Raw genomic sequence first — 50,077 nt, forward strand, 5'->3', positions numbered from 1 at the left:
CTCCCACGCTGGACTCTGTGGGAGCGGGCTTGCCCCGCGATGTTTTCAAGCCAAGTACAGCACTCGGATCAAACCTTGAATTGCGCCACCATGGCGTTCAATTCCACCGCCAGGCGCGACAGGTCTTGCGCCGCCGCGCTGGTCTGGTTGGCGCCGGCGGAAGTCTGCATGGCCAGGTCGCGAATGTTCACCAGGTTACGATCCACTTCCCGTGCCACCTGCGCCTGTTGCTCCGAGGCACTGGCGATCACCAGGTTGCGCTGGTTGATCGAGGCGATGGCCTCGGCGATCAGCTCCAGCGCCTGGCCGGCCGACTGCGCCACTTCCAGCGTACCGTTGGCGCGGCCCTGGCTGCTGTGCATGGCGCTGACCGCGCGCCCGGTGCCGTCCTGGATGCCGCCAATCATCTGCTCGATCTCGGCGGTGGACTGCTGGGTGCGGTGGGCCAGTGCCCGTACTTCGTCAGCGACCACTGCAAAGCCGCGCCCGGCCTCGCCGGCGCGGGCTGCCTCAATGGCCGCGTTGAGCGCCAGGAGGTTGGTCTGCCCGGCAATCGAACCGATCACGTCCAGGACCCGGCTGATTTCGTTGGCGCTGCTGGCCAGCTGTTCGATTTCCTGGGAGGTGCCGGTGACGTCGTCGACCAGATGCTGGATCGAGCTCAAGGCCTGGTTGACCTGGTCGCGGCCGTCGCGGGTGGTCTGGTCGGCGCCCTTCGACGCATCGGCGGTACTCACCGCGTTGTTGGCCACTTCCTCGACCGCCGCGGTCATCTGGTTGACTGCCGTGGCGGCCTGGTCGATTTCGGCGCTCTGCTGATGCAGGCCGCGGCTGGTGTCTTCGGTGACCGTGTGCAGTTCTTCGGAGGCCGAGGCCAGTTGGTCGGAGGAGGCGGCGATCTTGCGCAGGGTGTCGCGCAGGCTCTGTTGCATCTGGCTCAGGGCACGCAGCAGCAGTGCCGGTTCGTCACGACCGCTGACCTGAATGTCGCGGGTGAGGTCGCCGGTGGCCACACGCTCGGCCACGGCCACGGCGTCGGCCAGCGGGACGACGATGCTGCGGGTAAGCAGGATGGCGATGGCGATGAGGGCGATGATGATGACCAGCAGTGAGCTGACGATCACGCTGAAGGCTTCGTCGGCGACGTCGCTGCTGCGCTGCGAAGCATCTTCGGCGCCCTTGCCGTTGTAGGCGATCAGGGCCGCCATGGCCTTCATCATGCTGTCGGCACGTTGGGTGAGCGGGCCGCTGATCTTGCGTTTGGCATCGGCCGCGCGGCCGGCGTTGATGTCCTTCAGTACTTCCTGCTGCAGGCTGTAGTACTGCTGGTGGGCAGCGTTGAAGGCATTGAACAGGGCACGGTCATCGGCGGCGATGATGGTGTCTTCGTAGTCTTTGAGGGCGGCTTGCAACTGATCGTTGACGGTCTGGAGCAGTGCGGTATTGCGGGCGCGCTCGTTGCTGTCGTCATCCAGGGCTGTGCGCAGGGTGAGCGCGCGGACGCGGCCGAGGTTGCTGCCGATGTCGTTGAGGGCAACGATGGCGGGGATCCAGGTGATGCGAATTTCGTCGGTGGCGCTGTCCATCTGTCGGGTTTCGTAGAGAGAAAGCAGGCCCATTGCCAGGACCAGTGCACCTAAAAGCGCGAACACGCTGGCGGCGCGTTTGCCGATCTTCATATTCCGTAACTGCATGGCATGCTCCTTGACGTTGGCGTGCAGGCGTCAAGAGCATGGTTTGAGGGCCGTGATGGCGGGTGCCAGGCTCTCGATGCGCTGCGGGTTAGGTGTGTTCCTCACCTTCGTGATGTTTTTTTGGCGCCAATGATGCCATATGGCCATTATTATTGACCAGTCATTCAATGTAACAGCACGTACAGGCTGATCCGTCATAATCTGACGGATCAGTCAGTTTTAGTTCACTTATACGATGGCAATCGCCGGGTCTGCGGCTGCCAGCGCCTGTTCACGGTCGGCTGCTGGTGGGTAGATCCACAGGGTGTTGATCTGGCGCTTGAGGTTCTTGCCTTCCTGGCCTTGCAACACCAGTTCGCGTTCCCAGCCTTCGCTATACGCCGCGCCCCATTCGCCCAGGTCCAGGCAGGTGACGTACTTCGGCTGGCGGTACACCACGGGCGCCAGGCCCAGCAGGTCGGCCATGGCGTTGTTGCCCGAATGGCGGCCCATGGGGATGGCGTGCTGGCAGGTCATCAGCGCGTGGTTGCCGATGTCGTCCACCGCGGCCCAGGCGACGTCGCCGGTGGCGTAGATATGCTCCTGACCGACAACTTTAAGGTGCGGGTCAACCCGCAGCCGGCCCAGGGCGTCACGCTCGCCTGCGACCTGCGCGGTCAGCGGGCTGGCCTTGACGCCAGCAGTCCAGATCACGGTATTGCTGGCGATGTGTTCGCCATTGTCGAGGGTCACGCCGCCTGCCTCTACGGCCACTACCGAAGCACCGGTCAGCCACTCGACACCGGCGTGTTCCGAGGCGGCGACGATGGCCGGGGTGATACCGGCGCCAAGGGCGGCACCGATGCTGTCGGCCCGGTCCACCAGCACCACGCGGACATTGCCTTCACCGAGGATGGCACGCAGACGGGGCGTCATTTCGGTAGCGGTCTCGATGCCGGTGAAGCCGCCGCCGCACACCACCACGGTGTTGCGTGCCGGCGAGGCGGGCAGCCTGGCCAGGCCAAGCAGGTGCTGTTCCAGGCGTACAGCCGACTCCATCTGGTCGACGTCGAAGCTGTGCTCGGCCAGGCCCGGCACGGCGGGGCGAGCGACCTGGCTGCCGGCGGCGAGGATCAGGCGGTCGTAGCCCAACTGCTGGTGCTGGCCGTTGGCGTCGATGTAGCCGACCTGGCGCGCGGCGCTGTCGATGCTTTCGGCGTTGCCGTGGATGAACTGCACGCCAACCACGTCGAACAAGTCGCTCAGCGGGGCCTGCAAGGTGTGGGCATCGGCTTCGTAGAAGCGTGGGCGGATGCGCAGCTCTGGCTGCGGGGCCAGCACGCTGATGCTCACGTCGCCGGCCTGGGCCTGGTCGAGCAGGCGAGCGGCGCTGAGGGCGCTCCATACACCGGCAAAGCCGGCACCGATGATCAGGATATGTGGGGTCATGTGAGTGCTCCGCTAGGTGGGGAAAGGGCTTCGGTGGTGCGTTGGCTGCCTGCCGAATAACTGCGACTGTATTGATCGGAGTTTGTCTCGACAAGTATTTTTTTCAACCAGCCCCCGTCCGGGCCTTCGCAAGTTCGGTCTAAACCTGCGGTTTTGCTGGTTTGCAGGGGCTTTTTGTGCTGATGGGCTGGCGACGGGCGGCAAGCTGAGGCTTTGCCACTTGCCGGTGATGGGCGTAGTATTTGCGACAAATTCAGTCGGAGATTGACATGTCGCTCTACAGTGCCGGCGTCGAGTACGGTATCCATTGCCTGTTGTTCCTGGTGGACGAGCGTGGCGACAGCCGCGAGTCCAGCGTGCGCGACCTGGCCGAGTTGCAGGGTGTACCGCAGGAGTACCTGGCGAAGGTGTTCACCAAGCTCGCTCGGGCCGGGCTGGTTGCGGCCACCGAGGGGGTGCGGGGTGGTTTCCGCCTGGCGCGGCCGTCGGATGAAATAACGGTGCTGGATATCGTCACGGCCATCGATGGGCACAAGAGGATTTTCGACTGCCGCGAGATTCGGGAGCGTTGTGCGGTGTTCGAGGGCTCGGCACCGGCCTGGGCGGTCGAGGGGACGTGTGCGATCAATGCGGTGATGCTGGGGGCGCAGAAGCGCATGGAGGAGGCTTTGGCGCAGCAGACGATCCTGGACTTGGCGCGGCGGTTCGGGCGCAAGGCGCCGGCGGCGTTTGGGCAGCAGGTCAATGAGTGGATGGGGGAGCGGCGGGACGGGAAGGGGAGTGGTAGCGGGGATATACCGGTGGTGGCTGTTTAAGTTGTTCTAGGGTTGCTGTTTCTTTTCTTGATTTCTTGATTTTATTCAGTGAGCGCGTTTTTGTTTTGATAGGTTTATGCGCATTCATTTGCGATGTCGACGCGTAGTCACCTTTCCGCCCTTACGGCGGGTTACTTTTTTTCTTGGAAAAAAGTAACCAAAAACCGCTCGCTCCATTCATACGGCCCTCCGCTGCGCTCCGGGTCCCTTCGCTCCGGCGTCCTCCGGGCCCGCGCGGCCTCCGACTTGCTGCGCAAGTCTACATCTCGCGCCTTCGGCTAACGCCGAAGGGTGCTGCGCACCAGAGCCCTCCAGACGCCTGCGCTCAGCCTCCTGAAGTCGCGAAGTTAGGGGCGGCGCCTGGGCTGGCTTTAGCTGTCGCTAGCGGCTATGGCGCTAAACTCTTGATCGGCAACGGCAACGGCAACGGCAACGGCAACGGCAACGGCAACGGCAACGGCAACGGCAACGGCAACGGCAACGGCAACGGCATAGCGCAGAGCTTGCCTCGTGTGGACGCTAGCGATCTGCGCGCGGCAGGGTGGGGTCTACCAGCCCCCCGTTGTTGCGCTCGCAATCGCTACGCGCCTGGCTCAGGCTTGGGGTGTCGTAGTAGTAGGTGATGATCCGCGCATCCTTGGGCCCATCAGCGCTTGTCGAGGACCGGCCCGGCCTGTCGGCGCAGGGCCTTGGCACGCTTCTCGAGGAACAGGTAGGTCACCACCGCCAACAGCAGTGGAATCAGGTAGTACAACGTTCGATAGCCCAGTAGCGCGGCGATCAACGTGCCTTGGCCGAGCTGACCGTGGAGCAGGGCGAGGAACACCGCCTCGAGCACGCCGAGCCCTGCGGGAATGTGGGCGACCACGCCGGCCACGCAGCTGATCAGCAACACACCCAGCACCGACGGATAGAACAGGTCCGGCGGCAGCAGCAGGTGGATCAGCGCTGCCATCAGCGCCCAGTTGCTTGCGCCCAAGGCCACCTGGCACAACGCCAGACGCAGGCTCGGCAGGGTGACTTCGTGCCCGCGCATGTCCCATGTGCGCCGCCTGGCGAAGGCGCAGGCGAACAGGTAGGCCAATGCGACCGCTACCATCAGCACGCCGATCAGGCGCAGGCCGCCGGCGCCCACCGCCCAGCTTTCCGGCAGTTTGACCATACCGAATGCGAACACCGTGCCTGCCAGCAGCAGGTAGCCCATCCAGTTGGTCAACAGACCCAGGGTGAGGATGCGGGTGATGGTCGGGGTATCCAGACCCAGCCTGCTGTACAGGCGATAACGCAGGGCCACGCCGCCGACCCAGGTGGTGAAGTTGAGGTTGAACGCATAGCAGACGAACGCGACCGGCAGTACCTGGCGAGCCGGCAGGCGGTGGCCAGTGTAGGCACGGGCGAGCAGGTCGTAGCTGGCGAATACCAGGTAGCTGCACAGTGCCAGCAGCAACCCCATGGCCAGGGTCGAGGGGCGGTAGGCCAGCAGCGAGTGGCGGACTTCGTTCCAGTCCAGGTTACGCGCCAGGGTGAACAGCAGTATCGGGATCAACACCAGAAACAGCACGGTCAGCAGGCGTTTGCCCCAGGTCTTCCAGCGTGGCGTGGCCATCAGGTCTTGCCCCTGTGGTAATCGGCCGGGGCCTCGCTGTCGGCTTGCAGCGACTGCAGGCGCTGCCGGTGCGCCGGGAACCAGCCGGCGATACGCGGGAAGTAGCGGGTGATGTGGAAACCCAGGAAGATCAACGGTGCGCGCCACCAGTAGCCGCGCACCATGCGCTCCAGCGTCACGCTCTTGCAGTGATCGCGGCTCAGTTCGCTCAAGTGCTGGTACAGGTGTTCGTTGAACGCACGGTCGCGGATCAGCAGGTTGGCCTCGAGGTTGAACGACAGGCTCAGCGGGTCGAGGTTGCTCGAGCCTACGGTGGACCAATGGTTGTCCACCAACGCCACCTTGCCGTGCAGCGGGCGCTGGCAGTACTCGTGGATGCGCACGTCGTCGCGCAACAGGTAGTTGTAGAGCAGCCGCGAGAGCGTGCGTACCCAGCGCATGTCCGGTTGCCCCTGGAGGATCAGCGTCACCTCGACCCCGCGCCGGGCGGCGTTGCGCAGTTCGCGCAGCAGGCGGTAGCCGGGGAAGAAGTAGGCGTTGGCGACGACGATGCGTTGCCTGGCCTCGCGAAACGCTTGCAGGTAACAGACCTCGATATCGTTACGATGGCGAAGGTTGTCGCGCTCCACCAGCAGGGCACTGGCCGAGCCGGCGGCGCTGCTCGGTTCGACCTGGTTGGCGTTTTCCAGCACCGGCGCGAGCATCCGGCAGGTGGAGGCGTGCACTTGGGCCACCACCGGGCCGACGACCTCCACCGCATAGTCCTGCTTGGCCTGCGGGCCGAAGTCGCCAAGGTGGTCGGCGCTGTAGTTGATGCCGCCGATGAAGGCGCGTTTTCCGTCGATCACCAGGATCTTGCGGTGCAAGCGGCGGAACAGGTTGGTGCGCATGCCGGCCAGCCGCGGTTGTGGATCGAACGAATGGAAACGTACCCCGGCCTCGGTCATCGAGGAGATGAAATTCTCGGGCAGGTCGGCGGTGCCGTAGCCGTCCGCCACCACCTCGACCCGTACCCCGCGCCGCGCGGCGTCTATCAGGGCTTGGCGCAAGGGTTGGCCGACCTTGTCGTCGTAGATGATGAAGGTTTCCAGAAGGATCTCCTCGCATGCCTGGGCCATGGCCTCGAACACGCGCGGGTAGTACTGCTCGCCGTTTATCAGCAATTCGATGTGGTTGCCGTCGCACCAGGGCTGCTTCATAGCGTCACCTGCGCCACGAGTGGGGCATGGTCGGAGAGGTGTGACCAGGGGTATCTGGACAGCACACGTGCCTGGCAAGCTTGTGCATTGCGCAGGTAGATGCGGTCCAGGCGTAGCAATGGCAGGCGGGCGGGAAAGCTACGTGCCGGCTTGCCGAAGGCCTCGACCAGGCGGCCCGAAAGCCGCGCATCCGCTTTCAGACGCCAGTCGTTGAAATCGCCGGCGACGATGACCGGCTCGTGCGGCGGCAGGCTGTCAAGCAACGCCAGCAGCAGATCGACCTGCTGCTGACGATGGTCTTCACGCAGGCCTAGGTGCACGCAGATCGCGTGCACCTGCTCATGGCCGGGCACTTCGAGCAGGCAGTGCAGCAGGCCACGCTCTTCGTTGCCACGGATCGTGACGTCGAGGTTGTCGTGGGCGCGGATCGGAAACTTGGACAGCAACGCGTTGCCATGGTCGCCATGGGGATAGACCGCGTTGCGTCCGTAGGCGAACTGCGGCCACATGCTGTCGGCGAGGAACTCGTACTGAGGTGCTGTCGGCCAAGTCGGATGGCGCTCGGCATGCTGTTGGTGGCTGCCGTGCACCTCTTGCAGGAAAACCAGATCGGCACCAGTGGTGCGGACCGCCTCGCGCAGCTCCGGCAGGATGAAACGGCGGTTGAACAGGGTGAAGCCCTTGTGCACATTGAGGGTCAGCACCGTCAGGTGGTGCACGCCAGTCACCTTGTCGATGATGCAGCGTGGGGCAGGCAGGGTCCCGTTCATAGTGGCTCCTGCGGCTCCACTTCAGGCTCGGTCACCCGCTCGTCGTCCTGGCGCAGCCCGTTGGGGTAGAACGCCTTGCGCCATGGGCCATAGCGCCAATCGGCAATTCCAATGCGGATCTTGCTCACGAGAGCCCCCTGCGTTCGTGTACTCATCAGTAGCGACCGGCAGCAGGGCGAGAGGGTTCAGCAGGATTGACGAGTGGCGCGGGTGAACAGCAGCGCGCACCTCGGCAGGCACGCGCCTTGTCAGCCTCTGTCAGAAACTGCCCTTGAGCGTCAGCATGAAGTTGCGCGGCTCACCATAGTAGTTACCCCAGCCAGTAGCACCGACGGTCGAGTAATAGCGCTTGTCCAGCAGGTTGTTGCCGTTCAGCGCCAGGCTCCAGTGATCGTCGAGGCGATATTGCACGCGGCCGCTCCACAGGGTGTAGCCCGCTTGCTCGATACTCAGGGTGCCCTGGCGGCGGAAGTTGTCGCTCTGGCTGGAAACACCGGCGCCGACGGTCCAGCGTCCAAGCGCGCCTGCCAGTTGGTAGTCACCCCAGACCTTCAGCATGTGGCGCGGAATGAAGCTGGAGGTGAACGTCAGCTCGGTCGGGTCAGTCTCGTTGATGGTCTTCAGGTACTTGGTCTGGGTATAGGTGTAGCCGGCCAGCAGTTGCAGGCGATCGACGGGTGAGCCGCTGACCTCGGCCTCGAAGCCCTGGGCGCGGACGTTGCCGCTGTCGCTGTAGCAGTAACCGTCGCTCGAACCGCCGCAGACGTTCTCGAAGTCGGTCTCGGCACGGTGGTCTTCGATGGTCCGGAACAGGTTGAACGAGGTGTTGAGGTTGCCGTCGAGCAGTTCACCCTTGATGCCCAGCTCATAGCTGCCGCCAGTCTTGGGCTGCAGCGATCGACCATCGGCAGTGGTCAGGTTGCCTTGCGGCTGAAAGATCTGCGCGTAACTGGCGTAGGTCGTCCACTGGTCGTTCAGATCGTAGAGCAAGGCGCCGAATGGCGTGACTTCGCCGTTTTCCTTGCTGCGGATATGTTCCCAGGTATCCCAGCGCTGGGTGTAGGAGTCGCGGTCGTTGCGGTACCAACTGGCGCGGGTACCCAGCACCAGGGTGAGAGGCTCGGCCAGTTTCAGACGCAGGTTGGCATAGGTGCCCCACTGGCGCGTGGTGGAGTCGGTCGGGAACGGGCCGCCGCGGATAGTGCCGGTCTGGTAGTCGGCCTTGGACGGGCGTGGGAAGTTATCCGATGGATCGAAAGGATTCTGTCTTCCGCTCAATGCCAGCAAGGCGAAGTAGTCGTGATTGTTCTGGCGGCTGGCGTTGGCACCCACGATCAGTTCGTGCTCCAGGCCGAATGCCTCGAATTTGCCGTCGATGTAGCTATCGAAACCGTAGTCGGTCTGATCGTAATCGAAGCGGCCCGAGTAGCTCCCCATCGCGCCGTTGGTGGCGCCAACCGGCACCGAGCCCTCGGAGTAGCCGTACTCGATGTTCTGGTTGTTGTGGGTGTAGACCGAAGCGAAGTTCAGCGACCAGTCATCGTTGAAGCGATGTTTCAGGTCGGCGAAGCCTGTGATGCGCTCGCTTTGCAGGTCATTCCAGCTGGCACCCAGGCAGGTCGAACGGGACAACTTCAGGTCGCTGCCATCGGCATAGCGAGGCAGGCCGTGGTAGCAGGGTGAGGCGTCGACGTCCTCGTAGGCCAGGCCCACGCCCAGGGTAGTGTCGGGCGTCATGTCCCAGTCCAGGGCACCGTACAGCACCTGGTCCTGGCGCTTGGCGTCGTCGTAGAAGTACTGACGGTCCTGCAAGGTGGCGACCGCGCGGCCGCGCACGGTGCCCGACTCGTTCAGCGGGCCACCTACGTCCACCTGGCCACGGTAGTTGTCCCAGGTGCCGGCAGACAGTGTCAGCGTGGTATGGACCTTGTCCTGGCCGCGCTTGCGCACGAAGTTGACGCCGCCGGCGGAGGAGCCGGAGCCCTTCATCATCCCGGCCGCGCCCTTGAGGATCTCCACGCGGTCGTAAAAGGCCATGTCGCTCGAGAAACTGTTGGCCTGCACATAGTTGCCGCCCACATCCAGCGGCACGCCATCGTACTGGTACTGGCCATCGAGATTGAAACCGCGGGAGTAGAAGTACTTGCCGCCCATGGGCGAGTCATAGACGGTGATACCTGGCGTCTTGTCCAGCACCTGCTCCAGCGTGTTGAGGTTCTGGTCGTCGAGCATCTTGCGGGTCATGACCGTGACCGACTGCGGGGTTTGCTTGAGCGTATGCACGCCTTTGCCGATGGTCACCGCGCGCGCCGCGTAGGACTGGGTGCCCTCGCTGGTGGCGTCGAGGCGGTTGGCGTCGATCGTCAACGGCCCCAGCTCCATCGCCGCGCCGTTGTCAGCCGGGACCAGCACATAGCCGCCGTTGCTTTGACGCTGGGCTTGCAGCCCGCTACTGGCAAGCAGCCGCAGCAGACCTTCCTCGACGCTGTAGCTACCCTCGAGCCCGGTTGTGCGCAGTTGTCGGGTCTGCTCTGTGTCGAACGAGATGGTTACCCCAGCCTGCACACCGAACTGGGTGATGGCGTTGCCCAGAGGGCCGGCGGCGATGTGGTAGCTGTTTTGGCTGCTGGCCATGGCGTGGGCCGGTGCGAGCAGCGCGCAGGGTACGGTGGCGAGAGACAGGCCGAAGGCGAACCGGCGGATGGCCTGGCTCAGGCGGGCGGTGGGGTGGGGAGCGGGCATGGGGTGATCCTTGCGTGTCATGGCGGAAAGTCGCTGTCGTCGCGGCTTGTGTCATGGACGGACGAGAATCGAAATCAGCAAGATTACCGAGAACTTATTTCGTGCAGGGTTCAGGCAGGCTCCACACTGACCCAGTAGCGGCTCAGGTAGTGCACCTTCACCGGCAGGGATTTCGGCAGGTTCGCTAGGGCGATATCGGTGTCGTCGATGCGGTACGACCCGGAAATGTTCATGCCACGAATGGCCGGGGCGCAGCGCGGCACCCCGGTTCGGTAGCGACCCAACTCATCGATGAAGTCGCCTAGACGCCAGTCGTTCACGCTGAGCATGCCCTGCACCCAGGCTGCAGAGTCGGCGGGCAGGGGTTGGGCGCGGGTGAACGTATCGTTGTCGAAGTCCGTCTGTTGCCCGGCGTCCAGTCGCAGCATTCGGTCCAGATGGTGCCGGGGGCGTACCTCGACAGCCGATTGCAAGACACCGACCCGTGTCTGCTCCGATAGCTGCCGCACACTGAATTGCGTCCCCAGCGCCCGCACGCTGCCGTTTTTGCTGTGCACGATGAACGGGCGTCGGGCGGGGTCGCTGGCGGTGCTGACCAGGATCTCGCCACGGTGCAGCTCGATCGCCCGGACCTGCGCGTCGAAACGCACATCCAGCGCGGTGTCGACGTTCAGCTCCAGGTGCGAGCCGTCCTCCAGGCGCAGCGAGCGCCGCTCGCCGGTGCCGGTGCGCTGCTGGGCGAGCAGGGCGCGGTAGGGTACCTGCTCGCTGGCCAGCCAGGTGCCGCCGCCGATGGCCAGCAGCATGCCCAGAGCCTTCAGCACCTCGCGGCGCTGCGCCTGAGCCGCGCCCAGGCTCGACAGCGCGGCCTGGCGCGGCACCATCGACCATTGCCGCTGGAGCTTTTCCACCCGCGCCCAGGCTTCGGCATGGGCCGGGCTGGCGGCCAGCCACGCCTGCCAGGCCTGGGTCTGTGCTGTGTCGGCATCGCCGTCATTGAGCTGCACGTACCAGGTCGCGGCTGCTTCTAGGGTCTTCAGATCCAACGTCAGGCCCATCAGCTCTCGACCAACAGCAGGCAGCGGGTCATGGCCCGGATCAGGTGGTTTTTCACCGTAGTGACCGATACGTCGAAGCGTTGGGCGACCGCCGCGTAGGTCAGCCCTTCCAGTTGCACCGCGAGAAAAATGTCGCGTGTCCTGGGACCCAGTTCGTCGAGCAGCGCATCGACCGATACCAGCATCTCGATGATCGACAGGCGAATCTCTGGCGACACCTCGACCGGCTCAGGGCGCAGGGCGAGGGCCTGCAGATAGGCCTGCTCGATGGCCCGGCGGCGAACCTTGTCGATCAACAGTGCGCGGGCAATGGCGCTCAGATAACTGCGTGGCTCGCGGATGGGCGCTTGGTTGCGGGCGGTCATGACCCGCAGGAAGGTGTCGTGGGCCAAGTCGGACGCGTCGGCAGTATTGCCCAGGCGAGCGCGCAACCAGCTTTTCAACCAGCCGTTGTTTTCGCTGTACAGCTGGTGAAGCGCCGAACGGTCGAGCGTCGACATAGAGCGGTTTCCATGATGTAAATGGTAATTGATCGCATTGTCTCGGTGTGGCGAGGGGATTGCAAGATGTGCAGCTGCTTGGAGTTTCAGGGGCTGTGTTAATCCTGGCGATGCGAGAGCACCTGCGACCTCGTACTTCCTCGGGGTGAGAGCAAATGCACTACCTCATTCCGGGACCGCACATCTATAGGCTATCGGGATCCCCGAAGAACATCTGTATCCGCGACCTGAGCCAGCGCTCCGCCGGGTCATTGTCCTGCGCCCCGCGCCAAGCCATATGCAATTCGAAACTGCGCACCTCCAGTGGCAGGTCCTCAGCCCGCAACCCGCCAGCGGCGGTAAGCGCATCCGCGGTGTAGTCCGGCACCGTGGCGACAATATCGGTCCCCGCCAGCAAACTCCCCAGCCCGTTGAACTGCGGTACCGCCAGCACCACATGGCGCTTACGGCCGATTTCGTCCAGCGCTTCATCGATGAAACCGGACAAGTCGCCGGCAAACGACACCAACGCATGGGGCCGGGCGCAGAAATCGTCGAGGCTGATGCTGCCGGGCATGCTGTCGGCGCGCAGCAACTTGGGCATGCTGCGGCGCAGCACCTTGCGCTTGGCGTTGGCGGGCAGGTCGCTGGTGTAGCTCACCCCCACCGAGATTTCCCCCGATGCCAGCAACGTCGGCATCAGCAGGTAATTGACCCTTCGAACCACCAGCACAATGCCGGGGGCCTCGGCGCGGATACGCTTGAGCAGTTGCGGCAGCAGGGCGAACTCGGCGTCGTCGGAAAGGCCGATGCGAAACACTGCATTGCTGGTGGCCGGGTCGAATTCGGCGGCGCGGCTGACTGCAGTGGAGATCGAGTCCAGGGCTGGCGAGAGCAGGGCGAAGATCTCGTGGGCGCGGGCCGACGGCTCCATGCTGCGGCCGGTGCGCACGAACAGCGGGTCGTCGAACAGGCTGCGCAGGCGCGACAGCGCGGCGCTGATGGCCGGCTGGCCGAGGAACAGCTTTTCGGCGGCGCGGGTCACGCTGCGTTCGTGCATCAGGGTTTCGAACACGATCAGCAGGTTGAGGTCTACGCGACGCAAGTCGTTACGATTCATTCGATGCGGCTCGCCAGTCAGTGGGGCAGGGGTGAATCTTAAGGCCAAAGGCTGTTACCCTGCACCGATTTGTGGGAGCCAATGCGCAGATTTGCCTGGGGCCCAATCAATGACAGGCATGTCGACTATTAACGGCCACTGATGGCCCAAAGCGCAAAGCCCGGATAAAGTCCGTGGTAATACGAGATTCACACAGGCGAGGTATGCGATGTCCCGCATGATCCGTTTCCACAAGTTCGGTCAGGCCGATGTGCTCCGTTGCGAGGAGCAGGCCGAACCGTCCCCGGCGGCCGGCGAGGTGCAGGTGCGCGTCGAGGCGATCGGCATCAGCTGGTACGACGTGCTCTGGCGGCAGAACCTGGCGCCTTCCCAGGCACGTCTGCCTGCAGGCATCGGCCATGAAATGGCCGGTGTGGTCATGGCGGTTGGCGAAGGGGTGGACGACATTGCGGTGGGCGACCGGGTCGCCAGCTTCCCGGCCACTAGCCCCAATGATCACCCTGTCTATGGTGATGTGATCGTGCTGCCGCGCAGCGCCATCACCCGTTACCCCGATGTGCTGACCCCGATCGAAGCCAGCGTGCATTACACGCCGCTGCTGATCGCGTATTTCGCCTATGTCGATCTGGCCCGGGCCAAGGCCGGCCAGACTGCGCTGGTCACCGATGCCAGCCACTGTGCAGGGCCGGCTTTCGTGCAGTTGGGCAAGGCCCTGGGGCTGAAGGTGTTCGCCGCCACCAAGGAGCCGGAGCAGCGTGAATACCTGCTCGGCCTGGGCGCGGACAAGGTGATCGTTACCGAAGAGCAGGACCTGGTCCTGCAGGTCGGCAAGTACACCAACGGCCGTGGCGTGGACATGGTCCTCGATGGCATGGGCGGGCCGCAGATGTCGCTGCTCGGCGACGTGCTGGCGCCGCGCGGCAGCTTGGTGCTGTATGGCCTGCAGGGTGGCAACCAGACGCCGTTCCCGGCTTGCGCGGCGTTCCAGAAGAACATCCAGTTCCATGTGCACTGCATCGGCAACTTCACCGGCAAGCCGGAGCTGGGCATCGCCCAGGACCAGGTTGCCCTGCAGCGTGCGTTGCGTGACATCAACCAGTTCACCGCCGACCAACTGCTGACCCCGCAGATCATCAAGGTGTATCCGTTCGACCAGGTGGTCGCGGCCCATCGCCATATGGACGAATGTCCGTGTGGGGGGCGTGTGGTGTTGGACATGGCGGTGAGTTGATCGCCAGCGACTGTTGCCATCATGAAAAAGCCCGAGCAATGTCTCGGGCTTTTTTTCGGATGTATCCTACGGCGATTTAAGATTACTTGCTGAGGCTGTAGTGGAAGTGTCTAGTTAACCCACTGCAACTTCAATAAATTGTTCTTTGCCCGGGCTATTCATCATTTTTATGTTTCGACTCGTCAGCATGTGTGTGCCAGGCCAATGAACGCCACCAGGGGCGCAGTGGCGCTGGGTTGTAGCCTGTTCGGCGACAGTCACCGAAGTATTAATCCTCTTTTGTCTTTCTTGGTTTTGGGAAATTTCCTTCAAGATCGGGGTTTAATTCATCTGCCAAACTCTGCTTTTGGATCTGATCCGATCAGAAAGATGGAGTGACTACATGAACAATACCCATGACCAGGCCATGCACTATGTTTATCAACAAGTATTGCAACGAATCTTCGAACATCTGAACCAGGCGCAGCGCGCTTCCATTCAACTGTTGATGCAACGGTTGCTGGTGATCGCTGGCGGCCATGCGCAGATCGCTGATCTGCGTCTGGTGCTGTTGCACGGTGGCGACCAGCGCAGCGCCCATTTGCTCGCCTACCTGCGCGCGGCGCAATTGAGCATCGCCCTTCGCCATCATGCAACCTTCCGCCTACGCGTGCTCATTGCCAGGTCGCCTGGGCTGGACCGCGCGACGCTGGCCAGCCATGAGCGCTGCTTCAGTGCCTTGTTCCTGCATGACGACCCACGGGTGGAACTGCTGCTCAGCGACGGTGAGAGACTGGAACCATTCATTGCCGGTGAAACCAGTGGCGGCGGGCAGCTGGGCGATGCCGGCAAGGCCTGGCTGCTGTTCGGCCATCTGAGTGGCGGGCAGCCTGATGCACTGCTCGGCGGGCAAGCTTATTTGATGCTGGCGGAGGGGCTGAGCCAGGCACTGGCCGGCGCGGACCCAGAGGGTGGCGTGGATGCCTTGGTCACGGTGGTGCCGGTCGTGCAGCGCCGTCGTCTGCTGGCTTGGGCCCGGCGCTGCCTGAGCCAGGCCTGCGATGCCGCACCACCGGCCTTGCCACAGTGTGTACGTGTATTGACGCAGCAACTGGCACAACTGCGCTACCGGCTGGACGAGCCCGCGCCGTCAGTGCAGGTGGCACTGCCAGCCCAGGCTGCACGCCCCCTGCGTGTGGTCGCGGTGGATGACCTGCTGCAACTGGACGATGGGGCCTCGCTGGAACACATGCTGGGCCGCCGCGAGGTGCTGCCGTGTCAACTGCAGGGGCCGGCTGGGCTGTTTGACCCGCTGGCGCTGGCGCATCTGCATGGGTTGCATGGGCAGTACGTGAGCCTGCTTGGCTATCGCGAGGGCGTGCAGGGGTTGTTGCAGCGTCTGGGCCAGAGCCAGTTGGCCTGGCCTGAGGAATACAGCTTGCAGGCGCAAGCCAGCTTTGCGCAGGCCTATGGGGTGAGCGAAGAGCAACTGGTCTGCCTGCTGCTCACGCCGTTCGAGGCGCGGGGGCGCAACCTTGAGCGTTATGTGCAACGTTGTCACCCACGCATGCGGGTGGCATTGCCTTACCTGCACCGGGCGTTGCAGGGGCGCCCTTGCCCGGCGTTGGTAAGCCAATGGCTGGTGGATGTCAGCGGGTTGGAGCTGGTGCACCTGCGGGCGCTGTACGCCGGTACGCTGCCTGCGCAGGTGAGCCTGCAGGCCCAGGTGCTGGCACGGCGTGACCTGTGGTTGCGGCTGCTGCCGCTTCCTGCGCAGGAGCAGGTTGACCCACAGCTCCAGCGTCGTGGCTGAACGCGGTGCTCAGGGCCTGGGTAAGAGCTTGTGCAGCATGAACTGGTGGGCCGGCGAGAATAGCCGATTGAATGTCAGCAGTACCGCGCAAACCGTGCCGAGCGCCGATGCCGCGGCGATCAGGAACATGATCACGATCTGGTAGCGCACGGCCTCGGCCGGGCTTTGCCCGGCAAGGATCTGGCCGGTCATCATGCCCGGGAGGCTGACGATGCCAACCACCGTCATCTGGTTCAGGGTTGGCATCATGCCGGCCTTCACCGCCTGTGCGGCGGCGGCCCGGGCGGCCTCCCAGCGGGTCCCGCCCAAGGCCAGGATCATCTCCACCACGGCGCGGGTGCTGCCGAGTTCACGGGTCATGCGGTCGATGCCCAGGGACACCGCTGTCAGGGTGTTGCCGAGGATCATGCCGAGGATCGGAATGGCGTACTGGGGTTCGTACCAGGGGCGGATCCGCAGCACCACGAACAGGCCGACGGCCGTGACCAGCCAGGAGCTCAGCCAGACCGAAACGACGCTGTCGGTGAGCAGGCCGTGATGGCGATGTTTGCCTCGCCCGGCGGCCGCGTGCCCTGCGACCAGGGTCATGGCCAGGACCAAGGGCAGCACTACATACCATTGGGCAAAGTGGAACACCCAACCCAGCACGTAGCCAATGGCCAGGAGCTGGACCACGGTGCGCACGGCTGCCAGAAGCAACTGGCGCTCCAGCTGTAGTTTCAACAACAGCGATAGCACGCCGTTGATCAGTATCAGCGTCGAGGCGATCGCCAGATCGGCATAGGACAGGCTCTGGTAGTTCATGTGCGGTACTCGGCAAGCAGGGTGCCTTGTTGCAGGGTCAGCTGGCGGCTACTCATTCTTTGCGCCTGCGCGTGATCATGCGAGACCCAGACGTAGGCACGCTGCTGGTTCGCGGCATTGAACCAGTTCATCACCAAGGTTTCCACGGCCGCCGCCGACTGCGGATCCAGGGCGGACGTGGGTTCATCGAACAGGATGACTTGCGGCTGCATGAGCAGCACGCGGATCAAGGCAACGATCTGCGCTTCTCCGCCCGACAGGTCGCTGGCCGCTTTGTCGACGAAAGCTTTCGGCTTGCCAGCCAGGCCCAGCAGCTGATTCGCCGCGTCAATGTCGAAGGTGCGCGGGCGCAGGGCTTTCAAGGTGAAAGGCAACTGCAGATTGTCCCTGACGCTGCCGTCCACCAAGGCAGGGCGTTGGGCCAGGTAGCACACGCATGAACGGTAGCGGGTGATCGCATGGGCCGTGACGGGGCTGCCCATCCAGATGATCTCGCCGCTGCTGGGCGAGTCGAGCAGCGCCAGCAAGCGCAGGAACACGCTTTTGCCCGCGCCAGATTGGCCGCTGATTGCCACGCGATCACCGGCGCACAGGCTGAAGTCGGCAGGTGCAAGCAAGGGCGCCTGCCCGGTGGCATTGGTTCGCCCCAGCTGCCTGGCTTCTACCAGCGCGGGCATGCGCTCGGAGGGGGAAGGGCGTGACGACACCAGGCGGCCTCGCGAGAGTGTTGGGTGAGCGAGGCAGTGTGTCAGAGCCCGCTATCGACAACCAGCGTCGCTGCTCAGGCCCACCTAAGTTTTCATCCGTAAGGTCCCTCCCTGAAACCACAACCGGATCCGAGGAGGGAGCCGCGATGAACGCAACGAGCTCAAGTTGGCTCAACAAAGTCCCGGAAGTGACGCTGTCCTTCTGGATCATCAAGATCTTCCAAACGGGTTGCAAGGCAATGAGAGCGTTGTCGCTAATGCACTGATATGCGGCGCCAAGTGTAACTAGATGTATGCGGATAAATTTATGTAACTTGATATGTGAAATATAAAGTTACTTGGCGTAAATTTTGTAAATGCACTTTGTTCAATAAATTATCGCAAATAGGATTGCGCATCATTTCATAGGTGATGGCAATCAAATGGCAAGCACTCCAACAACCCGCCGCGCGGAATCCCCACATCTCTATACGGCCCTCGGCCTGGCCCTGGCATCCTGTTCGACCGCGAGCCTGGCGCAAACCGCCGATGCCGGCAAAACCAAGCCGGGCTCGATCCTTGAACTGGATGCGACCGATGTAAAAGGTGTTCATCAGGCCGAGACGTTCAAAGTGGATGAAATGTCTTCGCCGAAGTTCACCGCTCCGCTGCGCGAAGTGCCCAAGTCGATCACCATCATCAACGAAGCCTTGATCAAGGAGCGCGGCGCCACCTCGCTGACCGACGTGCTGCGTACCACCCCAGGCATTACCCTGGGCGCAGGCGAGGGCGGCACGCCACTGGGCGACCGGCCGTTCATTCGCGGGTTCGAAGCCAGTACCGATATCCAGATCGACGGCCTGCGCGACCTTGGCCGCATGTCCCACGAGGCGTTCAACGTGGAGTCGGTCGAGATCGTCAAAGGGCCGGGTTCGGCCTACAACGGCCGGGGCTCCACGGGCGGCTCGATCAACCTCGTGAGCAAGGCCGCCAAGGCCGAGGACTTCATCGCCGGCAGCGTCACGATGGGTACCGACCAACTCTGGCGCAATACCCTGGACATCAACCAGTACCTGCCCGAGCAGGACCTGGCGTTTCGCCTGAACGCCATGAAGCACGAAGCCGATACCCCCGGCCGCGATGACGTCGAGGTCAAGCGCTGGGGCATCGCCCCGACCATTACCTGGGGCCTGCAGGGCCCGACGCGGGTGACGGCCAGCTACTACCACCTGGAAACCGATGACATTCCCGATCAGGGCCATCCGATCTCGTTGATCACCAACAAGCCTGCGGATGTCGACCGGGACAACTTCTACGGGCTGGTTGACCGAGATTTTCGCAAGACTTCCGCCGACCTGGCCACGCTGCTGATCGAACATGAGTTCAGCCCGCAGCTGACCGTGCGCAACACCCTGCGCGGCGGGCGCAGCATGCAGAACTACGTGATGAGCCGCCCGGTGTTCGCCAACGTCGCGCAGGAGCAGAACGGTCTGGTAGGCCGGGGTTTCCGCCCACGCAACGTGGTCAACACCTCGGTGCTCAACCAGACCGACCTGTTCGGCACCTTCCACACCGGTGGCATCAAGCACAGCTATTCCGCCGGCCTGGAAGTCAGCCGCGAGACCATCACCGACAAGGACAAGCACGCTGGCAACAACGGTCGCCCGGGTAACCTGTACAACCCTAACCCGCACGACGGTGGCTGGACCTTGCTGCCGGGTACCGGGGAAGTCACCAGCAAGTACCAGACCGAGGTCAAGTCGCTGTACGCCTTCGACACCCTCGCGCTGCATGAACAGTGGGACCTGAACCTGGGGCTGCGCTACGACGACTACGACGTCAAGAACCGGGTCGAGGGCGGCGCCTCGTCGTCGAGCGAGCTGTGGAATTACCAGGTGGGCGTGGTGTTCAAGCCAATGCCCAACGGCAGCATCTACCTGTCCTACGGCACCTCGTCCAACCCCTCGGGCGAGAACACCCAGTCCGGCGGCGCCGACGGTGCCGGGGCCGGCAACCTCAATGGCAACAAGGCCAACCTCGACCCGGAAAAGTCACGCAGCGTCGAGCTGGGGACCAAGTGGGATGTGTTCAACCAACAGCTGTCGCTGACCGCCGCGGTGTTCCGCACCGAGAAAACCAATGCGCGGGTGACCGACCCTATCAGTGGGCTGGTGGTCCTGGACGGCGACCAGCGCGTGACCGGCATCGAGTTCGGCGTCACCGGCCGCATCACCGACGCCTGGGCGGTCTGGGGCGGCTACACCTACCTGGATGCCGAAGTGGTGAAGTCGGGCGACGATGGCAACAACGACGGCAACCGCTCCAAGTTCATTGCGCCGAACAGCTTCAGCCTGTGGTCGTCCTATGACCTGACCGACCGCTGGACCGTGGGCGCGGGGGCCAACTACATGGACCAGCGTTACATGAACGATGCCAACACCGTCAGCATCGACGACTACTGGCGCTACGACGCGATGGTGGCCTACAAGGTCAACAAGAACCTCGACCTGCAGTTGAACGTGCTCAACCTGACCGACGAGACCATCTACGATGCCTCGCACGTTGGCCTATTCGCCACGGTCGCACCGGGGCGTTCGGCGGAGCTGACGGCCAACTTCAGGTTCTGACCGCTGCTGCGTCGGTAGCTATCAGCCCAAGGCGCCCGGTTGCAATCAACCTGGCGCCTTTTGTTTAGGGGCCTTGCTTTGCGGTCGGGGTGTAACTTAGCATTGCTAACAATTCTCAGTTACACAAAAAGAATCGCCCCATGAGCGAAGCCCAGCCCGTGCAAACCCCTCGACTGTCTGCTGTCGAAGCGCTCTACAGCGACCATCACGGGTGGTTGTACAACCGCTTGCGGCGGCGCTTGGGCAATGCGATGGATGCGGCTGATCTGGCGCATGACACCTTCGCGCGCATACTCGCGTCGAAGGTCACGGTGTTCAATGAGCCCCGTGCCTATTTGAATTGCGTCGCCGGTGGCATCCTCGCCAACTGGTGCAAGCGCAAGTCGCTTGAACGTGCCTACCTGGCGGCGCTGGAGCAGCTGCCAGCCCCCGAGGCGCCGTCGCCGGAAACGCGCCTGCTGATCCTCGAAACCCTGCATGAAATCGATGCGATGCTCGACAGCTTGCCGGCACTGGTCAGGCGGGCGTTCCTGCTGTCGCAGCTGGCCGGGATGAAGTACGAGGACATCGCCGAGCAGCTCGGCGTTTCGCTGATCACCGTCAAGCGCTACATGAAGCAGGCGTTTCTCCAGTGCCTGAAGCTGGTTGACTGAGTGAGCGTCGATCACCCCCACATCGAGCCTGACCCCGAAGCACTGGCGGAGGCCGCCGAGTGGCTGATGTGCCTGAGCGACAGCGAGGTCACGCCAGGGCAGCAGGCCCAATGGGCGGCCTGGCGCAACAGCAGCGCCGAGCGTGCCCAGGCCTGGGCGCGTGCCGAACTGCTGATGGGCAAGCTGGGTGGCTTGCCGCCGGCACTGTCGCTGTCGGCGCTGGATCGCCCCAGTGATCCGGGCCGGCGCCAGGCGATCACCCGCCTGGCCGTCCTGCTGGCCCTGGCTCCCGCAAGCTGGGCAGGTTGGCAGATGTACGGGCAAGGATGGGCCGCGGACTATCGCTCGGCGGTTGGCCAGCGCCGCGATGTCACGCTTGCCGACGGTACCCAGCTGATCCTCAACACCGACACTGCGATTGACGTGCGCTTCGATGCCAACGAGCGTTTCATCCGTCTGTACCGCGGCGAGATCCTGGTGCAGACCGCGCCGGATATCGTCGTCCCCTCGCGGCCACTGCGGGTAGGGACCGGGGAGGGGGTGATGCAGGCTTTGGGCACACGGTTCACCGTGCGTGAACGGCAAGGGCGCACCTATCTTGCGGTGCTTGAAGGGGCTGTGCGGGTGCAGCCCGCCAGCGCCAGGCAGGCGCAGGGCCGGGTCGTGGCGGCTGGCGAGCAGGCCGATTTCGATGGCCAGGGCGTCGGCCCGAACCAGGCGCTGGACAGCGCCGGCACGCTCTGGACCCAGGGCATGCTGCTGGCGGACAACATGCGCTTGGACGAGCTGCTGGGTGAGTTGGCGCGCTACCAGCGTGGGTTCATTCGCTGTGATCGGCAGAGCGCAGGCTTGCGGGTGTCGGGGGCGTTTCCGATCAGCGACAGGCGCCGCACGTTGGGGATGTTGCAGGCGACTTATGGGCTGGAGGTCGAGGAGCGCATGGGTGGGTATTGGACGCTGGTTTCTGCGCGGTAGGGTGGTGGGGTTGCAAGGTGTTCGCCTTGAGATGTTCTGCGCCTAGGAGATCGAGCGCCGCGCGGGCGGCGCTCGATCTCCTAGGCGGCGCAAACCTCCGGTCATACCCAGGGGCCTCCAACACACAAAGGAATGTGCTTCAAAACCACCCCGCAAAATTTATTCAACCCAAGCTGATACTTTTCCCCATCTCGATTGGCAACAGGAGTGAACCCTCTCCTTATCCGGTCACAAGGACCCTCCTGTCATGCCTGTTGCAAGCCGTCCCCACGCCGAGCGTGCGCTCGCCACCGCAGTCCGTAACGCCCTGATCAGCCTGGCCTTGGTGGCCAGCGCCGCAGGCACCGAGGTGGCACTCGCGCAACCCGAAAGCGTCGTGGCCACCCAGGCCTACGCCATCAGCCCCGGCCCGTTGGGCCGCGTGCTGTCCAGCTTTGCCGTGGCCTCGCAGATCGCCTTGTCTTTCGAGCCGGCGCTGACCGACGGTTTGCACAGCGCAGGCCTCAACGGCAGCTACTCGCTACGGGACGGTGCCGCCCGCTTGCTGGCCGGCAGCGGCCTTGAGCTGGTGGCCCTGGGCAACGGCAACTACACCCTGGCCAAGCTGGCGCAGCAAGGCGATGGCCTGACGCTCGCCGCCACCAACATCGAAGCCGACAGCCTGCGCCACGATAACTTGCCGGAAGCCTTTGCCGGCGGCCAGGTGGCCCGCGGCGGGCGGCTGGGGATGCTGGGCAACAAGGACGTGATGGACACTCCCTTCAGCGTTACCAGCTACACCGCCAAGATCCTGGCCGACCTGCAGACGGTGACCGTGGCCGATGCGCTGGAGCGCGACCCGTCGGTGCGCTCCACCGGGCAGACCGGCGGCATTGTCGACTCGTTCTTCATCCGTGGCTTTCCGGTGGGCGAGGGCAACCTGGGTGAGCTGGCCTTTGATGGTGTCTACGGCGTTGCGCCCAACTATCGGGTATTCACCGAGTACGCCGAGCGCGTCGAGGTGCTCAAGGGGCCCGGCGCCCTGATGTATGGCATCTCGCCCAACAGCGGTGTCGGCGGGGTGATCAACATCGTGCCCAAGCGCGCCCTGGCCGAGGACCTGACGCGCTTCACCGCCAGCTACAGCTCGGACAGCCAGGCCGGTGGCCACCTCGACATCAGCCGCCGCTTCGGCGAGGACAAACAGTGGGGCGTGCGTTTCAACGGCAGCCTTGCCCAGGGTGACACCGCCATCGACAACCAGCAGCGCGCCCTGGATATCGGCGCCATCGCCCTGGACTACAAAGGCGAGCGCCTGCGCCTGAACCTCGATTTCATCAGCCAGAAAGAAAAATGGGATGCCGCCTCGCGGCCCTTCACCGTGGCACCGGGGATCGACGTGCCGTCGGCCGCCAACGGCCGTACCAACCTGCCCCAGGACTGGGGCTGGTCCAACACCCGTGAGCAATCCGCGTTGCTCGGCGGCGAGTACGACCTGAATGATTCCTTGACCGTGTTTGCCCATGCCGGCGGCGGCAAGGCCGATGTGAAACGCATGTCCGACCAGGTGCCGAGAATCCTCAATGCGGCCGGCGATACCAGCAATATCCCCGGTTACTACAAGTTCAACGTCGACCGCTCCACCGCTGATGTGGGACTGCGCAGCCTGTTTGAAACGGGCCCGGTCAACCACACCGTGACGGTCATGGCCACCCGTTATCAGGACGAGATGTCCCGCGGCATCAACAACGGCACGGCGATCCTGTCGAACATCTACCACCCGGTCGATGTGCCCAAGCAGCACATCAATGCACCGAAGGTCTTGCGCATTTCCGAGTCCGAGCTGAGCGGCCTGGCCGTGACCGACACCCTGGCCGTGCTCGATGACCGGCTGCAGCTGACCCTGGGCGTGCGTCGGCAGGACATCGAATCGCGCAACTACAACGCGGCCGGCGCGGTGTCGTCGCGCTACGACGACAGCGCCAGCACGCCGGTGGTCGGGGTGGTGGTCAAGCCGTGGGAGAACGTCTCGCTCTACTACAACTACGTCGAGGGGCTGAGCAAGGGCGACATCGCGCCGGCCACGGCCGCCAACGCCGGCGAAGCCTTCGCGCCCTACACCAGCAAGCAGCATGAGCTGGGCGTGAAGTTCGAACGCGACAGCTTCATGACCACCTTGGCGCTGTTCCAGATCGAGAAGCCCAGCGGCGAGCTGGGTGCCGGCAACCAGTTCTCGGTACAGGCAGAGCAGCGTAACCGTGGCGTCGAGCTGAGCATGTTCGGCGAAGTCAGCCCGGGCGTGCGCCTGATGGGCGGCGTGACCGCGATGGACGGCAAGCTGACCGACACCGCCACCGCCGCCAACAAAGGCAACAAGCCGGTGGGCGTGCCTGAACTGCAGGCCAACCTGTGGGGCGAGTGGGATACACCGTGGCTGGCAGGCTTCACCCTGACCGGTGGCACCATCTACACCGCCAGCCAGTACATCAACCAGGCCAACACCCAGGAGCTCGACGCCTGGACCCGCTTCGATGTCGGTGGCCGCTACACCACCCGTATCGACGGGCGCCCGACGACGTTCCGGGCGACGGTGCAGAATGTGTTCGACCGTGAATACTGGTCCGGCGTCGCGTCCTATGGCGCGATCTCGCCCGGTTACCCGCGCACCTTGCAGCTATCCGCCACGGTGGATTTCTGACCCTGAGTCGAGGTGGTCTCAGGGCTTGTCGAACCTGTAGAACAGGTTCGGCTCGCTGACCACGTACAGGTTGCCATCGCTGTCCATCGTGATGCCTTCCGGCTGCGGTGCATCCTGGGCCAGGCCACCGAACGCCGCGCGTAACGAGCGGATGCTGACGAAGCGTCCATCGCCGTCGAGCTCGGTGATGTTCTTCGACTGGTCACTGAGCACCAGCAGGTGGCCAGTGACGGGGTCGTAGTAGCCGTCGGCCAGGTCGGTGGCGAACACGCTGCGCTTGACCCAGCTGCGACGGTCGCTGACGGTGATCTGCAGTGGCCCGCCGTTCAGCGTCGTGAGCAGGCCGCTGACCTCGAACAGCTGGCGCGGCTCACGCTCCTTGATGGCGTACAGGCGGTCGTGACCGACGTCATAGGTGACGCCCTCGAAGCCCTTGTTACGAAGGGTCGGGTTGATGTTCAGGGTAATCCACTGGGCCTGACTGGCATTGATCGGCTGAGGGCGGTCGGGCAGGGTGATCACGTCAAGCCGTTGCAGGGTTTCGTCGGCGATCGCCAGGCGGCCGTTGCCCAGGTAAGTGAGGCCTTCGGTGTCCTTGAAACCCACCAACGGATAACGGGCCTGGATGTCACCGCTCTTGCTCAGCTCCAGGAGTTCCATGGGCGCACCGTTGGTGATGGCCAGCAGCCGGTCGCGGTCATGGTCATAAGTGATGCCGGACAGGTTGTTCAGGCCCTGTTCCACCACCTTGGCATCGATAGCGACCCGGAAGGCCGGCAGCCAGACGTTCTGCCCTGGCGCCGGGTCGCCGGTCCAGTGGTTGCTCAGGTGGGCGTAGACCTGCTGGGGCCAGAACGAACGTGCGGCCTCGATACAGGTCAGGCTGATGCCCGCCAGCAGCGTCAGACCGCCGACCTGGCTCAGGCGGTTCAAGCGTTTGAACCAATGCCGGCGTTGTACCGGCAGGGTCTGGGCGGTCATTTGCGGGGGCTCTCCTGCGCGGTTTGCAGATTCCCGGGCATGGCGCCCCAGGCAAATTGGTAGACCTGTTTGGGCGGGGGCGGCTGGCATTGGCCGGTGTCGGCATCGGCACCCACCACATACCACGCGGCGCGCGAGGTATCGCCCAGCTTGCGCGCCTTGTCGGCGCTGAAGCAGCGGCCCAGCTCGGTCGCCGGCAGCAGGGCGAACGCAGCGGGGTGCTGGCGCAACCAATAGACGGCCGTGTCCGCGGAGGAGTGGTTGGCGAAACCGAAGTGCACGATCGGCTGGCGGGCGAACAGCCAGTGCCCCTCGCGCCAGTTGACCAGTACCAGTTCGGCGCCGCCGGTGGCACGGGCGGCATCGACCATCAGGGTTTCGTGGGGGTTGCGGCCCTCCTTGATCGGCTCGACCAGGCCGCGCACGAACCACAGGCAGAACCACACCACGGCGACCAGGGTAAACACCTTGCGCCAGCCCGGCCGGCGCTGGAACCAGCGCTTGAGCAACCAGGGCAGCAAGGGCGCGATGGCCAGCACCAGGCCGGGCAGCGCCGGGAAGATGTAGAGCTTGCGCTTGCCGCTGCTGAGGCTGAAGAACAACAGCACCAGTGCCACCCAGCCGAGCAGCACCAGCAAGCGCCCGTCATGCTTGAGCAGTTGCCGGCGCCAGGCCGGTACCAGCCAGGGCAGGGCCAGCACCAGCGGCAGCCAGTACTTGGGGATGACCTTGGCGAAGAAGTACCAGAACGGCTCGCGGTGGTCCCAGGCATTGGCATAGCGGTTGGCGGTCTGACGCAGCAGGATCTCTTTCAGGTAAGCCAGCTCTGCCGCGCCGCCGCCATGGGCGATGGTCAGCAGCAGTGGCAGCAGCCACACCGCGCAACCGGCCAGCAGCCACAGCAGCCCCAGGCTCCAGCGCCAGCCCTGGCCAGGCATGGCCACCACGCCCCGCCAGCGCCGGTGCACGGCCCAGGCATAGGGCAGCAGCATCAGCGCCGGGACAAAGCCCACACCTTTGCTGATGATGCCCAGGCCCATGGCCGCGCAGCCGGCATAGAACCAGCCCCAGGCCGGGCCCAGCAGCAGGTGGCGAAGCAAACCGTAGAAACCCAGCGCGACCCACAAGGCGAGGAAACTGTCGATCTGCCCGGTGCGCAGGATGCTGTAGCTCTGGTAGGTCGCCAGGAACAGCAAGGCGGCGATGCAACCGATGCGCTTGTTCCACAGGCGTCGGCCCAGGTCGTACAGCACCGCAGTGGTGGTGGCTGCCGAGAGCAGGCCGGGGAGGTACAGGGCGACCTTGGGCAAGCCGGTCAAGGCGCTGAACAAGGCCACGGTCCACATGAACAAGGGCGGTTTGTCGCCGTAGATTTCGCCGGCGCGGTGCGGGATGAACCAGTTGCCGCTCTGCAGCATTTCCAGGGCGACCCCGAGGAAGCGTTCTTCGTCGACGTTCATCGGCTGGCGCCAGCCGATGCCGGCACCGACCAGCAGCAACGCCAGGGCGACCAGCGCCAGGCATTGGGCGCTTGGGGTTGTGAACCTGGGCAAGGGCTATTCCTTCTGCTCTTTGAACCGGGCGATCAACTGCAGGTTGCGCAGGTAGACCAGAAAACCGAAGGCCTGACCGATGATGAACACCGGGTCCTGGCGGTAGATGGCATAGATCAGCAGCAAGGCGCTGCCGAGCATGCTCAGGTACCAGAAGCCCACCGGGATCACGCTGCGGCGTTTGTACTCGCTGTACAGCCACTGCAGCACGAAACGGCCAGTGAACACGGCCTGGCCGGTGAAGCCGAGGATCAGCCAGAGGGTTTCGCGAGTCATCCTTCGAGCTCCTGCGGGTGGGTGCCCAGGCGGGTGCGACGGATCAGCCACCAGACCCCGAACAGGTCGAGAATGCCGACCAGGGCGCGGTCCAGGTTGCCGTACTTGGAGGTGCCGGCGTGACGTGGCCGGTGGTTCACCGGGTGCACCAGCATGCGGCCGTTGTGGCGCAGGATCAGCGCCGGGATGAAGCGGTGCATATGGTCGAAGTAGGGCAGGCGTAGAAACGCCGCGCGCTCGATCAGCTTCAGCCCGCAACCGGTGTCTGGGGTGGCATCCTTGAGCAGGCGGCTGCGCAGGCCGTTGGCGAAGCGCGAAGCCCAGCGTTTGCTGGCGGTGTCGCGGCGGTTGACCCGGTGCCCGGCCACCAGTTTGATGCCACCGGCCAGGTCTTCGCTGGCACGCACCAGCGCGAGCATCCCAGGGATATCCGCCGGGTCGTTCTGGCCGTCGCCATCCAGGGTCGCCAGCCAGCGACCACGGGCCGCCTGGGCGGCGTGCCAGAGCGAAGTGCTCTGGCCCAGGGAGCGTTCATGGTGGAGGATGCGCAGCTGTTCAAAGCCCTGGGTACGCAGCTGCTGCAGCACGACCAGGGTCGGGTCGCTGCTGCCGTCATCCACCACCAGCACCTCGTAGCGCTCGCCTTGCAGGGCGTTGCGGATTTCCGCCAGCAGCGCCGGCAGGTTTTCAGCTTCGTTCTTTGCCGGAATCAGTACCGAAAGGTCGATCTGTTCAGTCATCGGGCCTACCTGTGTTCTTGTTGTGAATGCGTGGTTCAGATCCGGTAGAAGTCCCGGTACCAACTGACGAATTGGCCGACGCCGTGTTCCAGCGAGACCCTGGGGGTGTAGTCGATCCAGTGCGCCAGTGAGCTGATGTCCGCCCAGGTCTCCAGCACGTCGCCGTCCTGGAAGGGCAGGTAATCACGCGTTGCCGGGATGCCCAGGGCCTGTTCCAGACACTCGACGAATTGCAGCAGCCTGACCGGCTGGCCGCGGCCGATGTTGAACAGCTGGCAGGGCGGTTGGCCTGCGGCCGGCAGTGGTGGTTTGCCGCGCAGGCGCTGGATGCTTTCGACGATGTCGTCGATGTAGGTGAAGTCCCGTGCCATCCGGCCGTGGTTGTAGACCTCGATGGGCCGGCCTTCGAGCATGGCCTGGGTGAACTTGAACAGCGCCATGTCCGGGCGGCCCCAGGGGCCGTAGACGGTGAAGAAGCGCAGGCCGGTGGCGGGGATGCGGTACAGGTGCGCGTAGGTGTGCGCCATGAGCTCATTGGCGCGCTTGCTCGCGGCGTACAGCGAGACCGGTTGTTCCACCGGGTCGTCGACGCTGAACGGCAGCTTGGCGTTGGCGCCATACACCGAACTGCTGGAGGCATAGATCAGGTGACTGGTGGGGTGTCGGCGGCAGGCTTCGAGGACGTTGAGAAAACCGATCAGGTTCGCCTGGCCATAGGCCACTGGGTTGTCCAGCGAATAGCGCACCCCGGCCTGGGCCGCCAGGTGGATGACCTCACTGAAGGGCTGCCTGGCAAACAGCTGGAGCAGGGCGTCTGGCTCGGCGATGTCCAGCCGCTGGAAGCGGAAGTTCGGCCAGCGGGCCAGCTGTTGCAGGCGCGCCTGCTTGAGCTCGACGCTGTAATAGCTGTTGAGGTTGTCGATGCCGACCACCTCCAGGCCTTGCTGGCACAGGCGCTGGGCGAGGTGAAAACCGATGAAGCCGGCGACGCCGGTGATCAGTACGGGCATGGCTGCGGCACCTGGCCACGGCCGATGCCGTAGTAAGTCAGGCCGGCGGCGGCCATGTGTTCGGGCTCGAACAGGTTGCGCCCGTCGAACACCACCCGGTCGGCCAACAGCTGCGGCACCTGGTCCAGGTTCAGCACGCGGTAGTCCTGCCACTCGGTGACGATCACCAGCGCATCGGCACCCTGCAGCGCATCGTCCTTGCACGGCACCAGTTGCAGGTCGGCACGCGCGCCGTAATGCCGCTGGATCTCCTCCATGGCCTGCGGGTCGTGGGCCTGCACCCGGGCGCCGGCAGCCCACAGGGCTTCGAGCAGGACCCGGCTGGAGGCCTCGCGAATGTCATTGGTATTGGGTTTGAACGACAGCCCCCACAGCGCGAAGACCTTGCCGCGCAGGCCATCGGGGTAGTGCCGGGCGATCTTGGCGTACAGCCGGTTCTTCTGGCGCGCGTTCACCGACTCGACCGCGCGCAGCAGTTGCGGCTCGAAGCCTTCGGCTTCGGCGCATTTGCTCAGGGCCTGCAGGTCCTTGGGGAAGCACGAGCCGCCAAAACCGCAGCCGGGGTAGATGAAGTCGTAGCCGATGCGCGGGTCCGAGCCGATGCCACGGCGGACCATCTCGATATCCGCGCCCAGGTGCTCGGCCAGGTTGGCCATTTCATTGATGAAGGAGATCTTCGTCGCCAGCATGCAGTTGGCGGCGTACTTGGTCAGCTCGGCGCTGCGCGCATCCATGACCATGAGCTTTTCCCGGTTGCGGCTGAACGGCAGGTACAGTTCGCGCAGCAGCTCAAGCTCGGTCGGCCCGGCGCCACCGATGATGATGCGCTCCGGGCGCATGCAATCGTCGACTGCCGAACCTTCCTTGAGAAACTCCGGGTTGCTGATCACCCGAAAGTGCTCGGCATTGGCCACCGCCTGGCTGATGCGCGCCCTGATGCGGTCGACCGTGCCGACCGGCGCGGTGGACTTGTTGACGATGACCTTGGGGTGATCGGCATGTTCAAGAATATTGTCGACCACCGCGAACACGTGCTTGAGGTCGGCGCTGCCGTCGGCCTGGGGCGGGGTGCCGACCGCGATGAACAGCAAGGGGGCGAAATGGGTCGCCCTGGCGGCGTCGGTGGTGAAACTCAGGCGGCCACAGGCCAGGTTCCGTTTCAACAGTGACGCAAGGCCCGGCTCGTAGAGCGGGCAATGGCCCTGGCTCAAGGTGGCGATCCGCTCGGCGTCAACGTCCATGCACAGCACTGAATGCCCCACTTGGGCCAGGCATGCCGCCTGGACGAGTCCCACATAACCCGTACCGAAAACCGTAACCTTCATCTCGCAGCTCCATGACCGAATCCGGGCAGGCCGTTACCCATGCCGAGGTACCTGGTAAGCAGGCTGAAAAAAAATGTCACAGTCTTGTTTAAGGTTTGTTACCGCTCCCCCGCGTACGGCGGTTTATCAAGCGCGCGACCCACGGCACTTGCCCGATGGCTGGATCTGTATGTATAACCAGTATCCATTTCCCGCGCCCGATCCCGCACCGTGATTGCCCATTCCGTCGATGACCCGTTCTACTACCTGCACAACTTCCGCCAGGTGCTGAACTGGGTCGAACAGCGTTACGCCGACCTGCTCGATGCCCACGAGCACGGGTTCATCCGCGCCTTCGCCGGCTTGCCGGCGCCTGCCCAGGCCCTGTTGGTGCGCATGGTCATGCGCAAGGGCGAGCTGTTTCGCAGCGACAAACTCAACTACGACGAGATCGGCGATACCGACAGCGCCCTGGCCCCCTTGCTGGGCCTGGGCTGGGTCGATGCCGAGGCGCCGCTGACGCTGGAGCAGCTGTGGCCGCTGCTGCGCAAGGACGAGGCGCTGCACTGTTTTGCCGGGCAACTCAGCCGGCCCAAGGCGGGCAAGGCCGAACTGCTGACGCAGTTGCAGGCGTTGCAACTGGCGCCGCGTTCGTTCGCCGCGTGGTACCCCGATTGCCCCGCACAGATCATCCACTGGCGCTTGCAGCCGCTGTGCGACCGCCTGCGCCTGCTGTTTTTCGGCAACCTCTATCAGGACTGGTCGGAGTTCGTCCTCGCCGACCTCGGGCTGCTGCGCTACGAGCAGGTGGCCTTCGCAGAAGACTCACGGGCCCTGCGCCAGCGCAGCGAGGTCGAGCTGGCCATGGCCCTGCACCAGTGTGGCGAACGCCTGGAGCAGGGTGAGGCGCCCGCCACGCTGCTGGCGACGCTCGACGGGCTGGGCAGCGACAACCCCTGGCTCGCCCGGCGGCGGGCGCGGCTGCTGTTCAATCTCGGGCAGCACTGCGAGCGTTTGGGCGAATGGGACCTGGCGCTGCAGGTGTATGGCGATTGCGCCCATCCCGAGGCTCGTATCCGCCAGGTGCGGGTGTTAGAGCGCAGCGAGCAGTGGCCGCAGGCGCACGCGCTGGCGGCCGACATGGCGGCGGCGCCGGCCAACCCGCTCGAGCGTCAGGCCCTGGAGCGCATGCTGCCGCGCCTGGCGCGCAAGCTTGGCGGGCCGGCGCAACCCCGTCGGCGCAGCGATGCGGTGCAGGTGATCGAGCTGGAACTGCCGGCCGAGCTTGCGGTTTTCGGGGTGGAGGAGGCGGTACGCCAGCACCTGGAGCAGGACGGCGGCGTGGCCCACTACGTCGAGAACACCCTGTTCAACAGCCTGTTCGGCTTGCTCTGCTGGGATGCCATCTTCGCCCCGTTGCCGGGGGCGTTCTTCCACCCGTTCCAGAGCGGGCCGCAAGACCTGCACGATGGCGACTTCCAGCAGCGCCGCGCAGCGCTGTTCGAGCAGTGCCTGGGGCGGCTCGACGATGGCAGCCATGGGCAGGCGATCCGCGCCTGCTTCAGCGCCAAGCAGGGCCTGCAGTCACCTTTCGTGTTCTGGCAGATGATCGATGAACCGCTGCTCGAGCAGGCCCTGGCGTGCCTGCCCGCCGCGCACTTGAAAGCGTGCTTTGCGCGCCTGTTGCAGGATATTCGCAACAACCGCGCCGGCATGCCCGACCTGATCCAGTTCTGGCCCGACGAGGGGCGCTATCGCATGGTCGAGGTCAAGGGGCCGGGTGACCGCCTGCAGGACAACCAACTGCGCTGGCTGGCGTTCTGCAAAGAGCACGGGCTGCCGGTGGTGGTCTGCCATGTGCGCTGGCAGTCGGCGCCATGAGCTATACGGTAGCGGTACGCGCCCTGTGCGAGTTCAGCGCCAAGGTGGGCGACCTCGAGCTGCGGTTCACCCCGTCCCCGACCGCCCAGGAGGGCATCGCCGGCCATCGCCGGGTGGTGGCTCGGCGTGCTGCCGGCTACGAGGTCGAAGTGGCGCTGGAGGGTGAATACCAGGGCCTGCGTGTGCGCGGTCGCGCCGATGGCTACGACCCGGCAGGCAACCGCCTGGAGGAGATCAAGACCCACCGAGGCGACCTGGCCCGCCAGCCCGACAACCACCGCCAGCTGCACTGGGCCCAGGCCAAGGTGTATGGCTGGTTGCTGTGCCAGGCGCGGCAATTGACGGACATCGAGGTGGCGCTGGTCTATCTGGATATCGACAGCGACAGCCAGACGGTGATCAGCGAGCGTCACAGCGCCGCCGATCTGCAGCAGTTCTTCCATGCCCAGTGCCAGCGTTTTCTCGCCTGGGCAAGGGCCCAGGAGCAGCGCCTGGCCGAGCGCGACCGAGGCTTGCAGGCGTTGGCGTTCCCCTATCCAGCGCTGCGCCATGGCCAGCGCCAGTTGGCCGAAACCCTGTACAAGGCGGTGAGCACTGGCCGCTGCCTGATGGCCCAGGCCAGCACCGGCATCGGCAAGACCCTCGGCACCCTGTTCCCGCTGCTCAAGGCCGTGGTGCCCCAGCAGTTGGACAAGCTGTATTTCCTCACCGCCAAGACCCCGGGCCGCGCGCTGGCCCTGGATGCCTTGCGCCAGCTCACCCGTGACGGCACCCAGCCGGCCCTGCGCACCCTGGAGCTGATTGCCCGCGACAAGGCGTGCGAGTACCCCGAGAACGCTTGCCATGGTGAGTCCTGCCCGTTGGCCAAGGGCTTCTACGACCGCTTGCCGACGGCGCGTGAGGCGGCAGCGGCAGTGCCGTTGCTCGACCGTGCGGCCCTGCGCGAGGTGGCCCTGGCACACCAGGTATGCCCGTATTACCTCGGCCAGGAAATGGCACGCTGGGTCGACCTGCTGGTGGCCGACTACAACTACTACTTCGACGCCCATGCCCTGTTGTTCGGCCTGGCCCAGGCCAACCAATGGCGCACGGCCGTGCTGGTGGACGAGGCGCACAACCTGGTCGAACGCGGCCGGCAGATGTACAGCGCCAGCCTCGATCAAGGCCAGTTGCAGGCGCTGCGCCAGGCCAAGCCGATGGGCCTTGGCAGTGCGCTGGACCGGCTCAACCGCCAGTGGAATGCGCTGTACAAGGCGCAGGTGGCGCCGTATCAAGCCGGCGAGCAGTTGCCCGAGGCGTTTCTGCGCGCGCTGGCGCAGTGCATCGGGCTGATCCAGGAACGCATGAACCAGGCACCCGCCGAAGTGGAGCCCAAGGTGCTGGAGTTCTTCTACCAGGCGTTGCAGTTCAGTCGTATCGCCGAGTTGTTCGATGAGCACTTCCTGTTCGATATCAGCCAGCGCAATGGCCCGCGCGGCCGGCGCCTGGCCACCCTGTGCCTGCGTAACGTGGTGCCGGCGCGCTTGCTCGGGCCACGGATGAGCGCCGCGCGCAGCGTCACGCTGTTCTCTGCCACGCTCAACCCCCGGCACTACTACAGCGACCTGCTGGGCATGCCGGCCGACACCGCCTGGCTGGAAGTGGCCGCACCCTTTCGCGCCGAGCAGCTGGAGGTGCGCATCGTCAGTGAAGTGTCTACCCGTTACCAGCAGCGCCAGGCCTCGCTGGCGCCGATCGTCGAGTTGATCGCCGCGCAGTACGCGCGTCAACCCGGCAATTACCTGGCGTTCTTCAGCAGTTTCGAATACCTCGAGCAGGTCGCTCGGCTATTGGCCGAACGCCACCCCGGGCTGCCCCAGTGGCGCCAGGCGCCGGGCATGGACGAGGCCGGGCGCGAGGCCTTCCTGGCGCGTTTTGTGGCTGACGGGCAGGGCATCGGTTTCGCCGTGCTCGGCGGTGCCTTCGGCGAGGGCGTCGACCTGCCGGGTACACGGCTGATCGGCGCCTTCGTCGCCACCCTGGGCCTGCCCCAGGTCAACCCGGTCAACGAGCAGTTCAAGCAGCGCCTGGGGCGGCAGTTCGGTGCCGGTTTCGACTACGCCTACCTGTACCCGGGTGTGCGCAAGGTGATCCAGGCCGCCGGCCGGGTGATCCGTGGCGACCAGGACCGTGGCGTGCTGCTGCTGATCGACGAGCGCTTCGCCGAACCCCGGGTGCGGCAGATGTTTCCCAGCTGGTGGCGATACGCCTGAACGCGCCCATCGCCTGGCGTTGAAACTCCCAGTACACTTCGCGTTCCAACCCCAACATTCGTTGCTTTCGAGGTTTCGCATGACGCTCAGTCCTTTGGCAGGCAAGCCGGCTCCGGCCAGCGTGCTGGTCGATATTCCCCGGCTGTTGACCGCCTACTACACCGGCCGCCCCGACGCCGCCGTGGCGGCCCAGCGCGTGGCCTTCGGCACCTCGGGGCACCGGGGCAGTTCGTTCGAGCTGAGCTTCAACGAGCATCACGTGCTGGCCATCACCCAGGCCATCTGCCTGTACCGCCAGGAAAAGGGCATCGACGGCCCGCTGTTCATCGGCGCCGACACCCACGCGCTGTCCACCCCGGCCGCCGCCAGCGCGCTGGAAGTGCTGGCCGCCAACGGCGTTCAGGTGCGGCTGAGCAAGGACGACGAGTACACCCCCACGCCCGCGGTGTCCCACGCCATCCTCTGCCACAACCGTGGCCGTACAGCGCAACTGGCTGACGGCATCGTCATCACGCCGTCGCACAACCCGCCGCAGAGCGGCGGCTTCAAGTACAACCCACCCAATGGCGGCCCGGCTGACAGCGACGTGACCAAGTGGATCGAGGCCAAGGCCAACGAACTGCTGGCGGCCAACCTGGCCGGTGTCAAACGCATGGCTTACGATCAGGCGCTCAAGGCCGCGACCACCCAGCGCCATGACTACGTCACCAGCTATGTCGCAGACCTGGAAAACGTCATCGACTTCGATGTGATCCGCGGCGCCAACCTGCGCCTGGGCGTCGACCCGTTGGGCGGTGCCGGTGTGCGCTACTGGTCGGCCATCGCCGAGCGCTACCAGTTGAACCTGGAAGTGGTGAACACCGAGGTCGACCCGACCTTCCGCTTCATGTGTGTCGACTGGGACGGCCAGATCCGCATGGACCCGTCCTCGCCGTACGCCATGCAGGGCCTGATCGGCCTGCGCGAGCGTTTCGACGTGGCCTTCGCCTGCGACCCGGACCACGACCGCCACGGCATCGTCACCGCCGACGGCCTGCTGCAACCGAACAACTACCTGGCCGTGGCCATCGACTACCTGTACCGCCACCGCCCGCAGTGGCGCAAAGACGCCGCCGTCGGCAAGACCGTGGTGTCCAGCGGCCTGATCGACCGCGTCACTGCCGCACTGGGCCGTGAGCTGTACGAAGTGCCGGTGGGGTTCAAGTTCTTCGCCGCGGGCCTGTTCGACGGCTCCTTGGGTTTCGGTGGCGAAGAAAGTGCCGGCGCCTCGTTCCTGCGCAAGGACGGCTCGGTCTGGGCCACCGACAAGGACGGCCTGATCCCGGCCCTGCTGGCCGCCGAGATGACCGCCCGTACCGGCCGCAATCCGAGCCAGATCTACGCCGATCTCACCGCCAAACTGGGCAAACCCTACGCGACCCGCGTCGAGGCCAAGGCCGACCTGCGGCAAAAGGCGGCGCTGAGCAAGCTGGCGCCGGAGCAGGTCAAGTCCACCGAGCTGGCCGGTGAGCCGATCGAGCAGATCCTCAGCCATGCCCCGGGCAACAACCAGGCCATCGGCGGCCTGAAAGTGATGACCGCCAACGGCTGGTTCGCCGCGCGGCCGTCCGGCACCGAGGACATCTACAAGATCTACGCCGAAAGCTTCATCGACGAGGCGCACCTCAAGCGTCTGGTAGAGGAAGCCCAGGTGCTGGTGGACGCGGCGATCGCCTGATCGGCAAAGCTGCCAGACCTAGTTAGCTAATGGGGCTGCTCCGCAGCCCTTCGCGGGTAAACCCGCTCCCACCGGATTTGCGCTCGCAGTACCTGTGGGAGCGGGTTTACCCGCGAAGGGCCGCAGAGCGGCCCCATTTGACTCATAGGCATTGCATCCAGCGGATCAGATCGCCGCGTCGCTCCACTGGCCATTGACCAGGCGGCGCAGCCCCAGCGGGTTGCCATCGCGCAGTGCTGCCGGCAGCAGCGCCTGCGGGTAGTTCTGGTAGCACACCGGGCGCAGGAAGCGGTCGATGGCCAGGGTGCCGACCGAGGTGCCACGGGCATCGGAGGTGGCCGGGTAGGGGCCGCCGTGGACCATTGCATCGCATACCTCGACACCGGTCGGGTATCCGTTGATCAGGATGCGACCGACTTTCTCCTCCAGCAGCGGCACCAGCCAGGCGAAGGCTTCGAAGTCCTCCGGCTCGCCAATCAGCGTGGCGGTTAGCTGGCCACGCAGGCCGAGCAGGGCGGCGCGCAGTTGCTCGTTGCCGGTGACTTCCACGGCCACGGTGGTCGGGCCGAACACTTCTTCCTGCAGCAGCGGGTCGGACTCCACCAGCAGGCGGGCATCGGCCTTGAACAGCTGGGCGCGGGCCTGGCTGCCCTCCTGGGCCTGGCCGGCCAGGTGCTGGATGCCGGCGTGGGCGTGCAGGTGCTCCAGGCCGCCAACGTAGCTGCGCAGGCCGCCCGCATTGAGCATGGTCTGGCCGGCCTGGGCGCCCAGGTGCTGGCCGAGGTCAGCCAGCAGTTGGCTGAACTGCGGCGATTGCAGACCGATGACCATGCCCGGGTTGGTGCAGAACTGCCCCGCGCCCATGCACACGGAACCAGCCAGTTCACGAGCGATGGCCTCGCCACGCTTGGCCAGGGCGCCTGGCAGCACGATCACCGGGTTGATGCTGGACATCTCGGCGAACACCGGGATTGGCTGCGGGCGCTCGGCGGCCATGCGGCACAGGGCATCGCCGCCTTTGAGCGAGCCGGTGAAGCCAACGGCCTGGATCGCCGGGTGCTTGACCAGCCACTCGCCGACACCGCCACCGAAGACCATGTTGAACACGCCCCTGGGCATGCCGGTGCGCTCGGCGGCGCGGATGATCGCAGCGCCGACCAGGTCGGCGGTGGCCATGTGGCCGCTGTGAGCCTTGAATACCACCGGGCAACCGGCGGCGAAGGCGGCGGCAGTGTCACCGCCTGCGGTGGAGAAGGCCAGCGGGAAGTTGCTGGCACCGAACACTGCCACCGGGCCGACGCCGATGCGCATCTGGCGCAGGTCCACCCGTGGCAGCGGCTGGCGCTCGGGCAGGGCCAGGTCGATGCGTGCGCCAAGGTAATCGCCGCGGCGCAGCACCTGGGCGAACAGGCGCATCTGGCCGCTGGTACGGCCGCGTTCGCCCTGGATGCGGGCGGCGGGCAGGGCGGTTTCGCGGCAGACGATGGCGACGAAGCTGTCGTCGAGCTCGTCAAGTTCGGCGGCGATGGCGTCGAGGAACTCGGCGCGGCGTGCCGGGGGCAACTGGCGGAACTCGGCGAAGGCGGCGGCGGCGGCTTGGGCGGCCTGGTCGACTTCGGCTTCAGCGGCTTGGGCGAAGCTGTAGGGCAGGGCTTCGCCGGTGGTGGCGTCCAGGCTCTGCAGACGCTGGGTGCCGGCAGCGCTGCGCTGGCCTGCGATGAAGTTGTGGCCGAGGATCTCTGGCATGGGGTGCTCCTGTAGTCGCTGAAGGAAGAATGCTATTTGGGCAGGTTCGCTTGGCTTCTGTGGGAGCGGGTTCACCCGCGAAACAGACGACACGGTGCATGGCACCGGCTTCGCCGGTGTTCGCGGGTGAACCCGCTCCCACAGGGGACGCGAGACGCTGGGAAATCGAGTCAGCCCTTGGCATCAGGTAATGGGTGCCGGGTTGAACAGGGTGATGTCGTTGTGCAGCCCGTGCCGCTCGGCCCAGGTCTGCTGGCGGCCGCTGGCCACGTCCAGGTAATAGCGGAACAGCTCCCAGCCCAGCTCCTCGATGGTCGAGCGGCCGGTGGCGATGCGCCCGGCGTCGATGTCGATCAGGTCGGGCCAGCGCTGGGCCAGCTCGGTGCGGGTGCACACCTTGACCACCGGCGCCATGGCCAGGCCGTACGGCGTGCCGCGCCCGGTGGTGAACACGTGCAGGTTCATGCCGGCGGCCAGCTGCAGGGTGCCGCAGACGAAATCGCTGGCCGGGGTGGCGCAGAAGATCAGGCCCTTGCGCGTCACCCGCTCGCCCGGGCCGAGCACGCCTTGAATGGCGCCGCTGCCGGACTTGACGATCGAGCCCAGGGACTTCTCGACGATGTTCGACAAGCCGCCTTTCTTGTTGCCTGGCGTGGTATTGGCGCTGCGGTCGGCGGCGCCCTGTTGCAGGTAGCGGTCGTACCAGTCCATCTCGCGCACCAGCGCTTCTGCCACCTCTGGCGTTTCGGCGCGGGAGGTGAGCATGTAGATGGCGTCACGCACTTCGGTGACTTCCGAGAACAGTACCGTGGCCCCGGCGCGCACCAGCAGATCGGCGGCATAGCCCAGCGCCGGGTTGGCGGTGATGCCGGAAAACGCATCGCTGCCGCCGCACTGCATGCCGAGGATCAGCTCGCTGGCCGGTACGGTCTGGCGGCGGCGCTGGTCGAGTTTTTTCAGACGGGTTTCGGCCAGTTGCATGATCTGCTCGATCATCTCGACGAAGCCCAGCGAGGCATCCTGCAGGCGGTACAGCCACGGCTCGCTGAGGTCTACCGACGGGTCGCCGTCGTGCATCACCTGGCCGGCCTGGAGTTTTTCGCAGCCCAGGCTGATCACCAGCGCTTCGCCGCCCAGGTTGGGGTTGCGCGCCAGGTTGCGCACGGTGCGGATCGGGATATAGGCGTCGCGGGCGTTGATCGCCACGCCGCAGCCGTAGCTGTGGGTGAGGGCGACCACGTCATCGACGTTGGGGTAATTGGGCAGCAGTTCGGCGCGGATGCGCTTGACCGCGTGATCGAGCACGCCGGTCACGCACTGCACAGTGGTGGTGATGCCGAGGATGTTGCGGGTGCCGACGGTGCCGTCGGCGTTGCGGTAGCCTTCGAAGGTGAAACCTTCGAGCGGCGGCAGGGCGGCGGGCACGGCGTCGCAGCGCGGCAGGCTGTCGAGCTCGGGCGCGGCCGGCATGTCCAACTGATCTTCCTTGACCCAACTGCCTTGTCGCAGCCATTCGCGGGCATAGCCGATCACCTGGCCGTAGCGGCGCACAGGGGCGCCGGGTTGGATATCGACGGTGGCCACCTTGTGGCTCTGCGGCACGCCTTCGACCAAGGTCAGGCCGTCGGCGAAACGGGCGCCTTCGCCCAGGCCGCCGTCGTTCACCACCACCACGACGTTGTCGTCATCGTGCAGGCGGACGTAGCGGGGCGACTCGGAATGTTCGATCAACTGCATGGTCAGGCCCTTCTGGTTATTTCTCTCAGGCGTTCATACGGCCGCCGGCGCCGCGTGCACGGGCGCCGGCGGCTTTCACTCAGTGGCGCGAACCTGCCAGTTCAGCGGTTGGCGCGGTTTCTTGCTTTGGGTCGTCCTTGAGCTCGATGCGCTTGATCGGGCCGACGATCACCAGGTAGCTGAACACCGCCACCAAGGCGTTGGCGCCGACGTACACCAGCGCCCACTTGAACGAACCGGTGGCGCTGATGATGTAGCCGATGACGATCGGTGTGGTGATCGAAGCGATGTTGCCGAAGGTGTTGAACAAACCACCCGACAGCCCTGCGATCTGCTTGGGCGAGGTGTCGGCCACCACGGCCCAGCCCAGCGCACCGATGCCTTTGCCGAAGAAGGCCAGGGTCATGAAGCCCACCACCATCCATTCGGCGTCGACGTAGTTGCAGAACACCATGGTGGTCGACAGCAACAGGCCGCAGACGATCGGCAGTTTGCGCGAGAAGGTCAGCGAGTTGCCACGGCGTAGCAGCCAGTCCGACAGCACACCGCCGAGCACACCACCGATGAAGCCGCAGATCGCCGGCAACGAGGCGATGAAACCGGCCTTGAGGATGGTCATGCCGCGTTCCTGCACCAGGTACACCGGGAACCAGGTGAGGAAGAAGTAGGTGATGGCGTTGATGCAGTACTGGCCCAGGTATACGCCCAGCAGCATACGGCTGGTCAGCAGTTGCTTGATGTAGCCCCATTTCGGGCCGTCGTTGCCGCGTTTCTGGTCCATGTCCACCAGGCCGCCGTTCTGCTCGATGTGATCGAGCTCGCTGGGGCTGATGCGCGGGTGCTGGCGCGGGTTGTAGATCGTCTTCATCCACACCCCGCTGAACACGATGCCCAACACACCCATCACCACGAACACGTGCTCCCAGCCGAAGCTGAACACGATCCAGCCCATGATCGGGGCGAACAGGGCAGTGGCAAAGTACTGCGCCGAGTTGAAGATTGCCGAGGCGGTGCCGCGCTCCTGGGTGGGGAACCAGGCCGCGACGATCCGGGCGTTGCCGGGGAACGACGGGGCTTCAGCGAAACCGACCAGAAAGCGCAGGGTGAACAGCGTGACCACGGCCCAGGCCACCGGCAGGCCACCGACGAAGCCCTGCAGCAGGGTGAACAGCGACCAGGTGAAGATGCTGAAGGCATAGACCTTCTTCGAGCCGAAGCGGTCGAGCAGCCAGCCGCCGGGGATTTGCCCGGCCACGTAGGCCCAGCCGAAGGCGGAGAAGATGTAGCCGAGGGTGACTGCGTCGATGCCAAGGTCCTTCTGCAGGCTGGAGCCGGCAATGGCGATGGTGGCGCGGTCGGCGTAGTTGATGGTGGTCACCAGGAACAGCATCAACAGAATCAGGTAGCGCACATGCGTCTTTTTCGTCGCTTGCATGCTGCTTACTCCCACTAGTTATTTTTGTGCGGGCTATCAGATTGTCTTTTGGCGCCAGGGCAGGGCGCTGGGCCGCGTTGCGGCCCATTGCCGGCAAGCCTGCTCCTGTGGGAGCCGGCTTGCCGGCGATCGGGGCTTACAGTGTTTGTGGCCCCATCTTGTCCATCAGTGCGGCGAGCATCTCGTATTCCTGCGCGGTCAGGTCGGTCAGCGGCGTGCGCACCGGGCCTGCGTCGTAACCGGCGATCCGCGCGCCGGCCTTGACGATGCTCACGGCGTAGCCGGCCTTGCGGTTGCGGATGTCCAGGTACGGCAGGAAGAAGTCGTCGATCAGCTTGCCGACGGTGGCGTGATCGTCACGGGCGATGGCGTGGTAGAAGTCCATCGCGGTCTTGGGCACGAAGTTGAACACCGCCGAGGAGTACACCGGCACACCGAGGGCTTTATACGCGGCAGCATACACCTCGGCGGTGGGCAGGCCACCCAGGTAGCTGAAACGATCACCCAGGCGGCGACGGATCGACACCATCAGTTCGATATCGCCCAGGCCATCCTTGTAGCCGATCAGGTTCGGGCAGCGCTCGGCGAGCTTTTCCAGCAGGTCGGCATTCAGGCGGCAGACGTTGCGGTTGTAGACCACGACACCGATGTTGACGGCCTTGCACACCGCCTCGACATGGGCGGCAACGCCGTCCTGGCTGGCTTCGGTGAGGTAGTGCGGCAGCAGCAGCAGGCCCTTGGCGCCCAGGCGCTCGGCTTCCTTGGCGTATTCGATGGCCTGGCGGGTCGAGCCGCCGACACCGGCGAGGATCGGTACCGAGGTGGCGCAGGTGTCGACTGCGGTCTTGATCACCTGGCTGTACTCGCTGGCGGCCAGGGAGAAGAACTCACCGGTGCCGCCGGCGGCGAACAGCGCGCTGGCGCCATAGGGGGCCAGCCATTCCAGGCGCTTGACGTAGCCAGCCTGATGGAAGTCGCCCTGGGCGTCGAAGTCGGTGACCGGGAAAGACAGCAGGCCGTGGGAGAGGATGGATTTCAGTTCTTGTGGAGTCATTGTTGTAGGCATCCTGTGGCGCTTGGGGTGAAGGGTGTTGTTCTGCGTTAGAGGTAAGTTATCGTACAACTTGCGCGATGACTAGTCCCCCTTGGGCAGTTTTTTTGATTTGGAGGTGTTCGCCGTCAGGTGTTTGTTGGCTGGGAGATCGAGCGCCGCCCGCGCGGCGCATCGCTGGCAAGCCAGCTCCCACATTTGTTTCGGGCCAGTTATGCCTGTGAGGGTACCGCTGCCCGCCTTGGCGCATGTCTCAAGTCAGGCGGGGCGCTAGTGACGCCCACCTCACTACCGCGTCGAACCAACAAGGCGGACAGTGATTAGCTTGCAGGAGTGACTGGCCCGAAACAGATGTGGGAGCTGGCTTGCCAGCGATGCGCCGCGCGGGCGGCGCTCGATCTCACAGGCGCAGAAGATCTTACGACAACCACTTGGCAGTCATCGTATCTCTAGGCGGGGAGAAGGAAAAAAAGATCGCGGAGACAGGCACAAGCCCGCCGCCCGCTTCCACGGGAAGTGTTCTGGGACCAGCAGAGGGTGACCGTAGGAAACGGGGGCGACCTTGCGCCGCCCCGCGATCAAAGCTAACGAAGCTTTGCTGGATCAGGCTGCCTGATGGCGCTTGACCTGTGACTTGCGGACCTGGGCGCGGCACGCGTCGCCGAAGGCCTGGAATATCTTGATCGAGTCAGGGTTCTTCGCCGCCTGCCACTCCGGGTGCCACTGCACCGCGAACAGGAAGGGCGAAATGCTCGGCGCGTGGATCGCCTCGACCAGGCCGTCCTCGGCATGGGCAATCGGCTCGATACCGGCGCCCAGCTTGTGCAGGCCCTGGCCGTGCAGCGAGTTGACGCGGATCTCGTCGGTGCCCAGGGTGTCGCGCAGCCAGCTGCCCGGCTTGATCTTCACCCCATGCACCTGGGCGTACTGCACTTCGACCGGATCTTCCGGGTTTTCCCGGTGGTCGTTGAAGCCAGGCTCGGCGTAGACCTTCTGGTAGATGTCGCCGCCCAGGGCCACGTTGATTTCCTGCATGCCACGGCAGATGCCGAAGATCGGCAGGCCACGCTTGATCGCCGCCTTGACCAGCGGGATGTCGAACAGGTCGCGGTTCTGGTCCTGGCCCTTGCCGGGGGTCTGGTTCTCCTGGCCGTACAGGGCCGGGTCGATATTGCTGCCGGCACCGGTCAGGTACACGCCGTCGGCCATGTCCAGGTACGTCTCGAGGTCGTCGCTGCCGCAGCAGGTGGGGACCAGCACCGGGACGCAACCGGAGAACTCGACCAGCGGGGTGATGTATTTGTGGGTCATGACCTGATAGTCATGGCCTTTGCGCTCTTGGCTGCCCATGGTCATCAGGACGACGGGTTTGCGCAGGGAAGGTTGCTTGTTGCCAATGTTGCTGTTGGACATATGTCACCTTGGGACAGGTCTTGCCTGTCGTTGTTGTGCAGGCGCACGGCCGGGGCCATGGGTGCAGCCTGTAGCCCCGAGCACTGCCGGCTCGCCTCAGGGGCGATGCCGGTCGGGGCCTGACTGATAGCTTGCCAGAGCCGTTCGATATGTCAAACGAGTGGCAGGGCGCCGAGGCGCCGTTTTTCGGGGGCTTGAAGGTCTCGGAGCCTTGGGTGACAAGGGTTTGGCGGGGGTTTGGGTCAATAATATTTAACGACGCAGTTGGCTCTTTGCGTGGCTGCAATGATTATTCACTTTGCGTGGCGCGGCGGTAGGCGTTGGGCGTCTGGCCGCTCAAGCGCTTGAAGAAGCGGGCGAAGTAGGTGGGGTCGCTGAACCCGAGGCTGTCGGACAGCTGGCCGATGCTCATGCGTGTGTATGACAGGTTGCGCCGGGCTTCGAGCAGCAGGCGCTGGTGCGCCACCTGCAGTGCGGTCTGGCTGGCCAGGGCGCGGCACAGCTGATTGAGCTGCAGGCTGCTGATGCCCAGGCGTGCCGCATAGGTTTCCACGGCCAGGTGCTCGCGGTAGTGCGCTTCGACCAGGCGCAGATAGCGGCCAAGCAATTGTTGGTCGCGCTCGCCGCGGGTGCGCGGGGCGCGGTCGTGCTGCTGGCGGCTGATCCACACCATCAGCGCGGTGACCAGTGCCTGCAGCAACGCCGCCCGTGCCGGGGCGTTGCCCTGATATTCCTGTTGCAACGTGTCGATCAGCGTGTGCAGGCGCATGCGGTCCTGGCCCAGCGGGTAGCAGCCGGGCGCGGCCAGTACGCTCAATGGCGCGCCCAGGCGTTGCTCGAGGTCGGCCACCAGCGCCGTGCCGAAGGTCAGCACATGGCCCTGGATATCGGCACTGAAACGAAAGCCATGCACGGTCAGCGGCGGCACCACCTGGATCGCCGCCTGGCGGATCACGCTGCGCGCGCCCTCGATCTCCACCTGCGCCTCGCCGCGCTGCACGTACAGCAGCTGGAACAGCTCGGCATGGCGGTGCGCCTTGATCTCCCAGTGGTGCAGGCGGCTGCGTGCCGGGATCGACTCGCAGTGCAGCAGGTCGGTGTCGGGCCAGGCGTGGTTTTCGCCGTAGAGCTGGAACAGCGGAATGCCGGAGAGGGGGCTGGGCATGGGGATGGCCTTGTCCGTTAATCGAACGTTTTTTGTAAAAGTGCATTTTTTACAGTGGATAGCACACTTTTTCGGACTGAATCGCTCGTAAAAATGCAGGGGAGAACCGTAACAGCACAAAGAGACAACAACAATGAAGACTCAGGTTGCAATCATCGGCGCAGGTCCGTCCGGCCTGCTGCTGGGCCAGTTGCTGCACAAGGCCGGCATCGACACGCTGATCGTCGAGCGCCAGACCCCCGACTACGTACTTGGGCGCATTCGCGCCGGGGTGCTCGAACAGGGCACCGTCGATCTGCTGCGCGAGGCCGGGGTTGGCGAGCGCATGGACCGCGAAGGGCTGGTCCACGAAGGCGTCGAGTTGCTGGTCGGTGGCCGCCGCCAGCGCCTGGACCTCAAGGCGCTGACCGGTGGCAAGACGGTGATGGTCTACGGCCAGACCGAGGTCACCCGCGACTTGATGCAGGCCCGTGAGCAGAGCGGGGCACCGATCATCTATTCAGCCAGCAAGGTGCAGCCCCATGATATCGACGGCGCCCAGCCATACCTGACGTTCGAGAAGGATGGCCAGTTGCACCGCGTCGACTGCGATTACATCGCCGGCTGCGACGGCTTCCACGGGGTTGCCCGGCAAAGCATTCCCGACGGTGTGCTCAAGGCCTACGAGCGGGTCTACCCGTTCGGCTGGTTGGGGCTGCTGGCCGATACGCCGCCGGTGAACCACGAACTGATCTACGCCCACCACGAGCGCGGTTTCGTGCTGTGCAGCCAGCGTTCGCAGACCCGCAGCCGCTACTACCTGCAGGTGCCGCTGCAGGAGCGGGTGGAGGACTGGCCGGATGCGCGTTTCTGGGGTGAGCTCAAGGCTCGGCTGCCCGAGGAGGTGGGCGAACGGCTGGTCACCGGCCCGGCCCTGGAAAAGAGCATCGCGCCGCTGCGCAGCCTGGTGGTCGAGCCCATGCAGCATGGTCGGTTGTTCCTGGTCGGTGATGCCGCGCACATCGTCCCGCCCACGGGAGCCAAAGGTCTCAATCTCGCGGCCTCGGACGTGAACTACCTGTACCGGATCCTGCTCAAGGTGTACCGCGAAGGCCGTACCGACCTGCTGGCTCAGTACTCACCCATGGCCTTGCGCAGGGTGTGGAAGGGCGAACGCTTCAGCTGGTTCATGACCCAGTTGCTGCATGATTTTGGTGAACATCACGATGACTGGGACCGCAAGATGCAGGAGGCTGATCGCGAGTACTTCCTCAGTTCGCAGGCGGGGTTGGTGAATATTGCCGAGAACTATGTGGGGTTGCCGTTCGAGGTGGTGGAGTAACGGGCCGGATCAGTGGGCGCAACGTTCTTTGTAGGAGTGGCCTTGTGTCGCGAAAGGGTCGCGCAGCGGCCCCAGGATTTCAGCGTGAAAGCAGACATCGCCGGGGGCTGCTCTGCAGCCCTTTCGCGACACAAGGCCGCTCCTACAGTGAACGTGTAAGTTTATTGGGCGATTGGGCTCTCGAACCAATCAACGCGCCAGCAGCGCCTCCATTTCTCCATACCCGCGCTGGCGCGCATGCTCCAGCGCCGTCACCCCGTCCTTGTCGGCAATTGCCGGGTCGGCCCCGGCCGCCAGCAGCCGGCGCACGATCTCCACATGGCGCGGCCCGCCATCGCCGAGGATCACCGCCTCCAGCAGCGCGGTCCAGTGCAGGCGGTTGAGGTGGTTCACATCGACCCCGGCATCGATCAGCAACTGCACGGTCTGCACATGCCCGCGCTCGGCCGCCGGGATCAGTGCGGTACCGCCATAGCGATTAGTACTGCTCAGGTCGGCGCCATGGGCGAGGGTAAGGCGCAGTATCTCGTCGAGCCCACGGGCACCGGCGTACAGGTAAGGGCTGTCGTGGATGTTGTCCTTGGCGTTGACGTCGGCACCCGCTTCGATCAGTACCTGCGCAGCGGCGACCTGGTTGGCGTGGGTGGCCACCAGCAGCGCGGTCTGGCCTTGCTTGTCACGGGCGTCGAGGGTGGCGCCCTGGGCGAGCGCCTGGCGGATGGCGGGCAGGTCGCCGAGGCGGGCGGCATCGAACAGGCGGTTATTCATGGACAGGCTCTCGGCGTGGGCAGCAAGGCTGGTGAGCAGGGCCAGCAGCAGGGTGGCAATCGACAGGCGCATGGTCCGGGGTTCCTGGCAGGGCGAGCGTTCATCCTAGGTAACTGCGCGCGGCGCCAGAAGTGAATTTTCTGGATGCCAGGCAGTGGTTTTGCGCATGGTTGCCGGGCGTGGAGGGGCGTGATAGAAGTCAGCCTTGTCATTCAGAAGTCGAATACCAAGATGTCCATCAGCGTTAAATCGAATAGAGCCCTGTTCGACCTCGACCTGCTGCGCGCCATTGTCGTGGTGGCCGATTGCGGCAGTTTCACCACGGCGGCGGCACGCCTGCATTCCACCCAATCGACCATCAGCCAGAAGGTCCGCCGCCTCGAGGAGATGGTCGGCCACCGCCTGCTGGTGCGCGGTAACCGCGACGTGCTGCCTACCGACGCCGGCCAGACCCTGCTGGGTTACGCCCGGCACATGTTGGCGCTTAACGACCAGATGCTCGAAGCCTTGGCCGGGGCCATGGTAGGCATGACCGTGCGCCTGGGCGTGCCGGAGGACTTCGTTGGCGGGCGCACCACCAATGCGCTGTCGGCCTTCAGCCGGCGCCAGCCGCAGGTCAAGCTGGAAGTCACCAGCGGGCTGTGCCGCGACCTCAGCCAGGCCTACGACAACGGCGAGCTCGACCTGGTGCTGCTCAAGCAGCGGCGCAACAGCCGCGAAGGGGTGGCCTGCTGGCCCGAGCGCCTGCAATGGATCGACAGCGCGCGAATGCCAGCCTTCGAACTCGACCCGGTGCCGCTGGTGACCTTCCCGCCAAGGGGCCTGTACCGCGACGACATGATCAGCGCCATCGAGGGCATGGGCCGGCGCTGGCGCATCAGTTTCACCAGCTCCAGCCTCAGCGGCATCCAGGCGGCGGTGGCAGACGGCATGGGCATCAGCCTGCTGCCTCCGCGGGCGGCGACCCGCGAGCACCGGGTGCTGGGGGGCGAGCAGGGGCTGCCAGAGGTGGACAGTTACGAGATCGTGATCGTGCACCGGCCCACGGCCGATGTGATGGTCAAGGCGTTGGCCGAGGTGCTCACCGAGCTGCTGGCGGTGCAGGCGATCTGAAGGGGATGTTCAGCTGTTCCACTGCGGTGCGAAATCCGGGCTGACCAGGCGCCGGTCCTTCGCCAGCGCGGCGATCCGTGCGCGGTCCTCATCATCCAGGCGCAGGTCCAGCGCCGCCAGGTTGGCCAGTTGGTTCTCACGGCTGCTGGCTTTCGGGATCACTGCCACGGAGGATTGCTCCAGCAACCAGGCCAAGGCCACTTGGCTGGGCAGCACGCCGTGTTTGTCGGCGATGGTGCGGATGGCCGGTTGTTCGGCAGCCTGGCCGCGTGCCAGTGGGGTGTAGGCGGTGAAGGCCAGGCCATGCTGGCGAGCGAAGTCGAGCAGCGGCGTCTGGTCGAGCAGCACGTGGTACTCGACCTGGATCGCTGACAGCGGGGCGCCCAGTTGTTCGATCACCTGGCGCAGCAGCCCGAGCGGGAAGTTGGCCACGCCGATGCAGCGCGCCTTGCCTTCATCGCGCAGGGCCACCAGGGTTTCGATGCTGCGCGCCAGGTCCCAATCCTTGCCCGGCCAGTGGATATGGAACAGATCGACCTGTTCGGTGCCCAGGGCGCGCAGGCTGTCTTCCAGGGACTGGCGCATGGCCTGGGGGGCGAGGCGGTCCCACCAGACCTTGGTGGTCAGGTGAATGGCTTCGCGCGGCACGCTGCTGTCACGCAGGGCCTGGCCGACTGCGGCTTCGTTGTTGTAGGCGGTGGCAGTGTCGATATGCCGGTAGCCCAGCTCCAGCGCCTGGTGCACGGCGCGGGTGCAGTCGGCGCCGGTCATTGGCCAGGTGCCCAGGCCGATGGCAGGCATGTCGAGGCCGTGGCGGGTGGTGAGCCTGTGCATGGAGGTACTCCTTGTACGGATGGAAAGGTGGATGGACATGATCGGCCATCGGCAAATGGCTGGCAGTGGGCGCAGGGGGAAAGTGGTCGATCAGCGAACGAAATGTACCGGACAGTACAGATGCCTCGGCCCAGGCAATGTTCATCGCCGTGGATCTCTTCTAGAATCCGCGGATGCCCGGGCGCAAGGCCGGGGCCACCGCCCGAGAGCCCCATGAGTTCCAGTACGCCGCTGTCCGGAGTCAACCAGCCGCTGCGCGGTATCACCTTGGTGGTGGTGGCGACCTTCCTGTTCGCTGGCCACGACGCGTTGTCGAAATTCCTCGGTGGCATCTACCCGATCATCATGGTGGTGTGGGCCCGATACCTGGTGCACACCTTGCTGATGGCCGGTATCTTCCTGCCCAAGGCCGGTATGGCGGTGCTGCGTACCCGGCGCCCGTTGTTGCAAACCCTGCGCGCCTTGAGCCTGCTCAGCACCAGCCTGTTGTTCACTGCCGGCCTGCAGTATTTGCCGTTGGCCGAGGCGTCGTCGGTCAACTTCCTGGCCCCGGTGCTGGTTACCGCTTTGTCGGTGCCGCTGCTCAAGGAGCGGGTCACGGCGGGGCAGTGGGCGGCGGTGGTGATGGGGTTTGTCGGGGTGCTGGTGGTGGTGCATCCCGGCGGGGCGATGTTTACCCCGGCGATCCTGTTTCCGCTGGGGTCGGCGCTGGGGTTCTGTTCTTACCAGTTGCTGACGCGGGTGCTGGCGGCCCATGACAGCCCGACCACCAGCAACTTCTATGCGGGGTTGTGCAATACCTTGGTGCTGAGTGCGATGGTGCCGTTTTTCTGGCAGGTGCCGGAGTGGACGCATGCGTTGTTGATGCTGGCGCTGGGGGGGTGTGGGATGACGGCGCATCTGCTGCTGACGCAGGCGTTCAGGTATGCGGCGCCGGCTCTGTTGGCGCCCTTCAGTTATTGCCAGATTGTGTTTGCGGGGTTGTTGGGGTTGGTGATTTTTGGGCAGGTGCCGGATGGTATGAGTTTGGTTGGGATTTCGGTGATTTGTTTGAGTGGGTTGGGGGCGGCTTGGATGCAGCGGCGCAAGTAGGGGGTTGAGTTTGGAGGTTGTTGCAGTTATTGCTTAACGGTTTCAAGTTTCAAGTTTCAAGTTTCAAGTTTCAAGTTTCAAGTTTCAAGTTTCAAGTTTCTTGGATCTTGGGTCTTGTTGTGTGTTGGTTTTGATAGTTGTATGCGCATTCATTTGTGATGTCGACGCGTAGTCACCTTTCCGCCCTTACGGCGGCCTACTTTGGTCTTGGCCAAAGTAGGCAAAGCCGCTCGCTCCCATCATACGGCCCCTACGCTGCGCTTCGGGGTCCCTTCGCTCCGGCGTCCTCCGGGCCCGCGCGGCCTCCGACTTGCTGCGCAAGTCTACATCTC

40 protein-coding genes are annotated in these 50,077 nt (G+C 64.8%); 13 read left to right on the plus strand and 27 right to left on the minus strand.

The window, feature by feature from the left end; translation table 11 throughout:
- Positions 1–68 precede the first annotated feature (68 nt).
- Positions 69–1,694 carry a methyl-accepting chemotaxis protein gene (locus ABE459_RS15575; RefSeq protein ID WP_346648060.1) on the minus strand — a complete coding sequence of 542 codons (1,626 nt, stop codon included), beginning with the start codon at positions 1,692–1,694 and terminating at the stop codon, positions 69–71.
- Positions 1,695–1,922: 228 nt separating this feature from the next.
- Positions 1,923–3,122: an NAD(P)/FAD-dependent oxidoreductase gene (locus tag ABE459_RS15580; protein WP_323833904.1), complete on the minus strand. Its 1,200-nt coding sequence runs from the start codon at positions 3,120–3,122 to the stop codon at positions 1,923–1,925.
- Positions 3,123–3,391: 269 nt separating this feature from the next.
- Here ABE459_RS15580 and ABE459_RS15585 point away from each other — a divergent pair, with 269 nt between their 5' ends.
- A complete protein-coding gene (locus tag ABE459_RS15585; RefSeq protein WP_323833906.1) occupies positions 3,392–3,937 on the plus strand; it encodes an Rrf2 family transcriptional regulator in 546 nt (181 codons plus the stop codon).
- A 646-nt stretch (positions 3,938–4,583) separates the two neighbouring features.
- On the opposite strand, the gene ABE459_RS15590 is transcribed toward ABE459_RS15585, so the two are convergent.
- The 8 genes from ABE459_RS15590 to ABE459_RS15625 form a co-directional block, all read right to left on the minus strand.
- Positions 4,584–5,543, minus strand: coding sequence for a lysylphosphatidylglycerol synthase domain-containing protein (locus ABE459_RS15590; protein WP_323833425.1), 960 nt, complete (start codon positions 5,541–5,543; stop codon positions 4,584–4,586).
- The gene (gene clsB, locus ABE459_RS15595) at positions 5,543–6,742 is read right to left on the minus strand and encodes a cardiolipin synthase ClsB (RefSeq protein WP_323833423.1); all 1,200 of its coding nucleotides are present in this window, start codon (positions 6,740–6,742) and stop codon (positions 5,543–5,545) included. The genes ABE459_RS15590 and clsB overlap by 1 nt, the downstream gene beginning before the upstream one ends.
- Complete coding sequence (locus ABE459_RS15600; protein ID WP_323833421.1) at positions 6,739–7,512, minus strand: endonuclease/exonuclease/phosphatase family protein; 774 nt, start codon at positions 7,510–7,512, stop codon at positions 6,739–6,741. The genes clsB and ABE459_RS15600 overlap by 4 nt, the downstream gene beginning before the upstream one ends.
- On the minus strand, positions 7,509–7,640 hold the full coding sequence (locus ABE459_RS15605) for a hypothetical protein (protein WP_262987485.1): 132 nt from the start codon (positions 7,638–7,640) through the stop codon (positions 7,509–7,511). The genes ABE459_RS15600 and ABE459_RS15605 overlap by 4 nt, the downstream gene beginning before the upstream one ends.
- A gap of 130 nt (positions 7,641–7,770) precedes the next feature.
- Entirely contained in the window at positions 7,771–10,254 is a 2,484-nt protein-coding gene (locus ABE459_RS15610; RefSeq protein ID WP_323833419.1) for a TonB-dependent siderophore receptor, read from the minus strand.
- Positions 10,255–10,364: 110 nt separating this feature from the next.
- A complete protein-coding gene (locus tag ABE459_RS15615) occupies positions 10,365–11,300 on the minus strand; it encodes a FecR domain-containing protein (protein ID WP_346648063.1) in 936 nt (311 codons plus the stop codon).
- Between the two features lie 11 nt (positions 11,301–11,311).
- Complete coding sequence (locus ABE459_RS15620; RefSeq protein ID WP_125464313.1) at positions 11,312–11,812, minus strand: sigma-70 family RNA polymerase sigma factor; 501 nt, start codon at positions 11,810–11,812, stop codon at positions 11,312–11,314.
- Between the two features lie 184 nt (positions 11,813–11,996).
- Positions 11,997–12,911, minus strand: coding sequence for a LysR family transcriptional regulator (locus ABE459_RS15625; protein ID WP_125464312.1), 915 nt, complete (start codon positions 12,909–12,911; stop codon positions 11,997–11,999).
- A 208-nt stretch (positions 12,912–13,119) separates the two neighbouring features.
- Here ABE459_RS15625 and ABE459_RS15630 point away from each other — a divergent pair, with 208 nt between their 5' ends.
- A complete protein-coding gene (locus ABE459_RS15630) occupies positions 13,120–14,142 on the plus strand; it encodes a zinc-dependent alcohol dehydrogenase family protein (RefSeq protein WP_125464311.1) in 1,023 nt (340 codons plus the stop codon).
- A gap of 382 nt (positions 14,143–14,524) precedes the next feature.
- On the plus strand, positions 14,525–15,934 hold the full coding sequence (locus ABE459_RS15635; protein WP_323833417.1) for a hypothetical protein: 1,410 nt from the start codon (positions 14,525–14,527) through the stop codon (positions 15,932–15,934).
- Between the two features lie 9 nt (positions 15,935–15,943).
- Here ABE459_RS15635 and fetB read toward each other — a convergent pair whose 3' ends face one another.
- The 3 genes from fetB to ABE459_RS15650 form a co-directional block, all read right to left on the minus strand.
- Entirely contained in the window at positions 15,944–16,738 is a 795-nt protein-coding gene (gene fetB / locus ABE459_RS15640) for an iron export ABC transporter permease subunit FetB (RefSeq protein ID WP_323833415.1), read from the minus strand.
- Positions 16,735–17,445, minus strand: a complete 711-nt coding sequence (locus ABE459_RS15645) for an ATP-binding cassette domain-containing protein (RefSeq protein WP_323833413.1) — start codon at positions 17,443–17,445, stop codon at positions 16,735–16,737. The genes fetB and ABE459_RS15645 overlap by 4 nt, the downstream gene beginning before the upstream one ends.
- Positions 17,446–17,750: 305 nt before the next feature.
- The gene (locus ABE459_RS15650; RefSeq protein WP_323833411.1) at positions 17,751–18,038 is read right to left on the minus strand and encodes a hypothetical protein; all 288 of its coding nucleotides are present in this window, start codon (positions 18,036–18,038) and stop codon (positions 17,751–17,753) included.
- A gap of 27 nt (positions 18,039–18,065) precedes the next feature.
- On the opposite strand from ABE459_RS15650, the gene ABE459_RS15655 reads away from it, so the two are divergent.
- The 4 genes from ABE459_RS15655 (at position 18,066) to ABE459_RS15670 (ending at position 24,356) form a co-directional block, all read left to right on the plus strand.
- Entirely contained in the window at positions 18,066–20,051 is a 1,986-nt protein-coding gene (locus tag ABE459_RS15655) for a TonB-dependent siderophore receptor (protein WP_323833408.1), read from the plus strand.
- A gap of 140 nt (positions 20,052–20,191) precedes the next feature.
- The gene (locus ABE459_RS15660) at positions 20,192–20,704 is read left to right on the plus strand and encodes a sigma-70 family RNA polymerase sigma factor (RefSeq protein WP_258641763.1); all 513 of its coding nucleotides are present in this window, start codon (positions 20,192–20,194) and stop codon (positions 20,702–20,704) included.
- Positions 20,705–21,679 carry a FecR family protein gene (locus ABE459_RS15665; RefSeq protein ID WP_323833406.1) on the plus strand — a complete coding sequence of 325 codons (975 nt, stop codon included), beginning with the start codon at positions 20,705–20,707 and terminating at the stop codon, positions 21,677–21,679.
- Between the two features lie 247 nt (positions 21,680–21,926).
- Positions 21,927–24,356: a TonB-dependent receptor gene (locus tag ABE459_RS15670; protein WP_323833404.1), complete on the plus strand. Its 2,430-nt coding sequence runs from the start codon at positions 21,927–21,929 to the stop codon at positions 24,354–24,356.
- 18 nt (positions 24,357–24,374) lie between these two features.
- Here ABE459_RS15670 and ABE459_RS15675 read toward each other — a convergent pair whose 3' ends face one another.
- Genes ABE459_RS15675 through ABE459_RS15700 form a run of 6 tightly spaced genes read right to left on the minus strand, consistent with a single transcriptional unit; the run spans position 24,375 to position 30,241 of the window.
- The gene (locus tag ABE459_RS15675; RefSeq protein WP_323833402.1) at positions 24,375–25,337 is read right to left on the minus strand and encodes an SdiA-regulated domain-containing protein; all 963 of its coding nucleotides are present in this window, start codon (positions 25,335–25,337) and stop codon (positions 24,375–24,377) included.
- Complete coding sequence (locus ABE459_RS15680; protein WP_323833400.1) at positions 25,334–26,890, minus strand: glycosyltransferase family 39 protein; 1,557 nt, start codon at positions 26,888–26,890, stop codon at positions 25,334–25,336. Before ABE459_RS15680 ends, ABE459_RS15675 begins: the two co-directional genes overlap by 4 nt.
- 3 nt (positions 26,891–26,893) lie before the next feature.
- Positions 26,894–27,166, minus strand: a complete 273-nt coding sequence (locus ABE459_RS15685) for a lipid-A-disaccharide synthase N-terminal domain-containing protein (protein ID WP_110996226.1) — start codon at positions 27,164–27,166, stop codon at positions 26,894–26,896.
- Entirely contained in the window at positions 27,163–27,906 is a 744-nt protein-coding gene (locus tag ABE459_RS15690) for a glycosyltransferase family 2 protein (RefSeq protein WP_323833398.1), read from the minus strand. Before ABE459_RS15690 ends, ABE459_RS15685 begins: the two co-directional genes overlap by 4 nt.
- Positions 27,907–27,941: 35 nt before the next feature.
- The gene (locus tag ABE459_RS15695; RefSeq protein ID WP_323833396.1) at positions 27,942–28,916 is read right to left on the minus strand and encodes an NAD-dependent epimerase; all 975 of its coding nucleotides are present in this window, start codon (positions 28,914–28,916) and stop codon (positions 27,942–27,944) included.
- Positions 28,904–30,241 carry a UDP-glucose/GDP-mannose dehydrogenase family protein gene (locus ABE459_RS15700; protein WP_323833394.1) on the minus strand — a complete coding sequence of 446 codons (1,338 nt, stop codon included), beginning with the start codon at positions 30,239–30,241 and terminating at the stop codon, positions 28,904–28,906. Before ABE459_RS15700 ends, ABE459_RS15695 begins: the two co-directional genes overlap by 13 nt.
- 210 nt (positions 30,242–30,451) lie before the next feature.
- Here ABE459_RS15700 and ABE459_RS15705 point away from each other — a divergent pair, with 210 nt between their 5' ends.
- The 3 genes from ABE459_RS15705 (at position 30,452) to pgm (ending at position 36,070) form a co-directional block, all read left to right on the plus strand.
- On the plus strand, positions 30,452–32,101 hold the full coding sequence (locus ABE459_RS15705) for a VRR-NUC domain-containing protein (protein WP_323833392.1): 1,650 nt from the start codon (positions 30,452–30,454) through the stop codon (positions 32,099–32,101).
- A complete protein-coding gene (locus tag ABE459_RS15710) occupies positions 32,098–34,353 on the plus strand; it encodes an ATP-dependent DNA helicase (protein ID WP_323833390.1) in 2,256 nt (751 codons plus the stop codon). Before ABE459_RS15705 ends, ABE459_RS15710 begins: the two co-directional genes overlap by 4 nt.
- Positions 34,354–34,432: 79 nt before the next feature.
- The gene (pgm, locus tag ABE459_RS15715) at positions 34,433–36,070 is read left to right on the plus strand and encodes a phosphoglucomutase (alpha-D-glucose-1,6-bisphosphate-dependent) (RefSeq protein ID WP_323833388.1); all 1,638 of its coding nucleotides are present in this window, start codon (positions 34,433–34,435) and stop codon (positions 36,068–36,070) included.
- Between the two features lie 165 nt (positions 36,071–36,235).
- Here pgm and ABE459_RS15720 read toward each other — a convergent pair whose 3' ends face one another.
- The 6 genes from ABE459_RS15720 to ABE459_RS15745 form a co-directional block, all read right to left on the minus strand.
- Positions 36,236–37,816, minus strand: coding sequence for an aldehyde dehydrogenase (NADP(+)) (locus ABE459_RS15720; protein WP_346648061.1), 1,581 nt, complete (start codon positions 37,814–37,816; stop codon positions 36,236–36,238).
- A gap of 183 nt (positions 37,817–37,999) precedes the next feature.
- Positions 38,000–39,553: a galactarate dehydratase gene (garD, locus tag ABE459_RS15725; RefSeq protein WP_323833386.1), complete on the minus strand. Its 1,554-nt coding sequence runs from the start codon at positions 39,551–39,553 to the stop codon at positions 38,000–38,002.
- A gap of 79 nt (positions 39,554–39,632) precedes the next feature.
- Positions 39,633–40,988 (minus strand): MFS transporter, encoded by a 1,356-nt coding sequence (locus tag ABE459_RS15730; protein WP_323833384.1) that lies wholly within the window; start codon positions 40,986–40,988, stop codon positions 39,633–39,635.
- A 136-nt stretch (positions 40,989–41,124) separates the two neighbouring features.
- Positions 41,125–42,042 (minus strand): 5-dehydro-4-deoxyglucarate dehydratase, encoded by a 918-nt coding sequence (gene kdgD, locus ABE459_RS15735; protein ID WP_125464289.1) that lies wholly within the window; start codon positions 42,040–42,042, stop codon positions 41,125–41,127.
- A gap of 600 nt (positions 42,043–42,642) precedes the next feature.
- Positions 42,643–43,452 (minus strand): type 1 glutamine amidotransferase, encoded by an 810-nt coding sequence (locus ABE459_RS15740; protein WP_125464287.1) that lies wholly within the window; start codon positions 43,450–43,452, stop codon positions 42,643–42,645.
- Positions 43,453–43,741: 289 nt separating this feature from the next.
- On the minus strand, positions 43,742–44,617 hold the full coding sequence (locus ABE459_RS15745) for a helix-turn-helix domain-containing protein (protein WP_125464286.1): 876 nt from the start codon (positions 44,615–44,617) through the stop codon (positions 43,742–43,744).
- A 133-nt stretch (positions 44,618–44,750) separates the two neighbouring features.
- On the opposite strand from ABE459_RS15745, the gene pobA reads away from it, so the two are divergent.
- Positions 44,751–45,938: a 4-hydroxybenzoate 3-monooxygenase gene (gene pobA, locus ABE459_RS15750; protein ID WP_125464285.1), complete on the plus strand. Its 1,188-nt coding sequence runs from the start codon at positions 44,751–44,753 to the stop codon at positions 45,936–45,938.
- A 189-nt stretch (positions 45,939–46,127) separates the two neighbouring features.
- On the opposite strand, the gene ABE459_RS15755 is transcribed toward pobA, so the two are convergent.
- Positions 46,128–46,778 carry an ankyrin repeat domain-containing protein gene (locus ABE459_RS15755; protein ID WP_125464284.1) on the minus strand — a complete coding sequence of 217 codons (651 nt, stop codon included), beginning with the start codon at positions 46,776–46,778 and terminating at the stop codon, positions 46,128–46,130.
- A 159-nt stretch (positions 46,779–46,937) separates the two neighbouring features.
- On the opposite strand from ABE459_RS15755, the gene ABE459_RS15760 reads away from it, so the two are divergent.
- Positions 46,938–47,819, plus strand: a complete 882-nt coding sequence (locus ABE459_RS15760) for a LysR substrate-binding domain-containing protein (RefSeq protein WP_125464283.1) — start codon at positions 46,938–46,940, stop codon at positions 47,817–47,819.
- Between the two features lie 9 nt (positions 47,820–47,828).
- Here the strand turns inward: ABE459_RS15760 and ABE459_RS15765 are convergent, their stop codons facing one another.
- Positions 47,829–48,653 carry an aldo/keto reductase gene (locus ABE459_RS15765; RefSeq protein ID WP_346648062.1) on the minus strand — a complete coding sequence of 275 codons (825 nt, stop codon included), beginning with the start codon at positions 48,651–48,653 and terminating at the stop codon, positions 47,829–47,831.
- Between the two features lie 213 nt (positions 48,654–48,866).
- Between ABE459_RS15765 and ABE459_RS15770 the strand changes: the two genes are divergently transcribed.
- A complete protein-coding gene (locus tag ABE459_RS15770) occupies positions 48,867–49,745 on the plus strand; it encodes a DMT family transporter (RefSeq protein ID WP_323833379.1) in 879 nt (292 codons plus the stop codon).
- Positions 49,746–50,077: the final 332 nt, after the last annotated feature.

Source organism: Pseudomonas sp. TWI923 (assembly GCF_039673365.1).
Taxonomy (GTDB): domain Bacteria; phylum Pseudomonadota; class Gammaproteobacteria; order Pseudomonadales; family Pseudomonadaceae; genus Aquipseudomonas; species Aquipseudomonas sichuanensis.

Bases quoted from the DNA above. Each gene is read 5' to 3' on its own strand.
- ABE459_RS15575 (WP_346648060.1), bottom strand. From the start codon at position 1,694: ATGCAGTTACGGAATATGAAGATCGGCAAACGCGCCGCCAGCGTGTTC.
- ABE459_RS15580 (WP_323833904.1), bottom strand. From the start codon at position 3,122: ATGACCCCACATATCCTGATCATCGGTGCCGGCTTTGCCGGTGTATGG.
- ABE459_RS15585 (WP_323833906.1), top strand. From the start codon at position 3,392: ATGTCGCTCTACAGTGCCGGCGTCGAGTACGGTATCCATTGCCTGTTG.
- ABE459_RS15590 (WP_323833425.1), bottom strand. From the start codon at position 5,543: ATGGCCACGCCACGCTGGAAGACCTGGGGCAAACGCCTGCTGACCGTG.
- clsB (WP_323833423.1), bottom strand. From the start codon at position 6,742: ATGAAGCAGCCCTGGTGCGACGGCAACCACATCGAATTGCTGATAAAC.
- ABE459_RS15600 (WP_323833421.1), bottom strand. From the start codon at position 7,512: ATGAACGGGACCCTGCCTGCCCCACGCTGCATCATCGACAAGGTGACT.
- ABE459_RS15610 (WP_323833419.1), bottom strand. From the start codon at position 10,254: ATGCCCGCTCCCCACCCCACCGCCCGCCTGAGCCAGGCCATCCGCCGG.
- ABE459_RS15620 (WP_125464313.1), bottom strand. From the start codon at position 11,812: ATGTCGACGCTCGACCGTTCGGCGCTTCACCAGCTGTACAGCGAAAAC.
- ABE459_RS15625 (WP_125464312.1), bottom strand. From the start codon at position 12,911: ATGAATCGTAACGACTTGCGTCGCGTAGACCTCAACCTGCTGATCGTG.
- ABE459_RS15630 (WP_125464311.1), top strand. From the start codon at position 13,120: ATGTCCCGCATGATCCGTTTCCACAAGTTCGGTCAGGCCGATGTGCTC.
- ABE459_RS15635 (WP_323833417.1), top strand. From the start codon at position 14,525: ATGAACAATACCCATGACCAGGCCATGCACTATGTTTATCAACAAGTA.
- fetB (WP_323833415.1), bottom strand. From the start codon at position 16,738: ATGAACTACCAGAGCCTGTCCTATGCCGATCTGGCGATCGCCTCGACG.
- ABE459_RS15650 (WP_323833411.1), bottom strand. From the start codon at position 18,038: ATGAACACCTTTTACATCGGTCGCATCCAGTTCAAGGATCGAGCCCGG.
- ABE459_RS15655 (WP_323833408.1), top strand. From the start codon at position 18,066: ATGTCTTCGCCGAAGTTCACCGCTCCGCTGCGCGAAGTGCCCAAGTCG.
- ABE459_RS15660 (WP_258641763.1), top strand. From the start codon at position 20,192: ATGAGCGAAGCCCAGCCCGTGCAAACCCCTCGACTGTCTGCTGTCGAA.
- ABE459_RS15670 (WP_323833404.1), top strand. From the start codon at position 21,927: ATGCCTGTTGCAAGCCGTCCCCACGCCGAGCGTGCGCTCGCCACCGCA.
- ABE459_RS15675 (WP_323833402.1), bottom strand. From the start codon at position 25,337: ATGACCGCCCAGACCCTGCCGGTACAACGCCGGCATTGGTTCAAACGC.
- ABE459_RS15685 (WP_110996226.1), bottom strand. From the start codon at position 27,166: ATGACTCGCGAAACCCTCTGGCTGATCCTCGGCTTCACCGGCCAGGCC.
- ABE459_RS15690 (WP_323833398.1), bottom strand. From the start codon at position 27,906: ATGACTGAACAGATCGACCTTTCGGTACTGATTCCGGCAAAGAACGAA.
- ABE459_RS15695 (WP_323833396.1), bottom strand. From the start codon at position 28,916: ATGCCCGTACTGATCACCGGCGTCGCCGGCTTCATCGGTTTTCACCTC.
- ABE459_RS15700 (WP_323833394.1), bottom strand. From the start codon at position 30,241: ATGAAGGTTACGGTTTTCGGTACGGGTTATGTGGGACTCGTCCAGGCG.
- ABE459_RS15710 (WP_323833390.1), top strand. From the start codon at position 32,098: ATGAGCTATACGGTAGCGGTACGCGCCCTGTGCGAGTTCAGCGCCAAG.
- pgm (WP_323833388.1), top strand. From the start codon at position 34,433: ATGACGCTCAGTCCTTTGGCAGGCAAGCCGGCTCCGGCCAGCGTGCTG.
- ABE459_RS15720 (WP_346648061.1), bottom strand. From the start codon at position 37,816: ATGCCAGAGATCCTCGGCCACAACTTCATCGCAGGCCAGCGCAGCGCT.
- garD (WP_323833386.1), bottom strand. From the start codon at position 39,553: ATGCAGTTGATCGAACATTCCGAGTCGCCCCGCTACGTCCGCCTGCAC.
- ABE459_RS15730 (WP_323833384.1), bottom strand. From the start codon at position 40,988: ATGCAAGCGACGAAAAAGACGCATGTGCGCTACCTGATTCTGTTGATG.
- kdgD (WP_125464289.1), bottom strand. From the start codon at position 42,042: ATGACTCCACAAGAACTGAAATCCATCCTCTCCCACGGCCTGCTGTCT.
- ABE459_RS15740 (WP_125464287.1), bottom strand. From the start codon at position 43,452: ATGTCCAACAGCAACATTGGCAACAAGCAACCTTCCCTGCGCAAACCC.
- ABE459_RS15745 (WP_125464286.1), bottom strand. From the start codon at position 44,617: ATGCCCAGCCCCCTCTCCGGCATTCCGCTGTTCCAGCTCTACGGCGAA.
- pobA (WP_125464285.1), top strand. From the start codon at position 44,751: ATGAAGACTCAGGTTGCAATCATCGGCGCAGGTCCGTCCGGCCTGCTG.
- ABE459_RS15755 (WP_125464284.1), bottom strand. From the start codon at position 46,778: ATGCGCCTGTCGATTGCCACCCTGCTGCTGGCCCTGCTCACCAGCCTT.
- ABE459_RS15760 (WP_125464283.1), top strand. From the start codon at position 46,938: ATGTCCATCAGCGTTAAATCGAATAGAGCCCTGTTCGACCTCGACCTG.
- ABE459_RS15765 (WP_346648062.1), bottom strand. From the start codon at position 48,653: ATGCACAGGCTCACCACCCGCCACGGCCTCGACATGCCTGCCATCGGC.
- ABE459_RS15770 (WP_323833379.1), top strand. From the start codon at position 48,867: ATGAGTTCCAGTACGCCGCTGTCCGGAGTCAACCAGCCGCTGCGCGGT.